Raw genomic sequence first — 55,495 nt, forward strand, 5'->3', positions numbered from 1 at the left:
GCCGAGGCGGCTACCCGGGGGGTGACAGTGACTGGTGGCTGAGTCTTGGGCTAGCCTGTTCGGGCCTCTTCGCGGGCTTGCCCGCTCCCACAGGTACCGCACAAATCTCAGGACCTGTGGTGATCCTGTGGGAGCGGGCAAGCCCGCGAAGAGGCCCGAACAGGCTAGCCCAAGACTCAGCCACCAGTCACTGTCACCCCCCGGGTAGCCGCCTCGGCACTGGCCCTGAGCACCTCCAGCTCCGCCGCACTGCGCTCGATATCCGAACGCAAGCGGTTGTATTCCCGCCGATGCCTCAGCCACCAGGCCTTGGTCGAGCAGTGCCCGCTGACCCCGCGGGCCACTGCCAGGCCACCGACCACCATCTGCAGCAGCCCGATCAGCCCTCCGTGGCGCAGCCCCTTGCTGATCATCAGCGCGCCTCCAGCCAGCGATCCGGCGCGTTCCAGGCCATGAACATTGTGCTCCCGTGAGCCCGGGGCGGAATGGATATCGAGCATGGCAAGCCCTCTTTGTGGAATGTAAGTAGCTGACCCTCCTGTTGCTGCTGGCGTTCATTCGCTGTGCCGGGTGGTCGCAGAAGGCTCTGCAATGGGCTTTCCGTCCGTCCTGATGTCAGGTCTGGTCAACTGCCTGGCGGATACGGGCAACTGCAGCGCGCTCACGCAGGATTAACTTGTCCCCGCGCGAAGCTCATCCACGCTGGGTTTCGACCCAGGAGCTTCACGTCCCCCTCCACAAAAGAACAACAGCAGGGATCAGGATGACAACGACAAGCGCGAGTGGCGCCGGCAATCAGCTGGCGCAAGGCTTCAAGCAACGCCACGTGACCATGCTTTCCATCGCCGGGGTAATCGGCGCCGGGCTGTTCATCGGCTCCGGGCACGCCATCGCCGCCGCAGGGCCTTCAGCCATCATCGCCTATGCACTGGCCGGCGCCCTGGTGGTACTGGTGATGCGCATGCTCGGCGAAATGGCGGTCGCCAGCCCCGACACAGGCTCCTTCTCCACCTATGCCGACCGCGCCATCGGGCGTTGGGCCGGGTTCACCATCGGATGGCTGTACTGGTGGTTCTGGGTACTGGTCATCCCCATCGAAGCCATCGCCGCCGGCGTGGTGCTCAACAACTGGTTCCCGCACATCGATGCCTGGTTCTTCGCCCTGAGCATGACCGTGCTGCTGACCGCCACCAACCTGTTCAGCGTGGCCAAGTACGGTGAGTTCGAGTTCTGGTTCGCCATGCTCAAGGTCATCGCCATCGTCGCCTTCATCGCCTTGGGGGCCGCAGCGTTGGCCGGGGTGTTGCCGGGCCGTGAAGTCAGTGGCCTGCCGCGCCTGCTGGAAGCGCAGGGCGGGTTCATGCCCAACGGCTGGACGGCGATCATCGGCGCCTTGCTCACCACCATGTTCAGCTACCTGGGTACCGAGGCGGTGACCATCGCCGCGTCGGAATCCAAGGACCCGGCGCGCAACATCGCCAAGGCCACCCGCTCGGTGATCTGGCGTATCAGCGTGTTCTACCTGCTGTCGATCTTCGTGATCATCTCGGTGGTGCCCTGGAACGACCCGCTGCTGCCGGTGCAGGGTTCCTATCAGCGCGCGCTGGAAATCATGCACATCCCGTATGCCAAGCTACTGGTGGACATGGTGGTGCTGGTGGCGGTGGCCAGCTGCCTGAACTCGTCGATCTACATTTCCTCGCGCATGCTCTATTCGCTGAGCAAGCGTGGTGACGCCCCGGGCTTCATCCAGCGCACCTCCAAGGTTGGCGTACCCCGTGCGGCGGTGATCGGCAGCACGCTGATCGGCATGCTGGCGACCATCGTCAACTACTTCGCGCCGGCCGAGGTGTTTGCCTTCCTGCTGGCCAGCTCCGGCTCGATCGCCTTGCTGGTGTACCTGGCCATCGCCTTCTCGCAGCTGCGCATGCGCGCCATCCTGCAGCGGCAAAACGTCGAGATCGCCTTCAAGATGTGGCTGTATCCGTGGCTGACCTATGCGGTGATCGGCTTCATCGTGTTCGCGCTGGGCACCATGTTCGTGATGCCGCAACACCGCATGGAGGTGTCACTGACCTTGGCCTTGGCGCTGGTGATCCTGGTGTTGGGGGTGATTACCAGCAAGCGGCATGAGCGGCGGGAGGCGTTGGCTGCTGCCTGATTCGGAGTGAAGCGAAGAAAGCCATCTGCCTGCAGATGGCTTTTTTGTTTGTGCCGGCCTCTTCGCGGGCACGCCCGCTCCCACAGGGATCACGCATTCCTTGTAGGAGCGGGCTTGCCCGCGAAAGGGCCGGCACATTTTGCATATTTGTCTGATCTGGATAATTACCTGTCCGGTTTGGCAATGCAGCCTCGAGGGTGTTTAATCTCACCTCTTGAAAGCCCTCAAACCCTTTGAAACAAGGGCCCTGAGAGATTTCACCGTTCATCGAAAATGCTGTAGACACATTGTCTAACAGTGCCATATAGTCGTTATACAAATAGTAGACATAGCTCTATGACAACAAAGAAGGCCGCCATGAAAGCCACCGTCCAACCACTCGCTGCAGAAGTGCCGCAGGACCGCAAAGCCGTCCTTGCCGAAGCGCTGCGCCGCCGGATCCTCAGCATGGAACTGGCCCCAGGCGCCGTGGTGGACGAACTGGCATTGTGCGACGAGTTCGGCCTGTCGCGCCCCCCGGTCCGTGAGCTGCTGCGCCAGATTGCCGCCGAAGGCTACATCGAGCTGGAAGCCAACCGCGCGCCTCGCGTCGCCGCCATGAACCACGAGTCGCTGCACAGTTTCTACGTTGCCGCGCCACTGATCTACGTTGCCACCACCCAGCTGGCCGCCACCTACGCCAGTGCCGATGAAATCGAAGTGCTCAAGGCCATCCAGGCCAAGTTCCGCCAGGCCATCGAAGAGCGCGACGTGGAAAACCGCGTGCTCTACAACGACGCCTTCCACCTGGAAATCGGCAAGATGGCGCACAACGATTACCTGATGCCAAGCCTGCGTCGCCTGCTCATCGACCATACCCGCCTGGGCAAGATTTTCTACCGCCATCCGACTACCGACGACATGCAGCGGGACCTCGAGATTGCCTGTGAGCAACACGAACAGATGATCGAGGCCATCGAGCGCCGTGATGCGCAGACCGCTGGCCAGTTGGCCCGCGAGCATATGGAGCTGTCGCGTCGGCGCATGGCCGAATACGCCGCACCGCAAGGGTTGGATGTGCCGATTCAGATATGAATTACCCGGTCGTCGCCAGCGGCGCTGACCACCCGTCGAAACAAGAACCAGGTTAGTGACATGACAAGAATAAGTTCGTTACCTGCCGATGATGCCACCTGTGGCTGGTATCACCTGAGCAAACCTCGCACGCCAAGGCCGGCCCACAGTGGCCACTGCCAGGCGCGCTGGGTGGTGGTCGGTGCCGGCTTTACCGGCCTGGCCGCTGCGCGGCAGCTGGCAACGAACTTCCCGGATGACGAGATCGTACTGATCGAGGCCCAGGAGGTCGGTTTCGGTACTTCCGGGCGCAACGCCGGTTTCGCCATCGACCTGCCGCACGACATTGGCGCCGAGGACTACATCGGCGACATCGACATCGCCAAGACCATCCTCAAGCTCAACCTGGGTGGCCAGTCGTACCTCAAGGAACTGATCGAGCGCTACGACATCGAGTGCCAGTTCCGCCATTGCGGCAAATACCAGGCCGCCATCGAAGACCGGGGCATCGCAGTGCTGGATGCCTACCGTCGTGGTCTGGACAAGCTCGGCCAGCCCTACGAAGTGATCGAAGGGCGCGACCTGCCCGAGCACATCGGCACCCACTTCTACCGCAAGGGCCTGTTTACCCCGGGCACGGCACTGCTGCAGCCTTCGGCACTGGTCAAAGGCCTGGCCGACAGCCTGCCAAGCAACGTTTCCCTCTACGAACACACACCGATCACCGAGGTCGACTACGGCGACAAGGTCGTGCTACGCCACGCCAATGGCTCGATCACCGCCGACAAGCTGGTACTCACCACCAACGCCTTTGGCATGAGCTTCGGCTTCCTCAAGGGCCGCATGCTGCCGGTGTTCACCTACGGCAGCATCACCCGCCCGCTGACCGAGGACGAGCAGGCGCGCCTGGGCGGCAAGCCCTTCTGGGGCGTGATCCCGGCCGACCCATTCGGCACCACCATGCGCCGTACCGTCGACAACCGCCTGCTGATCCGCAACAGCTTCAGTTACAACCCGGACGGGCGCAGCAACCGTAAGTACCTGCAGCGCTTCGTCGAGCGTCACCGCGACTCTTTTGCCCGGCGCTTCCCGATGTTGCCCGGTGTGAACTTCGAATACACCTGGGGCGGTGCACTGGCGTTGTCGCGCAACCACATGGGCTTCTTCGGCAAGTTGGCGCCGAACGTAGTGGGCGCATTGTGCTGCAACGGCCTGGGCGTTACCCGTGGCACGGTCACCGGCAAGTTGCTGGCCGACTGGCTGGCCGGTGACAAGAACGAACTGATCGAGTTTCTGCTCAATGCCCCCGGGCCTTGTGCGAACCCGCCGCAGCCCTTGGTTTCCCTGGGCTTGAACGCCAACCTGATGTGGGGGCAGTTCCGCGCTGGCAAGGAAAGCTGACCGTTATCTGAGTTAGGCCAAAGAACTTTTCAAGCCGGTCGTATTTAACCGGCACGGGCTCGCTTTGCCCGAAATCGATGATCGAGTCGAGTCGTCCGATCACCCGGGGCTGAATGCTGTTTTCAGTTTCGCGGACGCGCTCGCCTTGAATATGTGCAGGCAGAAGAAGTGGCAGGAACAACAATGACAAGTCCGAATATTTCGATTGAAGATGTACCGATCAACAACTTTCACCAGTTGCTGACCTTGCGTTCCGGTGGCGGTTCGTTCGTCGATGGCTACGTGCTGAGCATCATTGGCGTGGCCATGGTGCAGATGTCCGCCGGCCTCAACCTGACCAGCTTCTGGCAGGGCATGATCGCCGCCTCGGCGTTGATCGGCATCTTCTTCGGTGGCTTCTTTGGCGGCTGGCTGACCGACCGCCTGGGCCGCAAACGGGTGTTCTTCGTTGGCCCGGTCCTGTTCATGCTGGCTTCGGTCGCGCAGTTCTGGGTGGAGTCGGCGCTGGCCTTATTCCTGTTGCGCTTCGTCATCGGCATTGCGGTGGGCATCGAATACCCGGTGGCGACGTCGCTGTTGGTGGAGTTCCTGCCCAAGAAGAACCGCGGCCCGCGCCTGGCCACCCTGACCGTGCTGTGGTTCGCCGGTGCCGCTACGGCCTACATGGCCGGTGAAGCGATCCTGCGTCACGGTGGTGACGATGCCTGGCGCCTGGTGCTGGCCAGTGCCGCGGTCATTGGCGCATTGCTGTTCGCCATCCGCCTGGGCACCCCGGAATCGCCACGCTGGCTGATCAGCAAGGGCCGTTCGGCAGAGGCCGAGCAGGTGATCAAGCAGGTCTACGGCAACGGTTTCAGCCTGAGCAACCTGCCCGAGGAGCCGAAGACCCGCAAGCTGTCGTTCCTCAGCCTGCTGCACTCCGGCTACGGCAAACGCATGCTGTTCGTCACCATGTTCTGGACCTGCTCGGTGATCCCGGTGTTCGCCGTCTACGCTTTCGCTCCGAAAGTACTGGGTGCGCTGAACCTGAAAGGGGACTGGGCGGCGATCGGCTCGGTGGCCATCACCTGCCTGTTCGTGGTCGGCTGCATCATCGGCACCCGCCTGCTGAACACCCTCGGCCGGCGCACCACGCTGCTGCACAGCTTCTTCTGGTCGGGGCTGGCATTGCTCGGCCTGGGTGCCTTCAGCAACGGCAACGAGATGCTGATCCTCGTGCTGTTCGGCGCCTACGCCTTGTTCATTGGCGGCGCCCAGGTGCTGCAGCTGGTCTACCCGAACGAACTGTTCCCCACCGAAATTCGCGCTGGCGCCGTGGGCGTGGGCACCTCGATGTCGCGGATCGGTGCCGCCGTCGGCACCTGGCTGGTGCCTATCGCCCTGGATAGCTATGGCATCGGCGCCACCATGTATGCCGCTGCCGCCGTGACGTTCGTCGGCCTGGCCTTCTCGGTCGCCCTGGCCCCGGAAACCCGATCGCTGAACCTGCAACAGGCCGCTTCGCTGGGCTGAACTGACTGACAACCCGCCACGGCGTCGATCCGCCGTGGCCTTTACAACACTGATCAACGCACTGGAGAACCTACCGTGAAATTCGAAGGCATCTACACCCCGGCAATCACTCCGCTGGCTGCGGACGGCTCGATCGACAAGGCGGCGTTCGCCGAAGTGCTCGAATACCTGGTCGAGTCGAAGATCCATGGCGTCATCATCGGCGGCTCCACCGGCGAGTACTACGCCCACACCACCCAGGAGCGCATCGAGCTGGCCGCCCAGGCCAAGGACGTGCTCAATGGCCGCCTGCCACTGATCGTCGGCACCGGTGGCATCCGCACCGAAGACGCCGTGGCTTTCGCCCAGCACGCCAAGGAAATCAAGGCTGACGCGCTGCTGGTCGGCACCCCGCCGTACGCACTGCCGACCCAGCAGGAAATCGCCCTGCACGTCAAAGCGGTCGACGCTGCCGCCGGCCTGCCGATCATGCTCTACAACTACCCGGGCCGCATGAGTGTGAGCATGGGTGAGGAGTTCTTCGACGCCGTGGCCGACGTGAAGAACATCGTCGCCATCAAGGAAAGCTCCGGTGACATGGCCCAGCTGCACCGCCTGGCCATCAAGCGCCCGAACATCCAGCTGTCGTGCGGCTGGGACGACCAGGCCCTGGAATTCTTCGCCTGGGGCGCCAAGAGCTGGGTCTGCGCCGGCTCCAACTTCATCCCGCGTGAGCACGTGGCCCTGTACGAGGCCTGCGTGATCGAGAAGAACTTCGACAAGGGCCGCAAGATCATGGCCGCCATGATGCCGCTGATGGACTTCCTCGAAGGTGGCAAGTTCGTCCAGTCGATCAAGTACGGCTGCGCTCTCAACGGCCTGAGCACCGGTGGTGTGCGCAAGCCGCTATACGACCTCGACGCTGGCGAGAAGCAGGAGCTGCAGCGCGTGGTCAGCGAACTGAAGGCCACCATCGCCCAGATCAAATAAGGAGGCTGGAAAAATGGCTGAATTGCTGAGCAAGGAACAATACGCGGCCATCGCCGCCGACCTGCAGCTGCGCACCCAGGCGTTCATCGACGGTGAGTTCCGCGATGCCATCTCCGGTCGCACCTTCGTCACCACCAACCCGGCCACCGGCAAGCAGCTGGCCGAGGTCGCCGCCTGCGACGTCAACGACGTCAACGTTGCCGTGGCCGCGGCCAAGCGCGTGTTCGAGGAAGGCACCTGGTCGAAGATGCAGCCGAACGACCGCAAGCACGTGCTGCAAAAGTTCGCCCAGCTGCTCGAAGACAACGCCCATGAGCTGGCGGTGCTGGAAGCACTGGACAGCGGCAAGCCGGTCAGCGAGTGCCAGACCGTCGACGTGCCGGAAACCATCCACACCATTCGCTGGCACGCCGAGCTGATCGACAAGATCTACGACGCCACCGCGCCGACCGGCAATGCCGCCGTGACCATGGTGGTGCGCGAAGCCATTGGCGTGGTCGGCCTGGTGCTGCCGTGGAACTTCCCGCTGCTGATGCTGGCGTGGAAGATCGCCCCGTCGCTGGCCGCCGGTTGCTCGATCGTGGTCAAGCCAGCCAAGGAAACCACCCTCAGCGCCCTGCGCGTGGCCGAACTGGCCCATGAGGCCGGCATCCCGGCGGGTGTGTTCAACCTGGTGCCTGGCGGTGGCCGTGAAGTAGGCGAAGCCATTGGCCGCCACATGGACATCCCGATGGTCAGCTTCACCGGTTCCACCGACACCGGCCGCCTGTTCCTGAAATACGCTGCCGAGTCCAACCTCAAGCGCATCGTCCTGGAGCTGGGTGGCAAGAACCCGGCCGTGGTCATGAACGACTGCGAAGACCTCGATGAAGTGGCCCAGTTCGTCACCGCCGGTGCGTTCTGGAACATGGGTGAGAACTGCTCGGCGTCCTCGCGCCTGATCGTCCACAAGGACGTCAAGGACGAACTGCTGGGCCTGATCGCCAAGCACCTGAAGGACTGGAAGCTGGGCGACCCGCTCGACCCGGACAACCGCCTGGGCGCGATGGTCAGCAAGTCGCACTTCGAAAAGGTGAAGTCGTATCTGGAATACGCTGCCGAGCAGAAACTCAGCATCGTTCAGGGCGGCGAGACCGAGGAAGGCGTGTTCGTGCAGCCGACCATCGTCGACAACGTTGGCCGCGACAACAAGCTGTTCGTCGAGGAAATCTTTGGCCCGGTGCTGAGCGTGACCAGCTTCGAGACCATTGACGAGGCGATCGAACTGGCCAACGACACCGTCTACGGCCTGGCCGCCTCGGCCTACACCGGCAGCCTGCGCAATGCGCTGCGCCTGTCGCGTGAAATCCGCGCGGGCGTGGTGACGGTCAACTGCTTCGGTGAGGGTGATGTCACCACGCCGTTCGGTGGCTACAAAGAGTCTGGCTTTGGTGGGCGCGACAAGTCCATCTGGGCCCATGACCAGTACACGGAGCTGAAGACCATCTGGATCAACGCTTCGTGATTTGAGCAAGACCGGTGCTGTTCTGACGGAGCTCAGCACCTGGCCGCCCTTGCAGTTTTACTGCATGGGCGGCTTTTTTATTTGTCTCTTATTTGAATTTGGGGCCCGAGCGGGTATTCAGCCCCTTGGCCATGCGGTCATACAGCACCACATTCACCGTCGCCGCCAGGTTCATGCAGCCTTCGGTGGGAATGTAGATGGTCTCTTCGCACCAGCCCCGCACTTCCTCGCTCAACGAGCCATCCTCAGGCCCGAAGATATAGATCGCCCGGTCCGGGTGGGTGTATTCAGGCAGCGGCCGTGCGCCGTCCACCAGCTCCACCGCCACTGGCGTGCAACCCAGGGGAATGATGCGTTGCAGGTCGTCGATGCCGATCAGCGGAATGTCGTAGTGCACCCGCTTGGTATCGGTGACGAAGTCACGCGCGCGTTCATAGCGCTTGCCGGTGTAGAACACCGAGTTGACGCCGTAGCAACCCGCTGCGCGCATCACCGAACCGACGTTCTCCGCAGACTTGGGGTTGAACAGGCCGATGCAGCTGTACCGTTTGTTTGCCACGTGCCGGGGCCCTTCGCGAAAAAAAGAGCGCGATTATACGGGCTTGCCGGCGACGGCGGGGATTTGCAGGCAGGAGTCGCGACGATCAGTCTTTCTTGAGCATGCCCGCCAGCCCTGCGAACGGGTTGTGGGTGGCCTTGGCGATGCTCGGGGTGCTGGTCGAGCCTTCGCTGAAGTACTGCTGGTCGGTGTAGCGCGAGTGTTCGTTGTCGTGGCAGTACAGGCACAGCAGCTCCCAGTTGGAGCCGTCCTGCGGGTTGTTGTCGTGGTTGTGGTCGCGGTGGTGCACGGTCAGCTCGCTCAGGCGCTTGCCGGCGAACTCGCGGGCGCAGCGGCCGCACACGTGCGGGTACATTTTCAGGGCCTTGTCGCGGTAGCCCATCTCCTTGTCGCGCTTGGCGTCGGCGAGGATGCGATCGAGGCGGGCGGTGGCGGCGGAGGTGGAAGCCGAACTCATGGTGTTTCCTTTGTTCTGATCAGGCAGATGACGGTTATGCCATTGAGTCTAGCGCGCTTGCAGGGCAGGCGGACAGGCGAAAACTCGAATATCGGCGTAGCCTGTACAAAGGTTCCCGACAGGAGGTTGCTGATGTTCCACGCGATCCTCGCCGCGCTGCTTGTCGCCGCCATGCCCCTGGCCGAAGCGGCAGGCACGCCACCCCGGCTGAACACCCCGGTGCCCGGTGCGCCGGGCACGCCGACGCCCACGCCGTACCCGCAGATTACCCCGAGCACGCCGCCCAAGGCCTACGACAGCACACCGGGCGGGCCGCTGCTGCCGCCGATGCCGGTCCCGGGGCCGCCGAAGGACCAGGACTTGCCTGGGCTGCACCAGGAACCGGTAAAACCGCCTGCGCAGGATGATTGACTGAAGTTTTTGTGTGGGCTGTGGGATTTTGGGGCTGCTTTGCAGCCCATCGCGACACAAGGCCGCTCCTACAAAGAGAACGCGATCTCCTGTAGGAGCGGCCTTGCGCCCCGGCATTCTCAAGCAATACCCAACTCGCCGAAGACAAACGCATATTCCAGCGCCACATCGCGCAGCCCCTGGTACCGTCCGCTCATCCCGCCATGCCCGGCACCCATCTCGGTCTTGAGCAGTAGCAGGTTGTCGTCGGTCTTGCGCGTGCGCAGGCGCGCCACCCACTTGGCCGCCTCCCAGTACTGCACGCGGCTGTCGTTGTAGCCGGCCACCACCAGCATGGCCGGGTAGGCCTGGGCGCTGACGTTCTCATAGGGCGCATAGGCCTTGATGCGCGCATACACCTCGGGGTCCTCGGGGTTGCCCCATTCGTCGTACTCGGTGACGGTCAGCGGCAGTTCGGGGTCGAGCATGGTATTGAGCACGTCGACGAACGGTACCTCGGCGATGGCGCAGCGGAACAGTTCCGGGCGCAGGTTGAGCACCGCGCCCATCAGCAGGCCGCCAGCGCTGCCGCCGCTGATGGCCAGGCGCTCTGGCGCGGTCACACCCTCGGCGATCAGGTGTTCGGCACAGGCGATGAAGTCGCTGAAGGTGTTGTGCTTGTGCTCCTGCTTGCCGGCGCGGTACCAGGCCTCACCCAGCTCGCCGCCGCCGCGCACGTGGGCGATGGCGAAGGCCACGCCGCGTTGCAGCAGGCTCAGGCGGGCGTGGGAGAACCACGGGTCGAGGCTTTCGCCGTAGGCGCCATAACCATACAGGTAGAGCGGCACGGTCTTGCCCTGGTCTTCGCGGCGGCGCACCAGGCTGATCGGTACCTGGGTGCCGTCTGGCGCGGTGGCCCACAGGCGCTCGCTGACGTAGTCGTCGGCGTCGAACTGGCCGAGCACCGGGGTCTGCTTGAGCACTTCCTGGGCGCCCGTGGCCAGCTCCAGCTGGCGCACCTGGGCCGGGCGGTTGAGCGCCTCATAGCGCAGGCGCACGCGGCGGCTGGCGAACTCCAGGCTGTCCTGCACGTACAGGCTGTAGGCCGCGTCGGGCAATTCGACGCGGTAGGGGGCCAGCCCCTGCGGGCGCACTTCGATGATCGGCAGGCCGCCTTCGCGCAGGCTCAGGGTCAGCGCGTCGGCATTCAGGCTCAGGCCCTCGAGCATGATGTCGTCGTGGTGCGGCACCAGCACCTGCCACTGGTCGCGGCTGGGTACCGGAGTGGCCGGTGCATGGCAGAGGGCGAAGTTGATGCCGTCCTGATTGGTCCGGATGAACCAGCGCCACTGGCCGTCGAGCTGGCCGTGGTCGGGGAAGTACTCATGGCCCTCGACCCGTGGCGCCAGGCAAGCGAACGCCGTCTGTGGCGTTTCGGCGTCGAGCACCCAGGCCTCGCTGGTGGTCTTGCTGTTGAGCAGCAGCACCAGCTGGCGCTCGGAACTGGTGCGGTAGCAGTGCAGGAAGAAACGGCCGTCGGCCTCTTCGAATACTGTGGTCGCGTCGGCCTCGCCGAGGGTATGGCGGCGCAGGCGCCAGGGGCGGTGGGTATCGTCCAGTTCTGCAAAGAACAGCGTCTGGCTGTCGTTGGCCCAGGTCATGCTGCCGTCGCAGTCGTCGAAGGGCAGGGCGGTCAGGTTGCCGCTGGTCAGGTCCTTGACGTACAGGCTGTAGATTTCGTCGCCACTGGTATCGAGGCTGTAGGCCAGCAGGCGGTGGTCGGGGCTGACACTGAACGCGCCCAGCGACAGGAAGCCACCGTTGGCCAGGGCGTTGGGGTCGAGCAGCAGTTGTTCCTGGTTTTCATCGACCGTGTTGGAGTCGTCCGCCGGGCGTGGGCAGCGGTAGTGGCGCGGGTACTCGTCGCCTGCGGTGGTGCGGGTGTAATAGAGGTACGGGCCCCAGGGCGAGGGCAGCGACAGGTCGGTTTCGAGGATGCGGCCCTTGATCTCTTCGAACAACTGCTCGCGCAGTGGCGCCTGATCGGCCAGGCAGGCCTCCTGATAGGCGTTTTCCGCCTGCAGGTAATCGAGCACTTGCGGGGTGTCGCGCTGCTGCAGCCAGGCATAGGGATCGGCGGCCTGGTCCTGGCGGGCAATGGGGGGCTGGGGCTTGGTTGGCATCGGGGATCTCTTGACCGGGACAGGGAGACGCTGTCTGCGCCCTGAAAAGTGTTTATCATAGGCATCTCTTTGCCTGGCTTGCACGAACACCATGATCGAGAACGACTACACCTTCGCCTGGGGCCTCTACGCTGTCGCCGCCCTGGGTTGCCTGCTGGTGGGCTTCAAACTCACCGGCTGGATGTGGCGCTGGCTGCGTGAACCGCTGCGGGTGATCCTGGCGGTGCTGCTGCTGACCCCGACCATCGTCGACCCGGTCAAGGACAGCTTCGCCCCGGCGATCGCCATCACCGCCCTGGACCTTGCGTTCAAGGTCGGCAACAACGCCTGGCGGGCGATCTCCGATTTCGCCATGTACGGCATGATTGCCTTCGCCTTGTACATCGTCTTCGTGCTGATCCGCTGGCCGCTGGAAAAGCGCGCCCGCGAGCGCCGCGCGCAGGCCGAAGCCACCGCCCAGCGCCGTGCCGCCGAGGACACTGCAGTCACGGCTGGCGCGCCAATGGCCGCCGAGCGCCATGACCGTTACCGCGACGACCCGCCACCGGCCGCACCGAGCGGTGGCCGCGGCCGGGTCGAGCCACGCCTGTAAGCGGAGACACCCCCATGTGCGAACTGCTGGGCATGAGTGCCAACGTCCCCACCGACATCGTCTTCAGCTTCACCGGCCTGATGCAGCGCGGTGGGCGTACCGGCCCGCACCGCGACGGCTGGGGCATCGGCTTCTACGAAGGGCGCGGCCTGCGCCTGTTCCAGGACCCGGCCGCGAGCAGTGAATCGGAAGTCGCCAACCTGGTGCAGCGCTACCCGATCAAGAGCGAAGTGGTGATCGGCCATATCCGCCAGGCCAACGTCGGCCGGGTGTGCCTGTCCAACACGCACCCGTTCGTCCGCGAAATGTGGGGCCGCAACTGGTGCTTCGCGCACAACGGCCAGCTTGGCGACTTCAAGGGCGAAGCGACCTTCTATCGCCCGGTGGGCGACACCGACAGCGAGGCTGCCTTCTGCGACCTGCTCAACCGCATCCGCGCGGCCTTCCCCGAGCCGGTCGAAGTGGAACAGCTGCTGCCGGTGCTGGTCGAAGCCTGTGCCGAGTATCGCGGCAAGGGCGTGTTCAACTGCCTGCTCAGCGACGGCGACTGGCTGTTCTGCTTCTGCTCGACCAAGCTGGTACACATTACCCGGCGTGCGCCATTTGGTGCTGCCCGCTTGAAGGATGTCGACCTGATCGTCGACTTTCACACCGAGACCACCCCCAATGACGTGGTCACGGTGATCGCCACCGAGGCCTTGACCGAGAACGAGACCTGGCGGCGCTACGAACCCGGCCAGTGGGGCCTGTGGCGACACGGCGAGTGCGTCGTGCAAGGCCAGAGCTAAGGACGCTGCATGTTCAGAAGTTACCTGCGGTTGCTGTTGTTCACCTTCGGCCTGCTGGCCGGTATCCAGGTGCCTGGGCTGGTCAAGGACTACAGCCAGCGGGCCGAGGCGCACCTGTTCGAATCGCGCCAGGCGCTGGATGGCTTCAAGCAGACCGCCGAGCGTTTCTTCAACGGTGATCTGCAGGCCTTGGTGCGGCATTACCGGACCAGTGACGACCCGGTGTTCCTCAGCGATGCCAACAGCATCGAGAGCCTGCTGATTCGCAATCAGCTGCTGGAAGACGAATGGCAGGCGCTGCAAGGGTCGTGGGTGAGCCGCACCTGGCATGTGCTGGTGCAGCCGGAGCCGCAGCTGCGCGAGGAGACGCTCAAGGGTTACAGCTACCAGATTCTGCTGGTGCCCGAGGCAATTGGCTGGGGCGTCGGGGCCGGGTTTGTGCTGGCTTTCGTGGTCGAAAGCCTGTTGCTGGGGATTGGCTGGGTGATCCTGGGCGGGCGACGCAAGGCGGTGAAAGAAAGCTGGCGTTGAATTCTCTGTTTCCTGTACCGGCCCTTTCACGGGTGAACCCGCTCCCACAGGTACTGCACAGGGCTCAAGGGCGGTGATATCCCTGTGGGAGCGGCCATGCCCGCGAAGAGGCCGGTACAGGCAATACAAAGCTGTCAGACCAACACAATCCGCTGTCCACCCACATCCCGGGCATACCGCTCCAGCACCTGCCGGCACACGCCGACCACCTCATCCACCAACGCCACCCCGGTCTGCCATGCCACCACCAGCTCAAGGCTCGGCGGTGGCTGCAGGCCTTCCAGCAGCACCAGCTCACCTCGGCTCAACTCCGCATCCACCAAGGCCGGCGGCAAGGCGCCAACCCCGAAGCCATCGCGCAACAAGCGGGTGATGGCCGCCACCGAGTTCACGCAGTTCAACCGCGGTGTCTCGGCCCCGGCACCCTGCAGCAGGCTGAGCACCTCCTGGTGCGGCCGTGAGTTCTTCGAGAAAGTGACAATCCGCTCGCGCCCCAGCTCGGCCAGCGAGGCGAAGTCGCGGTGGTAAACCGAGCCTGCCGCCACCACCCAACCCATCGGGTAGCGCGCCAGGTCCTGGCTGCGGATCGATTGCTCGCGCAGCAGGTCGGTCTGCAGGATCACGTCGAGAAAGCCCTTCTGCAGCTGCTCGCGCAGGTTCAGCGCAGTGTCGGCGACCAGTTCGATCTCCACCTGCGGGTAGCGCTCGGTCAGCTCCGCCACCAGCGCGCTCATCCAGGTGTGAATCACCGTGTCCATCACCCCGACGCGAATGCGCCCGACCTTGGCCCGGTCGCTGTCCAGCGACTGCTTCATGGCCTTGGCCGTGTCGAGCATGCGCTCGGCGTACTCCAGCACCTTGCTGCCTTCCGGCGTCAGGCTGACACCGCGGGAGTCGCGCAGCAGCAGTTTCACCCCAAGGTCGGCCTCCAGCGCGGCAATGCGGCTGGACACCGAGGCCTGGGTAGTGAACAGCTTCTCGGCGGTAAGGCGGAAGCTCTTGAGGCGGGCGACCCAGACAAAGGTTTCGAGGAAGCGAAGGTTCATGATCAGTTTTTCTTGTTCCAGACCGGCGGTTTTTCTCGTTGGACTCAGGCAGCACGGCCTCTGAACATGACGCCCAGGCCGCGACGCTCGACGTCGCCCATAAAACAATACCAACAAGCCGAGGCAAGCATGAACCCAAGCGGCGTGCAGCAGCAGGTGCAATCCCCTCCTTCGACCGGGCCGTTCGCCTGGTACCGCGACATCGACCAACAGCAACGGCGCACATTCTGGAGCTGCAAGATCGGCTATGGCCTGGACGGCATGGACACGCAGATGCTCAGCTTCGTGATCCCGACGCTGATCATGCTGTGGGGCATCAGCACCGCAGAAGCCGGGCTGATCCACACCAGCACGCTGATCGCCTCGGCCGTCGGTGGCTGGGTCGCCGGCATTCTCTCCGACCGCATTGGCCGCGTGCGCACCCTGCAACTGACGGTGCTGTGGTTCGCCTTCTTCACTTTCCTCTGCGGTTTCGCCCAGAACTATGAGCAGCTGCTGATCGCCCGGACCTTGATGGGCTTCGGTTTCGGTGGCGAGTGGACCGCCGGCGCCGTGCTGATCGGCGAGGTGATCCGCGCCCAGGACCGCGGCAAGGCGGTGGGCATGGTGCAGTCGGGTTGGGCCATTGGCTGGGGGCTGACGGCGATCCTGTATGCGCTGCTGTTCTCCTGGCTGCCAGCGGAACAGGCCTGGCGCGCGCTGTTCCTGCTGGGCCTGGTGCCGGCGATCTTCGTGATCTTCGTCCGCCGCCTGGTCAAGGACCCGGAGGTGTATCGCCAGGCCAAGGCCGGGGAAACCGCCGAAGCGCCCTCGCATTTCTACGAGATCTTCGCCCCCGGCATGCTCTGGACCACCGTACGCGCCTCGCTGCTGACCACCGGCGCGCTGGGTGGCTACTACGCCATCACCTCGTGGCTGCCGACTTTCCTCAAGAACGAGCGCGGCCTGAGCGTGCTGGGCACCGGCGGCTACCTGGCCATGGTGATCGTCGGATCCTACATCGGTTATGTGGTCAGCGCGTACCTGTCCGACCTGCTGGGGCGCAAGAAGAACTTCATCCTGTTCGCCGTGGGCTCGTTCATCATCGTGCTGCTGTATACGCAGATGCCCGTGAGTGACGGCGTGATGCTGTGGCTGGGCTTCCCGCTGGGCTTCTTCGCCTCGGGCATCTTCAGCGGCATGGGCGCGTTCCTGACCGAACTGTTCCCGACCCGGGTGCGTGGTTCGGGGCAGGGCTTCTGCTACAACATTGGCAAGGTTATCGCTGCCTTGTTCCCGCTGCTGATCGGCCTGCTTGGCGAGAAGATTCCCCTGGGCCTGGGTATCGGCGTGTTCTCTGCAGTGTCCTATGGCGTGGTGATCGTGGCAGCGCTGAGCTTGCCGGAAACACGCGGCAAACAACTTCAGGCGCGCTAAGGTAGGCCTATGAACATCGATACGGGAGCACGTCAGGTGAAACCCCTGCTACTCAATTGCGACATGGGCGAGAGTTACGGCAGCTGGCGCATGGGCCTGGATGCCGAGGTGATGCCCTACATCGACTGCGCCAACATCGCCTGTGGCTACCACGCCGGCGACCCGAGCATCATGCGCCGCACTGTGGCCATGGCGCTGGAGCACGGCGTGACCATTGGCGCGCACCCGGCCTATCCGGACCTGGTCGGCTTCGGCCGCCGCTCCATGGCCTGCAGCCCTGAAGAAATCCGCGACCTGCTGCATTACCAGATCGGTGCCCTGGACGGCATCTGCAAGGTGCTCGGCGGCCGGGTGGCCTATGTGAAGCCCCACGGCGCACTGTACAACGACATGATGGCCGACCCACTCAAGCTGCGCACCGTGCTGGAAGCCGTGGCGGCCTATGACAGGGGCTTGCCGCTGATGCTCATGGCCACTGCCGACAACCGCGCGGCCCAGGCCTTGGGCGATGAAATCGGCGTGCCGTTGTGGTTCGAAGCCTTCGCCGACCGCGCCTACACCGCCAGCGGCCACCTGGTCTCGCGGCGCCTGCCGGGCGCGGTGCACCATGACTCGGCATTGGTAGTCGAGCAGGCCCTGCGCCTGGCTCGCGGTGAGACCCTGGTGGCGGATGACGGCAGCGCGTTGCAGCTGGCCGCCAGCACCCTCTGCGTGCATGGCGACAACGACAGCTCGGTAGCGGCCGTGCGGCAGATCCGCCAGGCCCTCGATGCGCTGGAGGCGCGATGAAGCTGCGTATCGAAGTCGTGGCCATCGACAGCCTGATGGTGCGCCTGTTCGACCGTATCGACGAAGCCAACATGCCGTGGATGCTCGCCGCCAGCCAGCGCCTGAGCGCGGCGTTCGGCCTGCATTTGGTAGATCTGGTGCCGTCCTACACCACGCTGATGGTGCAGTTCGATTTGCCGCCGGGTGAGGCGAGGGCGTTGATCACCCAGGCGCTGGACGGCTTGCAGCCGGACACCGGCAGCGGGGGCCGGCGTCATGATATCCCAGTGTGGTACGACGCCAGCGTCGGCCCGGAACTGCCCGTGCTCGCAGCTCGCAGCGGGCTGAGTGAAGCCGAAGTGGTCCGTCTGCACAGTGAGCGTGAATACCCGGTATTCGCCCTTGGCTTTGCACCCGGTTTCGGCTTCATGGGGCTGGTCGACGAACGCCTGGCCAGCCCGCGTCTGAGCACCCCGCGCAAGCGCGTGGCGGCCGGCAGCGTCGGTATCGCCGAACGCCAGACGGCGGCTTACCCCGCCGTGTCGCCAGGAGGCTGGAACCTGATCGGGCGCACCCCGGTGCGCCTGTTCGACCGCGAACGCGAGGGCTACAGCCTGCTGCAGCCGGGCGACCGGGTGCGCTTCGTGGCGGTGTCGCGTGACGAATTCCTGGCCCTGGGCGGCGATGTGGAGGCGCAAGGATGAAGCAGTTGAAGATCGAGGCCAGTACCGCGCTATGCCAGTTGCAGGACGCCGGGCGCTTTGGCGTGCGGCACCTGGGCGTGACACAGGGCGGGGCGCTGGATTGGGTAGCGATGCAATGGGCCAACTGGCTGCTGGGAAACCCGCTGGGGGCGCCGGTGGTAGAAGTGGCGCTGGGTGGTTTCAGCGTGGTGGCCGAGCAGGATTGCGTGCTGGCGCTGGCCGGGGCTGACCTGGAGGCACTGGTGGATGATCAGCCACTGCTGCCATGGCGCAGCTTCACGCTGGCCAAAGGGCAGCGCTTGACCCTGAAGCAGCCAAAGCAAGGTGTGCGGGCGTACCTGGCAGCCCCGGGCGGGTTCCTCGGTGAAGATGTGCTGGGCAGCTGTGCCACGGTGGTGCGCGAAGAACTGGGGGGTATCGATGGGCGAGGGACAGCGCTAGGGAAAGGGCAGGTAATTTCTTTTGCCGGTGAATCGCCGGCATTGCGCGAAGTACCGGCGGCCATGCGCCCGAGCTATGTGGCCAAGCCCGTGCTCGACCTGGTGATGGGCGCGCAGATTGGCGATTTCAGCGGGACCAGCCTGTTCGAGGCGTTCAACCGTGACTGGACGCTGGACAGCCGCGCCGACCGTATGGGTATCCGCTTGCTGGGGCCAGAACTGGTCTATCAGGGCGCGCCGATGATTTCCGAAGGGATTCCGTTGGGGGCGGTGCAGGTGCCGCCGGACGGGCAACCGATCGTGCTGCTCAATGACCGGCAGACCATTGGCGGCTATCCGCGGCTGGGGGCGTTGACGCCGTTGGCGTTGGCGCAGCTGGCGCAGTGCATGCCGGGGGCTTCTGTACGGTTCCGGGCGGTGGTGCAGGACGAGGCCTGGCGGGAGCAGCAGGGTTACCTGGGCCGTTGGTTGTAAGGCTGCTGGCCCTTTCGCGGGCACGCCCGCTCCCACAGGGATAGCGTTTGCATGAGCTATCACTATCTCCTGTGGGAGCGGGCGTGCCCGCGAAAGGGCCGGTCCAGGCTCCATCACTTGGACAGGTAACGCATACCTTCCTCCAGCCCTTGCAAGGTCAGCGGATACATCTTGTCCTCGATCAGATCTCGCACCAAATGGGTCGAAGCCGTGTAATCCCAGGCCTGCTTGGGATACGGGTTGATCCAGATGATCTTCCTGAATTTCTCCTTGAAGCGCTGCATCCACACATACCCGGCCTCTTCATTCCAGTGCTCGACGCTACCCCCCGGCTGGGTGATCTCGTACGGCGCCATGGCCGCATCGCCGACGAACACCACCTTGTAGTCGTCGCCGTACTTGTGCAGCAGGTCGAAGGTGGAGAAGCGCTCCGAGGTGCGGCGCAGGTTGTTCTTCCACACCGACTCGTACACGAAGTTGTGGAAGTAGTAGTACTCCAGGTGCTTGAACTCGGTCTTGCAGGCCGAGAACAGCTCTTCGCAGACCTTGACGTGGGCGTCCATCGAACCGCCGATGTCGAACAGCAACAGCAGCTTCACCGTGTTGCGCCGTTCCGGGCGCATCTGGATGTTCAGCAGGCCGGCGTCACGCGCGGTGTGGTCGATGGTGCCGTCGATGTCGAGCTCTTCGGCGGCGCCTTCGCGGGCAAACTTGCGCAGCCGGCGCAGGGCCAGCTTGATGTTGCGCGTGCCCAGTTCGACCTGGTCGTCGAGGTTCTTGTATTCGCGCTGGTCCCAGACTTTTACCGCCTTGCCCTGGCGCTTGCCGGCCTCGCCGACGCGGATGCCTTCAGGGTTGAAGCCGCCCGAGCCGAACGGGCTGGTGCCGCCGGTGCCGATCCACTTGTTGCCACCGGCGTGGCGTTCCTTCTGCTCTTCGAGGCGCTTCTTGAATTCCTCGATGAGCTTGTCCAGGCCGCCCAGCGACTGGATCTGCGCGCGTTCCTCGTCTGTGAGGGAGCGTTCGAACTCCTTGCGCAGCCACTCATCGGGGATCAGTGCCTCGATGTGCCGGTCGAGGTTTTCCAGGCCCTTGAAGTAAGCGGCGAAGGCGCGGTCGAACTTGTCGAAGTGGCGCTCGTCCTTCACCAGGATGGCCCGGGCGAGGTAGTAGAAGGCGTCCATGTCGGCGAACACCACGCCTTTTTGCAGGGCGTGGTGCAGGTCGAGCAGCTCGCGCACCGAAACCGGCACCTTGGCCGCGCGCATTTCATTGAACAGGTTGAGCAGCATGGCCCGGCTCCTGTCAGCGGTTGCCGCGCCGGCTCATGAAGGCCAGGCGCTCGAGCAGTTGCACGTCCTGCTCGTTCTTCACCAGGGCGCCCGCCAGCGGCGGAATGGCCTTGGTCGGGTCGCGTTCGCGCAGTACGGCTTCGCCGATGTTGTCGGCCATCAGCAGCTTGAGCCAGTCGACCAGCTCGGAGGTGGACGGCTTTTTCTTCAGGCCTGGCACCTTGCGCACGTCGAAGAACACATCCAGCGCCTCGCTGACCAGCGACTGGCTGATGTTCGGGTAGTGCACGTCGACGATCTGCTGCAGGGTGCCGCGGTCGGGGAAGGCGATGTAATGGAAGAAGCAGCGGCGCAGGAAGGCGTCGGGCAGCTCCTTTTCGTTGTTGGAGGTGATGATGATGATCGGGCGCTGCTTGGCCTTGATGGTCTCGTCGATTTCGTAGACGTAGAACTCCATCTTGTCGAGTTCCTGCAGCAGGTCGTTGGGGAACTCGATGTCGGCCTTGTCGATCTCGTCGATCAGCAGGATTACCCGCTCATCGGCTTCGAAGGCCTCCCACAACTTGCCTTTCTTCAGGTAGTTGCGCACGTCGTGGACCTTGTCCACGCCCAGCTGCGAGTCGCGCAGGCGGCTGACCGCATCGTACTCGTAGAGGCCCTGGTGGGCCTTGGTGGTGGACTTGATGTGCCAGGTGATCAGGCGTGCGCCGAACGAGGCTGCGAGCTGCTCGGCGAGCATGGTCTTGCCGGTGCCGGGCTCGCCCTTGACCAGCAGCGGGCGTTCGAGGGTGATGGCCGCGTTGACCGCCAGCTTCAGGTCGTCTGTGGCGACGTAGTCGCGGGTGCCTTCGAACTTCATGGGTCTGTCCTCTGCGGGGTGCCTATAGTTTGCCAACGACTATAACGCGGGCCCAGGCAGCTGGAAACGCAGACCGGGTATTCAGTCCCTGAATGGCCCGTCACGCAGGCTCAGTCGGAACTGGGCGGGGACTGCTCATAACGTGCATTGAACGCCTGGATGAAGCCATTGCGCAGGATCTGCAGGAACGCCTCGAAAGCACTGATGTTCTGCTGGTGCACGCTCCCGCTCAGTTCCACCCGGGTGGCGAACTGGTTCTTCGGCTGGTTCTTCAGCACCGTCTCGCTGGCTCCCACCAGCGCCTCCCAGATCGAGCGGAAGATGCCCTTGTTCTTGTTCTCCACGTCCTGCTGCCAGTCGAACACATCGACATCGCGCAATAACGGCTTGATGTAGCCGTGCAGCCGGCCCTGTTCGGCCTGGGCCTCGATCACCAGGTCGCCGTGCCCGGCATTGAAGTCGAACTTGCCGTAGGCGCTGGAAAAGTCGTTGAGCCTGCGCAGCTCGATGCCCGTGGCGCGCAGGCGGAACTCGAAGTCGTCGAAATCACTGAACGGGTCGAAGGTGGCACGGCTTTCGACCTTGGCATCGCCCAGCAGCAGGGCAGTGGCGTCGAAGCTGGCATCGCGGCGGCCCTTTTTGTCGCGCACATTGGTCAGGTTGCGAATGTCCGCATCGAGTTGCGTGGCCTTGAGGTCGACCGGTGGTTTGGAATTGAAGTTGCGGAAGGTGAGGGTACCGTTTTCGATATGCACTTCGTTGAGGGTGATGGGCAGCAGTTTTTCCAGCTGCTGGCGCCAGTCGGTGCCCCGGCCGGTTTGCGAGGCCTGCTTGCTGCCGCCGTCGACGAAGTTGAGTTCAGGGTGCAGGAAGCTCACCTTGGCCACCACGGCCTTGTCGTAGATCAGCGAATGCCAGCTCACCGACAGGTCGATCAGCGGCGCATCCAGCAACGGCACCGGTACCTTGCCGGTGGTCTTGACGATCTTCAGGCCGTTGATCTGGTAGGCGCCGCGCCACCAGGCCAGGTCGACGTCGGCCACCTGGCCACGGTACTCGCCCATGTGGGCAAGCTTGTCGTTCAGGTAGTCGCGCACCAGGTAGGGCAGGGCCACCTGCAGGGCCACCAGCAGCACGATCAGGCTGGCCAGGCCAAGCAACGGCCAGCGATAGCGAGCTTTCATCGCGAGGCTCTCCGCAGCGGGTTGCACGGTTGACCGCAGGCAACGCCCGGGAGTTCGAACAGGCTTTACTGGCCACCGGGGCGGGCTTACCCTTTAAGTCTTTCCCTGCTGTTCTCATGTTCAAGGACCCTGCCATGAGCCGTATCTTTGCAGACAACGCCCACTCCATCGGCAACACGCCGCTGGTGCAGATCAACCGCATCGCCCCGCGTGGGGTGACCATCCTGGCCAAGATCGAAGGGCGCAACCCGGGCTATTCGGTCAAGTGCCGGATCGGTGCGAACATGGTCTGGGATGCCGAGAGCAGCGGCAAACTCAAGCCGGGCATGACCATCGTCGAGCCGACCTCGGGCAACACCGGTATCGGCCTGGCCTTCGTTGCCGCCGCCCGCGGCTACAAGCTGATCCTGACCATGCCGGCCTCGATGAGCCTGGAGCGCCGCAAGGTGCTCAAGGCGCTGGGCGCAGAGCTGGTGCTGACCGAGCCGGCCAAGGGCATGAAGGGCGCCATCGAGAAGGCCAACGAAATCGTGGCCTCCGACCCTGCCCAGTACTTCCTGCCGGGCCAGTTCGAGAACCCGGCCAACCCGGCGATCCACGAGAAGACCACCGGGCCTGAAATCTGGAACGACACCGATGGCGCGGTCGACGTGCTGGTTGCAGGGGTTGGTACCGGCGGCACCATCACCGGCGTGTCGCGCTACATCAAGCACACCCAGGGCAAGTCGATCCTGTCGGTGGCGGTCGAGCCGGTGGCGTCGCCGCTGATCAGCCAGACCCTGGCCGGTGAAGAGCTCAAGCCCAGCCCGCACAAGATCCAGGGCATTGGCGCTGGTTTCGTGCCGAAAAACCTCGACCTGTCGATCGTCGACCAGGTCGAGACCGTGACCGACGAAGAGTCCAAGGCCATGGCCATTCGCCTGATGCAGGAAGAAGGCATTCTCTGCGGAATTTCCTGCGGTGCAGCCATGGCGGCAGCGGTGCGCCTGGCCGAGAAACCGGAGATGCAAGGTAAGACCATCGTCGTAATCCTGCCCGACTCGGGCGAGCGTTATCTGTCCAGCATGCTGTTCAGCGACCTGTTCAGCGAGCAGGAAAACCAGCAGTAATCGGCCTTGCCGCTGATCCGGCGCAACATTCGGCGGCCTGGTTTATTGCAAAATCTTCATGAGTGAGATCCCGCCCAGGCTGTTTTTACCGGGGCGGGATGGGTTTATGATGGCCGGATGATTTTTCCGGGAGCAGGCAGCGCTGGCCTGGCTCCCATCAAAGGAGTGTTGCATGACCTTTTCCTTCCTCGCCAAGGCGGGTGTCCTGCTGGTGTTCTTCGGCAGTGTGCTGTTCGTGCACCTGCGCGGCAAGGCACGGCTGCCGGTTCTGCGCCAGTTCGTCAACCATTCGGCGCTGTTCGCTCCTTATAACAGCCTGATGTACCTGTTCTCCAACGTGCCGTCCAAGCCTTACCTGGACCGCCAGCGCTTCCCCGAGCTGGACGTGCTCAAGGACAACTGGCAGGTGATCCGCGAAGAGGCCATGCGCCTGTTCGACGAGGGGTACATCCGTGCCGCCGAAAAGGACAACGACGCCGGCTTCGGTTCGTTCTTCAAGAAAGGCTGGAAGCGCTTCTACCTGAAGTGGTACGACAAGCCGCTGCCGTCTGCCGAAGCCCTGTGCCCGAAGACCGTGGAGCTGGTCAGCAGCATTCCCAATGTGAAGGGTGCGATGTTCGCCCTGCTGCCCGGTGGCAGCCACCTGAACCCGCACCGCGACCCGTTTGCCGGTTCGCTGCGCTACCACCTGGGCCTGTCAACCCCCAACTCCGACGCCTGCCGCATCTACGTCGATGGCGAGGAATACGCCTGGCGTGACGGCGAGGACGTGATGTTCGACGAGACCTACGTGCACTGGGTCAAGAACGAAACCGACGTGACCCGGGTGATCCTGTTCTGTGACATCGAGCGCCCGTTGAGCAGCCCGCTGATGACCCGCATCAACCGCAAGGTCAGTGCCTTCCTCGGCCGCGCCACCGCGCCGCAGAACACCGATGACGAGCGAGTGGGCGGGATCAACCAGGCGTATGCCTGGAGCAAGCGCTTCAGCAACAAGATCAGCGCCCGCATGAAGCAGTTCAAGCGTGCCAACCCCAAGGCCTACCGCATCCTGCGGCCGGTGCTGGCGGTGGTGGTGGCTTACTACCTGTATCGCTGGTTGTTCTGAGTCTGGCATGTGGGGCGTGACGCGCGCCTTACTGCTTCAGCTCACGCCACGCTCAACGATAAAGGCTTCATTGGGGGCGACTACTATCACGGGCAAATGAACCGTTAACGCGTTGGCCGACGCGCCTGTACGGGCGCGCCGCCCAGCAAGCATGCTTCAGTTCATCCCCGCTACCTGGCGCAGGGCGCCCTTTTCGCTCGCTTCACCCGTAATCACGCCGGTGTGCGGGTGGAAGGTCCATGCGCTGTCGGCGCCTATCGCCTCTCCCCAGATAGCCAGGTTTGGCAGCCACTCCCCCATCTGGTTGCCGTAAGCGCTCTTGAACAACGCAAAATCGGACTGGCGTGGCATGCGCATGCCCACCGCCTTGCAAGTTTTCTCGGCATTGTTCAAGGTTGCGCTGCTAGCGAGAACTTCGAGCCCAACCAGGCCAGTGACAATCAACGAGTACTGCTGTTTGTCGCCATTGGCCAAGGTCGCGGTGATGGTGGTGCTGCCATTGCGCAAGGCGCTGACATTGCCGGCGCTGTCCACCGTTGCGACGCTTGCGTTGCTACTCTTGTAGCCAGTCGCTCCGGTCAGTGGTCGGGCAAAACTCATTTGTGCGGGAAGGTTCTTGGGCAGTTTAATCTTGCCATTGTGATAGAACACCGGTACGCGTTGGGCTGAGAGATCCACCACGTGGCCACCGGTAAAACCGTCACTGATATCAAACTCCAAGGCAGCGCTCGGCCCATCTTTGCCTACCGTGTAATAGACCTTGAGCCTGCCGCTGTCCTTGCTGAAATACTGGCTGGCAAAGTGAAGGGTGATGTTCTGGTCGTTGTGGTTGACCGGCAGGCTTTTGCTTGCCAGCTTTGTCCCATCTGCCTTGGCCAGCACCACGGTCAACTCTTCCCCCGCATGTACAGTTTCGAGCTGGATTTCGATCGCCGCGCCTTGCGGCGGCAGTCTGTCAGGGTTCAGCCAGCCGTCGACGGTGTGTCGGGAACTTGGCGCGTTGAGATTGCTCATTCGGGTATCTCCTGTTGAGGGCGCGGCGGCTTTCACCAGTGTGCCAGCCCTGCTGATTGGGGCTGTCACTTACGTTGGGCGCGCAGCTTCTGAACCAGGTAGTGCTGTGCCGGCAGGCTATTGCCACCGTATCGGCTGTCGCCCCAGGTCAACACCCGACCATCGTCGGTCAACGCGGTGAACGCGTAGTAGTTGGCATAGATAGCCCTGACGTTGATCAACTGCCCGGCGAGGGCGCTCGAATTGGCACCGGTTGCAGCCTGACCCCAGCATTTGAGCGAGCCATCGGCAAATAGGGCGGCGAAGGCTCCACTGGTGGCAGCGACCTGAATCACGTCCGCGCGCTTGGCGATGTCGGCTGGAAGGCTGCCCCCATAGCCCACACTCCCCCACGCAACAACATGGCCATTTCTGCGGCGGGCACAGAACGCGTAGCTCGTCGATGTCACTTCCACAACATCCGTCAGTCTGGCTATCTCGGCAGGTATGCTACCGCCGTGTTGTGGCACTCCGAACGCCAGCACCTGTTCCTGGCTGGTCAGCAGGCAGTAAGTCTTTAGGCCATGCGCTTCGATCGACTCAATATCGTCCCGCTGGCTGATGGCGGCAGGCATGTGCCCGGCCCCGAGCTCGTTGCCCCAGGAGAACACTTTCTTGCGCCCATCCGCTGTTACTCGGCGAGCAAGGAATCCGTAAGCACCGCCCTGTACTTCGAGCACATCGTCGAATGCCTGAAGTGCGGGGGGGACAGCAGCGCCATAGCTCTGATCTCCCCAGGCAACCAAGGCGCCATTGCTACGCAATGCAGCAAAGGCATAGAAACTAGCGGCCACGTCGACAATGTCGCGTAGGTCGAGAATGTTTTGCGGAATCCGCCCGCCTTTATTCAAGTCTCCCCAGCCGGTCACGCGGCGCTCGCCAGGGTCGTTACCATAGAGTGCAGCGAATGCGGAATAGTTGGAGCGTACCTTGAAAAAATCGCGTCTGCCGATGTCCTCAGGCCTCATGGTGCCTCCGGAAGCGGCATTTCCCCAGCATGAGATCGAACCATTGAGGCGCCTTGCCGCCATTGCCGTCCCATTCACTGAAAGATCGACAACGTCATCGAGTGTCGGTGCGACAGCAATACTCCCCCAGGATTGAACGCTGTAGGTCCCTGGGCTCGAGGTATCAATGAGAGCTGTGAAGCCTTTGGAGTTGCCCTGCACGTTCGCTACGTTTAGCACCGTGTTGTTGGCGCGAGTACGTACCTCGAGCAGACGTTCGGGTTGCGTATCGTGCCAGGTTTGCCCGGATGCCCAGTCGGTATCTCCGCTGTAGCGCCACTCGGCGATGATCGGAGTCGAAGTCGACGCATGGACTGCAGTGAGCCGGCGTGGTGGAGTGATATCGGCCCTGCCATCGAGGTTGTAGCGCGCGCCCATGACCCGCAATGGCGCCGTGCTGACCACATGGCTGACCGAGTACAGTTGCTCCGCTGATTGTTCCACCCGGCCATTCGCAAACCGTTTGATGCGGTAAAGAACCTTCAAACCTTGATTGAGATTAGCGCGGACGATTTCGAGTGGGAGCACCACATGCAAGGGCTGGCCAGGCTCGCCAGCTTTCACGGTATGGGGGATGGGGTCCACGTGATTGGAGACCAGTCCCACCACTTCTATGGTCACTTCATCGCCGATGCCCAGCTTGGCAGCCGCGGCGATTACGACAGTCGCTTGCCCTTTGAGGTCGAATGGGTTGATGTTGCCTTGCACTGCCTCGGCGATTACGGCCGGCGGCAGCGCCTCGCGTTGCACCCGGAACTTGATCAGGCCCGACCAGTCCGACGGGCGTTTGTGCTCGAACCGGATGATCTCGTACTGTAAGTCCACTTCGCCATTTTCGCTGGCCAGCACATAGGGCAGGTCGACCGTCAAGGTGCGTGCCAGGCCCTCCTCACCCCGCGCCACGGAATCATGGACCTCGGTCACACTATTAGCCTGGTCGCCATTCCAGTAGATCACCACCTTGTCGCCGGCAGCCAGAACGGCCAAGGCCGGAATGGTGATGGTTGCACCATGGGTGAGGCTGGACGGGTCGAGCTTGTCCTCCTTCAGCTCACTGACGACGGGCAGAGGACGGTCAATCTTGGGTTGCTTGCCCATCACCAGGTCGAGATCGTACGAAATCAGGTCTGGCTGGCCGGGCCGCAGGATTCGGTAATAGACCGACACGTCCTGTGCCTGGGTCAGGCCAGGTTCGAGCTGCGCCCTCGGGATCTGGAATTTTATACGGGTGGCATTCGCGTTACTCACGCTCTGGGTGTCGAAGTACGCCCCGCCGCTTGACGTGCTCCATTCGATTTCAACGTCGAAGGGTGGGGTAATCATGTCGGGAAGTGGCACGACCAAATCCACGCCAGCCGCATACTCCGCCAGTGAGGGATCGAGGATTGCATTGGCAGGATCGGGTTCGAGCGACGGCGGTATCAGGGTTTCCAGCGTATCGCCAACATCCAGTAACGCCGATTCGGACAGCAGTTGCGCTTTGCCTCGCGTCACGGTGTAGGAGATGTCCAGTGTGCCGCCATCCAAAGGTAGCAGCGCCTTTGCGGCGATGAACCGGAACACGGCGTCTTTTCCAGCCTGGGCACTACTGATAGTCAATGCGTCAGGTTTTTTCAGCAGCAGTGTGGTGTCTACCCGTGTACCACGCCATGTCAGGGTGACGATATCGTTGGCCTGCAGTTTGGCTGCGGCTGGAATGACCACGATGACGGGGTCGAGGTCGGCGTCCACATAGCCTTGGCTGATGCCATTAAGCTGTGGCGGCGGCAATTTGACGGGGGTGCCGATGAAGTTGACCCGGGTGCGTTTGGAATGCTCCACCTGGGCGCCCTGAACAAGTTCATAGCTGGCTGTACCGCGTCCGCCCCATAGAGCCTGCAGGTGCTCGACAGGCAGGTCGAACACCAAGGTACGGCTGCTGCGCACAACCACCTGTGTGCCGAGATCAACAGTGGTGATCTTGCCTTGTGCATTCTCACCCGTCCAGATCGCATGGATTTGAGCGTCCAGCGCAAAACCCTCTGCCGGCGGGTCAATTTCCACACTGAGCCCGGCGCTGCCAGGTTCCCCTGACTTGAGCCGCAAGACGCTTTTTCCTGTTTGCGGAACGACAACGAACGGTGCTGGCAAGCCCGACGCCAGTCCATTGGGGATCACCGTACTGGCCGACCAGTCAGCGGACTCGTTGCCCACTTCATCGACCACGTAGTAGCTGATGTCCAGGTTGGCATCCGAGGCGCCATCCACCACAGTATCCGGAATGTTGATCGTAACCGCCTTCCCCACTTCGGTGCTCTTGACCTCATGTTCGAGCATGTGACCCGACCAGCTCAGGTAGATGCGGTCGTACCGGCGCATCTTGGTGTAGGTCGGGATCGTTACCTGCACGCCCTTGCTTTGCAGGTCGATCTTGTCATGGGACACCAGGGGGGCCGCCAGGCTATCGTCGTTGGTGGCATCTTCACCCGGATAGTTGAACCGTACCAACACGTCAAGACGGGGGGACTGTTCTTCATTTTCAGTGCCGGCACGCGTCACACTGCAATAGAGTTCGGTGATACCTGTCGCTATGTCCTCGGTCGGGATGTTGAATGTCAGGGGCTGGTCTTCTTGTCCCGCGCGGACTTTATGGGTCCAGACCTGATCGTCGTCCCAGTAAACCTTGACGACGTCGCCTGCCCGCATCTTCGGGTACTTCTGAACCACCACGGGCAAGCCGGGGCTGCCTTCGTTGATCAGGTCCCCGCTAACGCCAACATCGGCACCCTTGGTCTTGATTGGCCTCACAGCGTCAGGGATGTAGACATGGCCAAAGGGGCTGGCAGCCACGTTGTCAGGATCGAGTTTCTTCAGGTAGTCATTAAAACTGTCAATGTCTTTCTGAAGGCCGATGTCGGCATCAACGTCACTCATGATTGTTTTCCTCAGCCGATTCATAAAGTGTTTGATGTGAAGCGGGGTTGATTATGGAGTGGGGACTTCATTTCCATAAAAGTGGCGATAATAAGGGGTGGCGATTTATTCTATCCGTCGGAATTATTCAATGTTCTGATCTTCAGGTCGGTAAACAACCAGTTGCCCATTTGGAGCGGCGGGGTCGAAACGCAAAAGTGGCAGATAGCCCGTACCTGTATCTGCATGATATTCGCGCTGAAAACGCTGTCCGCCTGTGAGGCCTTGACCGGATACATGGGAGTTGACGCTGTAGATAAAAGCCTCCAGGGGGAGGCTGGCAGGAATATTGCTGGGCCAAGCGGCCATGATTAACTCATTCCACCCTAAATGGCTAATGCCCGGCTTTGATCGTAACTCGGACATGGTTGCGAATGAAGTTGCATCCGTACCGAAAGAGCACTCATTAAGGGAAGATTTACCATATCGATTCAGCCACTGCTGAGCCGATGCTATGCCCAATGCGGCGCATGTGCCTTTGAATGTGCACATGTCTGTTGAGCCGCTAGTGCCGTTGTCGTATGGGTAGACGCAGCGCAATGTAAGAGGCTGCCGCACTGGAATGCCTGAAGCTAGCATTATGAAACCTTGGGTCTTGTAAGTTTTAGTGAGGTGCATGTCTGCGGCAAAATAGCTAAAAGATACCCCGTTTCCTTTGATTGAGGACGGGCTCACATTCCACGCCCTGAAACTCCCTACATCCGTCGTCCTGACCCAGACACCATTGCAGTTATAGCGGCTTGTGCCATTGGTACAGGTAGGGGCTGTGTCAGCGAAGCGCGCATTGATCCGCGAGGCCACTGCATACCCTTCAAACAGTTGCTCCTGCTGGGCAAACCCGAACGGTGTCAGTGCATCATCCGGCAGATACCGAAGCAGCGGTAACCATTCGCCTGTTGCCTGGTACCAGGCCAACTGGTTCCTTTGCCCGCGCCATAAGGCTCCCGGTGCGCCCAGTCGGTAATACAACGCCTGGATTGGGACTTTTTTGGCCTGTTGAACATCCCAGTTGTTCACCTCGACTGTTTCCGGTTGCGGCCTTACGCTCACGTCATAGAGTTTGTCTTGTGCCAGCGCTTCAAAACGGTTCATCAGTATGTAGCCCGTTTTCTCATTCAGCGGCGCCGCGGGGATATCGCTGCGCAGGTAGACAAAAAGCTCGCTACCGCGCTGGTTCGCTGCCGCGTCATGTTCCCAGAAGTTTCGCGGATGGTTCTGTGTCAATGGCCGGGCCAATACACCACTACAGGCATAGTCGGGTTGATTGGCGGCGCATTGTTCTGGGGTGTCGGCTATTCGCAAGTTAAGAGCATCGGCAGTTTCAGGGCCTGTCATGGCCCAGGCGCCAATATTGAACAGGCACAGTAAAATCGTGCCAAATGTGCACAGTAATACTCGCTGCATGGTCGACTCCTTGAAGGAAATTGCGATAAGGTGGCGTTGACTCCGCACGCTGCAGGAGTCAGCGGGTCGTTTAGGATGGGCCCCTAGCTAGGCTTTGTACGAAAAATGCCTGCACGTCGATCATGCTGCGTGGAAAACAGGCTCGGAATGCTTCATTTGCAACCCGCCAAGTCGTGCGCAACTCCGACCCTTCCTTGCCTGTTTTTGCCTTGCTTGATCGCCGCTCTGCGACTTTTCATACAAACCCTAGGTTTTACGTTTACAAAGTTTGCCTTTGCATTACGGACTACTAGAGATAGGGAACAGCCGGCCAGACATTACACCCTTCAGCCAATGACTGTTGATGGGTAGCGTCAGGGCGTACGGGCTCTAGGTTGAAGTAAGGTTTGTTGCGTATGGGGTTGCCATTTTTGTCGCCAGTCAAGTGGCAAACCAGTTGCCTGCGCATGCCACCACCATATTTGTCGCCGCTCCAGCGTGGATCATCTCCGTATTTCCTCAGTAACTCTGCATACATGGCTTCGGTCTCATCCGATCCAATGGTTCGAGCATGTGCCGTCGGTATGATCGACAGACTCCAGAGGCCTTTACCCAAATGAGGATCATCATCGCGCTGGAACCACGTAGCGCTCTGGATGTAACCCGCAGGTGAAGTTTTTGTGATGGGGCGAGGCAGGTCTCTATGTTGCGCGCCGGCTTCGCAAGAAAAATTCGCTTTGCTGTTTGCGTTTTGTGGGAAATCCAGCTTGACCACGGGAACCCAAACGCCTGTTTGCTGGTAGTAGTCGAACTGGTTTTTCATTGCTGCCTTTTTTCCCGCAACCAAGCTGTAGAAAAATGCTGCCACGGGCGCCTTGTCCTTTTCCCACGTTACAACCCGTAACTCTGTTTGCGTATTAACTGCATCGACGGTGTCGGCAATGGATTGACGTGCTGAAATAAATTCCTTGAAGGCTTCGGTGCGTTGAGCGCGTGTCATTTTTTTGCTCATGTCAAATGCGCACTGTTTCTTGTGTCGATCGATATTTGAATTTGCGGATAACCCATTGAAGTGTTGGGTCCATCCTGCAGCATCCGTAATCCCCAGTGCTTGGCAGCTCGCCTCTGTTTCGTTAGTGAGCGAGCTGTCCAGGCAGCCTCGCTGGGTTCGGAAGTTTGTCCATGCGTCAATAGGGAACGCGCAGTAGACGTTGAGTTTTTTCTCTCGATCATTTACAAACTGGCGCGGGGTGAAGATGATCCCGTTATCCGACGAGACCCCGGGGTCTTTGTAAGCAATACGGTCAGCACGCATCCACGACACTGAAACCCCGCCTGACTTGACCGAATCTGGGCTGGGATTCCAGACATAGTATTTGAGCGGGTCTGTGGGGGGCGGAACCTTTTCAGGATTGCCCGTCTTTTCATCCCATCGATGTGTTGCCCTGAGCATGACCCCGCTGCAATCAACTGCTGGATCTATTCCGCATTCTGACCGGGTGTCGTTGTACCAATTTTTTATTTCCTGAACGACACTTTCGCATGTCGCAGCATCTGCAATGGCGCTGCATAAAAACAGCGGAACGGCAACCGCGGATGTAATCCGCGCTTTTAAGTTCTTCACAGTGGTATCCTCTCTCGGTGCTACATCCTCGCGTTCGATGTTAGGGATGCACTGTGTGGCCTACAACTGGTAAAAATGCTAGTTTTTGATCACTTTTGATTTTGTTTAATTAAGGTGTTAGCAAGCGGTTGGAGCAACAATCTCGCCTTCTTAATCGCTGTTCACTTTCATTTACTTCCCACGCTTAAATAACCACACCCTCGGCAGCGTGCCGGGCCTGCTCACAGTTGCCAGGCGCGGTGTAGCGAGCTATATTCCTGCATCGCTCTTATCCTGTGACCCGATCATGCCAGCCATCCCTTCCACCACATGCTTTGCCATCGCGCCAGTCGCGGGCATGGTCGTGCGTGGCAGCCAGCAGCCGGCCATGATCAGTCACTACCCACCACCTGTCAGTGGCGTCGTAGGCGGCGTAGCTCCGCCTCCTTGCGTGGTCGTGCTGGGCTGATCGGCTTTTGGCCGCCTCCCTTCGCACCCGCAACCTACTGAACACGGTCGGCACCTTCCCTCGCTGAAGTTCACGCCCGCCGTCTGGCTTATTCGCCTTTTATCAGGTGGCAATACATGTCTGTCTTCAACAAAGCATCCGTGGCCTCGGTGGCCACCACCAGCCTGTTCGTCCTGCTCTGGAGCAGTGGCGCGATCGTTTCCAAACTTGGCCTGGCCCATGCCAGCCCCTTCGCCTTCCTGCTGCTGCGCTCGGCGCTGGCCCTGACCGGCCTGCTGCTGATCGGTCCGTTGCTGGGCCTGCGCTGGCCGCGTACACGGGGGGCGATCTTGCGTGCCCTGGGTACCGGCTGCGTGATGCTCGGCGCCTACCAGATCTTCTACCTGCTGGCGCTCAACACCCACGTTACCCCCGGCGTGATGGCCACGGTGATGGGGGTGCAACCGATCCTCACCGTGGTGCTGATGGAGCGCCAGCGCTCCTGGAGCCGTTTGTTCGGCCTGGGCCTGGGGCTTGGCGGGCTGGTGATGGTGGTCTACCAGGGCATCAACCTCGGGGGCGTATCGCTGCTCGGCATGCTGTTCGCCTTGCTGGCGCTGGCCAGCATGACCTTCGGTTCGATCCTGCAGAAGCGCATCACCGACAACCCCATGGGCACACTGCCGTTGCAGTACATCGCCGGCTTCGCCATGTGCGCCGTGTTCGCGCCGCTGCAACCGCTGCATGTGGAATGGACCGGCGGCTTCATCGGCGCGCTGCTGTGGATGGGGCTGGTGGTGTCGCTGCTGGCGACCCTGCTGCTGTACCGGCTGATCGCCAAGGGTAACCTGGTCAATGTCACCAGCCTGTTCTACCTGGTGCCGGCAGTGACTGCGGTGATGGACTTGCTGATCTTCGGCAACCGCCTGGCGCCGTTGAGCCTGCTGGGCATGGGCCTGATCGTGGTCGGTCTGCTGTTCGTGTTCCGCAAGCCGACGGCGCGGCTGGCTGAGGCGTAGGGCCTAGCGAAACTCTTCGGGGATGGCGTGGCGCAATACGCCTTCCTCGAAGTCCAGGGTGCCGGCTTCGCGCTGGGTCAGCAGGTAGTAGAGCAGGGTGTCGGCCGATTGCGCTGCCGGCACTTCGACCGCCAGCATCCTGACCGCTTTTTCCACCTCGCAGGTGCAGCCGAAGTCGGCCAGGGCCGCGTGCACCTGCTCCAGGGTTTCCGGTGGCTTGACGACGACCCGGAACACCGACGCCCCGGCGTTCTGTTGCAAGGCGTCGAACCAGGCCTGGTCACCCTCGTGGCGAATGCTGATGATGTCGCCGGGGGCGATGCCGTAGACGTGGAAAGGGATGCTGTCGACCCGATAGCCCCCAGCGACCGCCTGTGTCCACAAGCCTTCCACCGAGGCTGGCGGGTAGCCGCTCGCGTCTTGCTCCAGGCGGAACAGAACCTTCTTGAATGTGTCGCTCATGGTCCGCATCGCCTCACGTGCGCGCCGGGCGCAGCACCAGCCACAGCGCCAGGGCAATCAGCACACCGCCATACACATGGGCCATCGACAAGGGCTCGTCGAGCAGCCACGCCCCCCACAATACACCGAACACCGGGATCAGGAAGGTCACGGTGCTGGCCTTGACCGGGCCGATTTCGGCCAGCAGGCGGAAGTACAGAATATAGGCGAAGGCGGTGCACAGTAGGCCCAGGCCCAGCAGCGACAGCCATACCTGCCAGCCGCCCCAGCTTGCCGGTGGCTGGGTCAGGGCGCTCCAGGCGAACAGCGGGCTCAGCATCAAGGTGGCGCCGAGCATGCTGCCCAGGGCTGACAGGCGGCTGTCCAGGCCGCTGATCCAGCGCCGCGCGAGGAAGCCGGCGAAGCCGTAGCAGGTGGTGGCTGCCAGGCAGGCCAGGGCACCTTGCACCAGGGCCATGTCCAGCGCGACCGGGCCGGCGCCGCTGAGGATGCCGACACCGAACAGGCCGAGGAAAATGCCGCCGAGCTTGGGCAGGGTCATGGCTTCGCGGAAGAACAGCGCGCCGATCAGCACGCCCATCAGCGGTGTGGTGGCGTTGAAAATCGCCGAATAGCCGGCGGGCAGCACTTGCGCGGCCACGGAATAGAAGGTGGCCGGGATGCCCGAGTTGATCATGCCCAGCACCAGGCAGGCGCCAAGCTTGCCGTCGAAGTCCCAGCGCACCCGGGTGGCGGCGAGGATGGCGATCAGGCCCAGGCAGGCGATGGAGACGCGGAAGAACGCGGTAGGGACGGTACCCAGCGCCGGGGCGATGATGCGCATGAACAGGAAGCTCGCCCCCCAGACAGCGGCAAGGGTCAGCAGGCGGGCTAGGGCGATGGGGCTCACAACGGTCTCCGGGGACAGGGCAGGGCGCGAGTGTACGTGACTCGCCTGGGCGATTCTTGTGCTTTCTTGCGCTGTAAACCTGTACCGGCCTCTTCGCGGGCTAAGCTCATAGCTCACCCAGCCCCGAGGTGTTATGCATGACCCAGCATTGGCCCGCCGGCGAGATCGCGCGGATGATCCTCGATGGCTTCGACGACTACCGCGAGCACTTTCGCCGTATCACCCTCGGTGCCCGCGAGCGCTTCGAGCAGGCGCGCTGGCAGGACATCCAGCGGGCGTCGGCAGTGCGGATCAACCTGTACGAACAGAAAGTCGGCGAGGTCAACGCCTGGCTGCGCGACGGTTTCGACGAAGAGGTGCTGCTGGATGTGGAACAGTGGCCGCTGGTGAAAAACGCCTACATCCGCCTGATCGACCCACGGCTGGACGATGAGCTGGCGGAGACCTGGTACAACTCGCTGTTCTGCAGCCTGTTCAGCCACGACCAGATCAGCGACGGCTGCATGTTCATCCACACCACCCGGCCTTCGATCCGCACCCATGAGCGCGCTGCGCAGACCCGCACCTACACGCCCGGCGGTAGCCTCAAGGGGCTGCTGCGGGCCATTTTCGCTGACTATGCCTTTGCCTATGGCGATCTCGAAGGCGATGTGGCGCGCCTTGAAGAGCAACTGAAGGACTGCCTGCCAGACTGGGTGTGCAAGGACCCGGCCCTGGCCGTGGAGCTGTTCGTGCCGGTGTTGTACCGCAACAAGGGCGCCTACTTGGTCGGCCGCCTGTACAACGCTGACGAGCAGTGGCCGCTGGCAATTGCACTGCTGCACCGGGAAGGCCATGGCATCGAGGCCGATGCGCTGATCACCGACGAGGCCGAGGTGTCGATCATCTTCTCGTTCACCCGCTCGTACTTCATGGCCGACGTGCCGGTGCCGGCGGAGTTCGTCAACTTCTTGAAACGCATCCTGCCGGGCAAGCACATTGCCGAGCTGTACACCTCGATCGGTTTCTACAAGCAAGGCAAGTCGGAGTTCTATCGCGCCCTGATCAACCACCTGGCCAGCAGCGACGATCGCTTCGTCATGGCCCCCGGCGTGCGCGGCATGGTCATGAGCGTGTTCACCCTGCCGGGCTTCAATACCGTGTTCAAGATCATCAAGGACCGCTTCTCGCCGTCCAAGACCGTCGACCGCGCCACGGTGATCGACAAGTACCGGCTGGTGAAGAGTGTCGACCGGGTGGGGCGCATGGCCGATACCCAGGAATTCGCCGATTTCCGCTTCCCGCGTGGCAAGTTCGAGCCCGAATGCCTGGCCGAGTTGCTGGAAGTGGCGCCCTCGACCGTGGCGCTGGAAGGCGACACCGTGCTGGTCCGCCACTGCTGGACCGAGCGGCGCATGACCCCGCTCAACCTGTACCTGGAGCACGCCAGCGAAGGGCAGGTGCTAGAAGCGCTGGAGGACTATGGGCTGGCCATCAAGCAACTGGCGGCGGCGAACATCTTCCCGGGTGACATGCTGCTGAAGAACTTCGGCGTTACCCGGCATGGGCGGGTGGTGTTCTACGACTATGACGAGATCAGCTTCCTGACCGAGGTGAACTTCAGGCACATTCCGCCGCCGCGTTACCCGGAGGATGAGATGTCTGGCGAGCCGTGGTATTCGATCGGGCCGCACGATGTGTTTCCCGAGGAGTTCCCGCCGTTCCTGTTTGCCGATATCGGCCAGCGCCGGTTGTTCAGCCGCTTGCATGGGGAGTTGTATGACGCGGACTACTGGAAGGGGCTGCAGGCGGCGATCCGTGAAGGCAAGGTGATCGATGTGTTTCCCTATCGGCGCAAGGGCCGGTGATCCGGTTTCGCCAGGCCCAGCCTCTTCGCGGGTAAACCCGCTCCCACAGGTAATCCACTGGCTTCAGTATTGCGCAGTCCATGTGGGAGCGGGCTTGCCCGCGAAGAGGCCGGCCCTGCAGATCACATTCAGCTTTTCAGGCACTTCATCTCGCTGAAATCCGTGCGGACTTTCGCCAGCCGTTCCTGCAGGAACTGCCGCTGCGCCGGTGTGCTCAAGTGCATCAGGTCAACCAGCAAACTGCGCGCCTGCTGCTCGGTGTTCTGATAGGCCGCCCGGTACTCCGGCGTCCAAAGGCTCTCTTTGCGTTGCAGCAAGGTCGCCAGGCGCGGCTCGAAGCTGGCGTCGTTGCGCTGGTTCATGGCCAGCATCAGCTGTTGCTGCCAGTGCTGGCGGTTGGCGATCCACTGGCGGTTCTGGTCACCCAGTGCCTGCGACCAGGCCTGCACACGCTGGCGTTGGGCAGGGTTGAGTTCGCCGAACCAGTTGCTCAGGCGCTTTTCCATGCGCTCGGTGCGCCGTGCAATCTGCTTGGCCACGGGGGTGTCGACGTATTCCTTTTGCCGCTCGCTGATATCGTCGCGGAAGGCATCGTGCATTTCCGCGACTTGCGCATCGCTCATGCCGCGTAGCAGTTCGGTGGCCGAGGGGGTGATGGCTTCGGCTACCCGGCCAATCGCCTGGCGGGCCTCGACGGTGCGTTGCTGCAAGGCCTGGTCGGTCACCTGGTCCTCGGCGACCATGTCACGCACCCGGTCGAGCCAGTCGAGGTAGCCGGGCAGCTGGGTCTTGCAGTGCCAGGCCAGGTGCTGTTTGAGCCGTTCGTCGAGCAATGCTTTCTGTTCGCGGTTCATCGCCAGGTAGTCGCCCAGCGACCAGGGCACCAGGCGGTCGAGGTTGCGATAGGCCAGGTCGATGCGGTTGCAGGCTACCAGTGCCAAGGCGCAGGCGATGGCGATGAGCAGGGCTTTGGACAGGCGTGCAAGCATGTGCGGGTCCTTGCTGGGGCTGGCCATTCGGTAGACGCAAGGGGGCCGACGGGGTTCCACCGAATCAGCGATCGGGCAGCGCGGTGGCTTCAGGCGTACAGCGAACGTTCTCCAGGCGCTCGAAACGACCGCGCTCGCATAGCCTTGAAGGATAGATCAGAGTCGATGCGGCGTAGTGGGCCGGCTAGATATCGATGGAGCCCTTGTGGCGGGGTGATGTAATGCTCAACAAGCCATCCAGGGTCCCTTCATGATTTGGCAGCTCACTGCAGAGCTCCCAGATCTCGAGCATTTTCCCGTACTCATAGGCATGCCGGGCATCCGCTTGCAGCCACTGTGTGAAGGCTGCGCGATCTTCAGGGCTGCAGTCATCACTGTGCAGGCGCATGCACCAGTCGGCAGCAAGAGTGAGGATTTCGTCGTCGGCGGGGTCGGGGCATTGCGGATTCATCAAGCGTTACCTGTGGGAACAGGGCTCTACGCTAGGCAAGTGGTTGGCAAAAAAACGTCAAAAAAACATGAGTGTTTTCAAGATCCCAGGCGCCTTGCGCACCTGGGGTCCTTGGCTGTGGCTTCTTTGGAATCAGTAGTGGAAGTTCAGTGTCACCTGGGCGGAACGGCCTTCAGCCCAGGTTGCATAAATGGGGTAGGCGGACGCGAAGTACTGCCGGGCGGCCGGCATGTACCGAGTCGGGGCCTTTGATGATGCTGATGCGCTCGACATCGAAGGTTTCGCGGTTTTGCACGCAGGTATCATGCATGCCGTCCACAAGAATCGAGTTGCGCGATTCGACGTCGCGTGCGTGAGCTTTCGGGTGAAGGCTAAGCTTCTATGGCTTTGACACCGACAGGTGTATGTCTGGAAAATAGCCACCTTGTCTTGAGGAACATCGGAAATGGCTCTGCTTGGGCGTTACAACAGTTTGCAAATCGTGAAACACGTGGAATTCGGCCTGTACCTGGACGGCGGCTCCGACGGTGAGATCCTGCTGCCAGGGCGTTATATCCCGAAGAACGCCGAAACCGAGATCGACGACTGGCTGAACGTGTTCCTCTATCTGGATAGCGATGACAAGCTCATTGCCACTACCGAGAAGCCAAAGGTGCAGGTTGGCGAGTTCGCCAGCCTCAAGGTCAAGGACATCAACGGGGCCGGTATCTTCCTGGATTGGGGGCTGCCCAAGGACTTGCTGATGCCGTATTCCGAAGAAGCCCGGCAACTGAAAATCGGCGATTACTGCGTCGTGCATGTCTACCTGGACAAACGCACCCGCCGCATCACCGCCACTTCTCGCCTGGACCGCTACCTGGACGTTACCCCGGCTCAATACCAGGTTGGCCAGCCAGTCGAATTGCTGGTGGCCGGCGAAACGCCGATGGGCTTCAAGGCCATCATCAACAACCGCCACTGGGGCCTGATCCACAAGAACGAGGTGTTCAAATTCCTGCGTTCGGGCATGCACGTGGAAGGTTTCATCAAGGAAGTGCGCCATGATGGCAAGATCGCCCTGAGCCTGCAGCCGGTCGGCAAGGCGCTTGGCGACGACCTGCAGGAGCGCATCATGGCGCGCCTGGAGGCCGAAGGCGGGGTGCTGGCGGTGAGCGACAAGAGCGCCCCGGAAGTGATCAGCCAGATGTTCAACGTCAGCAAGGGCAACTTCAAGAAGGCCATTGGCGGGTTGTTCAAGCAGGGCCGCATCGTCATCCATGACGATCGCATCGAAAAGGCCTGATTAGGCCTGCACGAAGGTCCGGAAGTCCAGCTGCTCGCCACCCGGGCGGGTGTCGCGCAGCAGCGAGTCGCGGTCGGCGCTCAGGGCCAGGCTGATGGTCGAGCGGCGCTTGCCGGGGTTGCGCACTTCCATCTGCTCCTGGTGAGCGCGGAGGAAGTTGACCGGCACCTTCAGGTGCTGCAGCTCGTCGCTTTCCGGGGTGTGCAGCAACAGGTTGACCCAGTCGGGCTGGCCCTTGCGCAGCAATGCCACCGGCACCTCGAACCACCACAGGTTGCGTTTGCGGTCGAGGATGGCGAACAGGGTGTTGGCGCTGGTCAGCACCGGGTTGGCCAAGGCCTGGTTGCGGCGGGCGATGGCGGCGGGTTTGTCGAGTTTCATGCAGGTTCCTGCGGGTTGACGCTTGATTAGGGCTGCATTGTGAGGGCTTGCCCGCGAAAGGGCCAGTAGCCTCGACGGCTAATCGACCTGCTCAACTCGGATGTTGCCCCATCCGCGGTGGTCACCGCTCGGCTTGAACCCGGCAAATGGATTGAAACTCCTGGCAACCAGGCTCGGTCCACCGACTGTCGACACGGTCCACGTGTCTCCATTTGCAGGAGATTTGCCATGAGCGGCACCAAAGACAAAGCGAAAGGCCTGGCCAACGAAGCGATGGGTAACGTCAAACAGGGCGTCGGCAAGGTGACCGGCAACGACAAGCTGCGGGCCGAAGGCAAGGCCCAGGAACTGAAAGGCGAGGCGCAACAGATCAAGGGCAATGTGAAGGATGCGGTGAAGAAGCCTTGATGTGAAACGGCCTGTTCCTGCCTCTTCCCGGGGCCGGAACAGGCTCAGGCATTTTCTTCTGGCATGTCCGGGAGCAGTACATCGCCGGCGTGGTCTATTAGACTTACCCGTTGTACTCAAGAATCAAGCGGCGAAAGGAGACGCTATGATTTTCCCCGACCTGCGCGGCCTGCCCCTGCACCGCGTGCTGGTACGCACCGTCAAGGAGTTCCTCGACGACGAGATGTCGACCTATGCGTCCGCGCTGGCCTACCAGATGTTGTTTTCGCTGTTCCCGTTCTTGCTGTTCCTGATCGCCCTGATCGGCTTCCTGCACCTGCCGGACTTCTTTTCCTGGTTGCGCCTGCAATCGGAACTGGTGCTGCCGCCCCAGGCGCTGGAGCAGGTGAACCCGGTCATTGATCAGTTGCAGCAGTCCAAGGGCGGGCTGCTGTCGGTGGGTATCGTCATCGCCCTGTGGACTGCCTCGGCTGGCGTGCGCCTGATGATGAGCGCCATGAACGCCGCCTATGACGTGCCCGAGGGTCGCCCGGTGTGGAAGCGCATTCCGCTGTCGATCATCTACACCGTCGGTATCGCCGGCATGCTGCTGGCGGCGGCCGCCTTGATGGTGCTGGGGCCGCAGGTGATGGAGTGGATTGCCTCGCAGGTCGGCCTGCAGGAAGTGATCGTCACCATTTGGACCGTACTGCGCTGGCCGGCGATCATCATCCTGATGATGGTCGCGGTGGCCTTGATCTATTACGTGATGCCGGACGTGAAGCAGAAGTTTCGCTTCATCACCCCAGGTTCGGTACTGGCGGTAGTAGTATGGATCATCGCCTCCCTGGGCTTTGCCTACTACGTCAAGACCTTTGCCGACTACAACGCCATGTATGGCAGCATCGGTGCGATCATCGTGCTGTTGCTGTACTTCTACATCTCTGCCGCCGTGCTGTTGCTGGGGGCGGAAATGAATGCGGTGATCGAGCACATGTCGAGCGAGGGCAAGAACCCGGGCGAGAAGGATTTCAAGGGCGCCAAACCCCAGGAAACCATCACCGTGCTCGGCCATGAACACCCGGTCGAGCCTGAACCGACCGAGCCGAACCCGCGATGATCCGTGACATTCTCAAGATGGGCGACGAGCGCCTGCTGCGCATCGCCCCACCGGTGCCTGAACATCTGATCGGCAGCAGCGAGCTGCAGCAGTTGATCGACGACATGTTCGAAACCATGCACCACGTGGGTGGCGTGGGGCTGGCCGCGCCGCAGATCGGCATCGACCTGCAGCTGGTGATCTTCGGCTTCGAGCGCAGCGAGCGTTACCCGGATGCCGAGCCAGTGCCGCAGACCATCCTGCTCAATCCGGTGATCACCCCACTGACCACGGAAGTCGAGGACGGTTGGGAGGGCTGCCTGTCGGTGCCCGGCCTGCGTGGTGTGGTGCCGCGCTTCAAGCACATCAGCTACGAAGGTATCGACCCGCAGGGTAATCCGATCAACCGCTTTGCCGATGGCTTTCATGCGCGGGTGGTGCAGCACGAGTGCGACCACCTGATCGGCCGCTTGTACCCCTCACGTATCCAGGACTTTGCCCGGTTCGGCTACACCGATGTGCTGTTCCCCGGGTTGCATGACAGCGACGACTGAGCCCGCACCATGGCCAGCAGGTTCTTGCTGCGCTGGTAGCGTTGCAGGCGCGAGGCCAGGGCTTCGGGCAGTTGCTCAGTGATGCTGAAGCCAAGGCGCTGGTAGTAGGCCGTGAGGTCGGGGTGGCAGAACAGCCAGGTCGGGCCACTGTGCCCGGCCAGCGCCGCCTCGACCAACTGCGCGGCAATGCCACGCTTGCGTTGCTGCGGAGCAACGAACAGCCCGGTGAGCCAGTGGCCGTCGGCGACGGCACTGAGGCAAAGGCCGGCAACGATGCCGTCGCTGCGTGCCACCCACGATTCACCATCATTGGCTGCGCGCATGCGCGAACCCTGCTGTTTGTAGAAGTGCTCGAGCAATCGACGTTCGGGGCCGGTGAGCAGGGTGCAGTGCAGGGCATTCATGGATATACCTGGAACGGTTGGCTCTAGCCCGGTGTTTTCAGACCATCGAGCCGTTTGGTTTTGTCGCAGATTGTTGCAAATCCTGCAAGGGTGATTGTCCGAGTTCAGGGTTCAACTATTCCCGGCCAGGAGTAGAATTTTACCTATTCCCACTGGCAGTAGACGAAGCGGGATCGGTACTTCGTGTCATCTTCGCAGTCGATGACAACTTCTCCGCGCCATTGACGGCATCAGAAGTCACGCGATCAGCTGGATTGCTTTAAAGGCCAAACCCCATGAAACCATTACTGATTCTTGCACTGGTCGGTATGTCCTCGTTCGCCCTCGCCGATGAGGCCAAGCCGGTCTCCAGCGAGCCTGTGGCCCAGCAGTACGACTATTCCATGAACCTCGACATCAAACGGGTGATCAACCTGTCGACCATCCCCAATGTCTGCGAAGTGGTGCCTGCGACCATGACCTATGAAGACCATCATGGCCAGGTGCACACCATTCAGTACCGGGCGATGGGCGAAGGTTGCCAACAGGGTTGATCGTCCTGCGTCAGCGGCCTCTTCGCGTTGAGCCGTAGCGAAGAAGCTGCTTTCGCCCCCCGGTTCATCGGCCCGACAGTACCTGCTGTACCACCTCCAGGCCTTGTTTCAGTTCAGCTCGGCTACCTGCCGCCGACAGGCTGATGCGCACGGCCTGCACTTCGATCGCGCCAATGGCAAACACACTGGCCGGGACGATTTCCACACCTTGCTCGCGACATTGCCTGACCACCGCCTCGGCGCCCTGCGGCGTGCCCAGCCAGGCGTGGGGCGAAGGTTGCCCGGTAGTGTGCAGTCCATCACCCAGCAGTCTGCGTGCCAGGCGCCATCGCTCGGCAATTTCCGTTCTCTGCCAGGCGAGCCGCCGCGCAGCGGTGCCGTCTTCGATCCATTGGCACGCGATATCCAGGCTCAATGGCGACACCGACCAGTGGCTGGCCTGGGCATGCGGGTCAACCTGTGCCAGCAGCTTCGGGCTGGCCGCAATCCATCCCAATCTCAGGCCAGCGGCCACCGTCTTGGACAGGCTGTTGATGTAGACCCCTTGATCGCCCAGTAGCGGATAGAGCGGCGCTTGGTCACTGAATGCGCCATACACATCATCCTCGATCAGCAACAGCCCCAGGCGTTTGACTACCTCGGCAATGGCCGCGCGGCGAGCATCCGTCATACAGGCGCCCGTTGGGTTGTGCAGGGTCGGTGTGGTCACCAGCACGCGGGCACCGCTGGCGCGCGCCACACGGTCCAGGTCATCGGGCCGCAGGCCTTGGTCGTCCAGTGCCACACCATGCACGGGCAGGCGCAGTTGCCGACAGGCCGCCTTGATGCCCGGTGCGGTCAGGGCCTCGAGCATGACCGGCTCGCCAGCCTGGCAGAACGACTGCAGCACCAGTGTCAGCGCTTGCTGGGCTGCGCCACACAGCAACAGCTCGTCCGCTGAAAGGGCCAGGCCGCGGTTTGCCATCCACTGGGCGCCACGAATGCGCCCTAGCAGCAACTGCTCGGGGCCCAGGTAATGATCGAGCACGTTGCTGGCGGGGCGTTTCAGCAGGCTGCGCAAGCTGTCTTGCAAGTCATGGTTGTGCGGATCGGCTACCGGGACGTTGGTCGACAGGTCGATCAGCGGGCGTTGCCCGTCGTGATGCTTGATGCGAAACAAGGTCGCTTCCTTGCTGCCCGCCAGCACGTAAGTACCGCGGCCCACTTCGCCAGCCACCAGATGGCGCGCGGCAGCTTCGCGGTAGGCCTGCTGGGTGGTACTCGGGTTGAGGCCCAGTTTCCAGGCCAGCCGGCGTTGCGGGGGCAGGCGGTCACCCACCTTGAGGGTGCCGCTTTCGATGGCGTGGGCAATCGCATCGACCAAGGCGAGGTATCGGGGTTGGTCATCGTCGACCAGCTGCGGGATCCACACGAAATTGCTACCCATGCAATATAAGGTTGTACCCATACAATGCCCGGCGCTTAGGATCGGATCAACCACCTACCGAAGAGGGATGATCGCCATGTTCGACCTTGTTGCCCTGCGCGAAGCCGCCGCTTTCATTCACCAGCACGTGCCGCCGACACCTCAGCGCGCCTGGCCGCTGCTGGCCGAGCGGGTCGGTTGCACACTGTGGGTCAAGCACGAAAACCACGCCCCCACCGGCGCCTTCAAGGTACGCGGTGGGTTGGTGTATGTGCGCTCGCTGCTGGCCGCCGGCAAGCCCCCGCGGGGCCTGGTCACCGCCACCCGTGGCAACCACGGCCAGAGCATGGCGCTGGCCGCGAGCCAGGCCGGCGTGCCGCTGGTGATCGTGGTGCCCGAGGGCAACTCGAAAGAGAAGAACGCCGCCATGCGCGCACTGGGCGCCGAGCTGGTGGAGCACGGTGTCGACTTCGATGTGGCCCGAGAAGAGGCGGCCCGCCTGGCGGACGAGCTGGGCTACGACATGGTGCCGTCGTTCCACCCTGAGCTGGTGCGCGGCGTGGCCACCTATGCTCTGGAGCTGTTCGAGGCCGTGGCCGACCTGGATTGCGTGTACGTGCCGATCGGCATGGGCTCGGGCATCTGCGGGCTGATCCAGGCACGCAACCTGCTGGGGCTGAAGACCGAGATCGTCGGCGTGGTGTCCAGTGCGGCCGATGCCTATGCACAGAGTTTCGAGCAGGGCCGCATCGTCACCACGGCCACCGCCGATACCTTTGCCGACGGCATGGCCTGCCGGGTACCGCACCCGGATGCGTTTGCCCTTGTTCGTGAGCATGCTGCACGTATCGTGCGGGTCACCGACAGCGAAGTGGCAGCGGCCATGCGCATCTATCACGAAACTACCCATAACACCGCTGAAGGTGCCGGTGCTGCGGCGCTGGCGGCGTTGCTGCAGGAGCGCGAGCGCCAGGCCGGCAAGCGCGTGGCCGTGGTGCTGAGCGGGGCCAACGTGGATCGCGAGCGTTATGCGCAGGTGCTGGCGGGTACTGAAAAATCCTGAATGGATATCGGGGAAAAAGTGCTATCTTAATTTGATAGCATTTTCCGATGAACACTCGATACCGAAAGATCTACGACGCTATCTTCAGGACGCCCACCACGGCCTCATTGGCGTTTGCCGAGGTTGAAGCGCTGGTGCTTCACCTCGGCGGGCAAGTGCTGGAGCGGCAAGGCTCCAGGGTCAAGCTGGTGCTTGGCGGCCAGAGCTGGAGGTGCCATCGCCCCCATCCCGGCAAGGAAGCCAAACGGTATCAGATTGAAGAAGCCCGCGAATTCTTGCTGCGGGCAGGAGTCAGCCTATGAGTTGCATGCGCTACAAGGGCTATGCCGCCCGTATCGAATACGATGAGCGTGACGACATTTTTGTGGGTCGTGTGCTGGGCATGCGCGACATCATCAGTTTTCACGCAAGCTCGGTGCCCGAACTTCATGAAGCCTTCCGTGGGGCGCTGGAGGATTACCTGGCCGACTGCGCCGAGCAGGGCATCACCCCGGAAAAACCCGCGTCAGGCAAGGTCATGCTGCGCATTCGCCCAGAGGTGCATGCGGCTGCCAGTGTTGCCGCCCGCGCTGCCGGCAAAAGCCTCAACCAGTGGGCCGATGAGGTGTTCGAGCAGGCGGCTCTGGCTTGATCGAACACCCTTCCATCCCATGACTGCTCGTGGCAGGCTCTACGGCGTCTGATTGCCCTGACTTCGAGTGTTCAATGCCATTTTCCAACGGTTTCCTCCTCAGCCTGTCGTTGTGCCTCGATATCGGCGTGGCCAACATCGCCATGATCACCCTGGCCATGCAGCGTGGTTTCTTCCAGGGTTTCTGGCTCGGCCTGGGGACCTGTGTGGGCGACCTGATCTACGCCATTGCGGCGCTTGCCGGCATGACCGTGCTGCTGCAGTTCGACAGCGTGCGCTGGACCTTGTGGGTTGGCGGTTCGGCGTTGCTGGTGTGGTTCGCCATCAAGATGCTGCTGGCGGCCTGGCGTGGCGGGCATATGGAGGCCAGCGCGCAGGTGGTGGTGGAGTCGGGCTGGCGCGAGTTTCTGCGTGGCATCTTCCTGGCCATGTCGTCGCCCAGCGCCATCCTCTGGTTCGCGGCGGTCGGCGGCGTGTTGATAGCCCGCTCCGGCGGTGGCAGCCTGCTGGACGCAGGGCTGTTTCTTGGGGGCTTTTTCGCTGCCGGGATGGTCTGGTGCATGGGCATTTGTGGCATCGCCAGCCATGGCGGGCGCTTGCTGGGGGACCGCCTGCTGACCTGGTCGTACCTGCTGTCGGCGGCGATTTTCTGCTATTTCGCGGTGTATGTGATCATCTCGGGCTACCGTGAATTCATTCTCGCCAGCCCACCGCTTACCTGAGGCAACGGACATGACTCTGCAACCCATCTCCCCAGCGCGTTACGAAGACGGCCGTCAGCTCAACCTGGCCGGTTTTGCCGAACGTTTCAGCATGAGCGACCTGAGCGGGTTGCCCTTGCTCTGGCAACGCTTCGCACCGCACCTTGGGCATGTGCCCGGGCAGCGCGATCATGACAGTTATGGGGTCTGCTACAACCCTGACGAGCAGGGCGGGTTCGACTACCTGGCAGGTGTGGAAGTCAATGCCGACCAACCCATGCCCGACGGGTTCAGTACCTTGAAGCTGGCCCCGCAGCATTACGCAGTGTTCGAGCACCATGGCAGCTTGCAATGCCTGAAGGCGACCTTCGATGGCATCTTCCAGTGGCTGCCACAGTCGGGTGAACAGCAGGCCGATGCGGCCCTGTTCGAGCGCTACCCGGCCGGGTTCGATCCTGCCGACCCTCAGGCGGTCATGGAGATCTGGATTCCCCTGCTGCGGAAATAATTCCGGCTGCCTGTCGATCTTTGCGACTACCGTTCGACCATGAGCTGAAGGTACAAGACATCCTTGTGCCGAAACGCTCATGAACGATCGGAGGAACACCCGATGAACACGGCAGCCGAAAACGAAATCCGTCAGCTTATCGAACGCTGGATGCAGGCCGTGCGGGACCGTGACATCCCCGCCATCACTGCGCCCTACGCCGACGACATCGTCGCCTTCGATGCCATCCAGTCACTGCAGTTCAAGGGCAAGGCCGCCTACCAGGCCCATTGGGAAATGTGCATGAACATGTGCCCCGGGCCCATGGTCTTCGAGCTTGCCCAACTGACCGTGCACGCTGACGGTGACCTGGGCCTGGCGCACTGGCTGAACCGCTGTGGCCCCGGGGATGACGAGAGCCAGTGCGGCTTCATGCGTGCCACCGTCGGTTACCGCAAGGTCGGCGGCCAGTGGCAGGTGGTCCACGAGCACTGGTCGGCACCGTTCGACATGGAAACCCAGAAAGCACTGTTCGATCTCAAGCCTTGATCGGCTATCGCCAAATGCACGTTGCCAACGCCTGGAGACGACCATGAAATACCTGTGCCTGGTCTATTGTGACGAAGGGCTGTTGCATAGCCTGCCCGACAGCCCGGAAGACGCCGAATGCATGGCCTACGCCGAATCGCTGCAGAGCTCCGGGCGCATTATCGCGGCCGAGGCGCTGAAGACCGTGCAGACCGCCACCACCGTGCGCATGCGCGCCGGGCGAATGAGCATCACCGATGGCCCGTTCGCCGAAACCAAAGAGCAGCTCGCCGGCTTTTACCTGGTCGATGCCCGTGACCTCAACGAGGCGCTGAACATCGCCAAGGGCATTCCGGCGGCGCGCGTCGGCAGCGTGGAAGTGCGGCCGGTGCGCGAACTGCAACCCTGACAGCAACGGAGAACAACAAGCATGACCCTTGCCCAACCCGCGTCCGCGCAGCACGAGCTGTCCATCAGCCGCCTGATCGATGCCCCGCCTGCCAAGGTGTTCCGTGCCTGGACCGAGCCCGAATGGCTGATGCAGTGGTGGGGGCCGCACGGCATGACCACCCCGGAATGCGAGATGCAGCTGTGGGTCGGCGGCCTTTTCCGCACCCTCATGCGTGCCCCGGATGGTTCCGAGTACCCGACCCAGGGCGTGTTCCTGGAAATTGCCGCCCCGCGCCGGCTTGTGTTCACCGATGCCTTCGGGCCGGGTTGGGTGCCGTCGGACAAAGCCTTCATGACGGCGGTGATCAGCTTTGACGAAGAACACGGCAAGACCCGCTACACCGCCCGTGCCTGGCACTGGAACGCTGCCGACAGCCGCGCCCATGAAGAAATGGGTTTCCATCAGGGCTGGGGAGAGAGCCTGGACCGCCTGGTGGAGGTCGTGACCCAGCGGATGCCTGACTGATGGCGGATCTGGCGCAGGTACGTGCCGAAGTCGAAGCGGTGTACCGGCGTGATTCGCGGCGCATCCTGGCGACGCTGATCCGCCTGCTGGGGGATTTCGACCTGGCAGAGGAGGCCCTGCACGATGCCTTCTTCATCGCCGTCGAGCGCTGGCAGCGCGATGGCATCCCGGACAACCCGCGAGCCTGGCTGGTTTCGACCGGGCGCTTCAAGGCCATCGACGCATTGCGCCGGCGTGCCCGCTTCGACCGCTCCCAGGCTGACCTGATCATGCTGATCGAAGGCCAGGGGCAGGACCCCAGCGAAGAGGAATTGCTCGCCGACGACCGCCTGCGGCTGATCTTCACCTGCTGCCACCCGGCCCTGGCGGCCGATGCCCAGGTGCCACTGACCCTGCGCGAAGTCTGCGACCTGACCACCGAGCAGATCGCTCGGGCCTTCCTGCAAAGCCCCGCAACCATCGCCCAGCGCATCGTCCGCGCCAAGGCGAAGATTCGTGATGCCGGCATTCCTTATCAGGTCCCGGAGCTGCATGAGCTGCCCGAGCGCCTGGAGAGCGTGCTGCGGGTGATCTACCTGGTGTTCAACGAAGGCTATTCGGCGTCTTCAGGCGAGGCATTACTGCAACAGGAACTGAGTGACGAGGCGATCCGCCTCGGGCGCCTGTTGGTGCAACTGCTGCCGGACGCCGAAGCGGTGGGTTTGCTGGCGCTGATGCTGCTGCAGACATCGCGGCAGCGTGCGCGCAGCGACGCCAAGGGCAACCTGGTGCTGCTGGACCAGCAGGACCGCAGCCTGTGGGACCGCGAGCTGATTGCCGAAGGTTGCCAGCTGGTGCGCCTGGCCTTGGCCAGTCGCGCTTTTGGTGCCTACACCGTGCAGGCGGCGATCGCGGCCGTGCATGCCGAGGCGGTGACGGCCGAGGAGACCGACTGGGCAGAAATTGTCGGGCTATACGATGTACTGCAACGGCACTGGCCGTCAGCCGTGGTGGCGCTCAACCGGGCGGTGGCGCTGGCCAAGCGCGACGGGGCGCAGGCGGGCCTGGACGCGGTGGAGGCGGTTCTGGAAGCGGGGGAGTTGCGCGACTATCACCTGGCCCACGCGGCGCGGGCAGAGATGCATCAGCAGCTGGGGAATGTGGATGAAGCACGGGCGGCCTGGCAACAGGCGCTGGAGTTGACTAGCCAAGAGCCGGAGCGGCGGCATATCAAGCGGCGTCTACGCGAGCTGCTGTGATGGCTTTTCCGGCCCATTCGCGGGCACGCCCGCTCCCACAAGGTTCAGTGCAGGCTTGGCAGGCGGTGCAGTACCTGTGGGAGCAGCGGTGCGGCGATCCGACTTGCCCGCGAAGAATCCAGCGTCGATGTCAGCTGGCGACGAAGTTCGGCGGCGAAACCAGCTCGACGGTCTGTTGCTTGCGCGGTGCCAGGATCTCGGCCACGCCCTCGACCACCAGCTCGTCGTTCTGGTTGTACACGTTGGTGGCGATACGCACCTTGAACTTGGGCAGTTTCTCGAGGATTTCCAGGCGCACGGTCAGGGTGTCGCCGATCTTCACCGGCTTCTGGAAGCTCATCTGCTGGCCCAGGTAGATGGTGCCAGGGCCAGGCAGGGTGCAGGCCACTGCGGCGCTGATCAGGGCACCGCTGAACATGCCGTGGGCGATGCGCTCGCGGAACATGCTCTTGGCGGCAAATTCGGCATCCAGGTGCACCGGGTTGTGGTCACCGGACATGGCGGCGAACAGCTGGATGTCACGTTCTTCGACGGATTTCTCGTAGGTGGCCTTCTGGCCGACTTCAAGGGCTTCGTAAGGCGTGTTGGTGACCTGGGTCATCGGGGCTTCCTTAAGGGGCGGGCGAGGGCGCCTATCATTCACTGCGAGCAGGGCGGCCAAGGGCCAGCGCTTGCTCCAACCAGGCGAGGATATCAGCGGTGACCTCGTCGCGGTTGAGTTCGTTGAGTACTTCGTGCCGCGCCTCAGGATAGACGCGCAACTGTACATGTCGATTGCCGGTCGCACGCAGGGCGTCGGCCAGATGGGTGAGACGCTTGCCGGCACTCACCGGATCACATTCGCCGCCAATCACCAGCATGGGCAGGTTCGGGTCGATCTGCGCGAGGTTTTGCGCCTGGCTGATCTGTGCCAGCCCGTGCAGCAGGTCGAGCCACAGCTGGTTGCTGCAGCGAAAGCCGCACAGCGGATCATTGACGTACTTGTCCACTTCCGCCGGGTCACGGCTGAGCCAGTCGAACGCCGTGCGGGTGGGTTTGAAGGCGTTGTTGAACGAGCCGAACGACAGCCACTCGATCAGTGCGCTCTTGCCCAGTGGCCCCTGGCGCCAGGCTTCCAGCCGTGCAATCAGGCGCGCCGCCCGATACAACGTGGCGGGTTGGAAGTTGGAGCCGCTGAGGATCGCCCCGTGCAGGCTGCCGCTGTGGTGCATGAGGTAGGCCTGGGCAATGTAGCTGCCCATGCTGTGGCCAAACAGGAACAGCGGTGTGCAAGGGAACTGCTGGCCGATGTGCTGGGCCAGCAGGCCAATGTCGTTGACCACGGCATTCCAGCCATGTTGCCGGGCGAACAGGCCGAGGCTGCCCTGTTCGGCGGTGCGCCCGTGGCCGCGCAGGTCCGCTGCCAGCAGGGCGTAGCCGGCATCGCAGAGGGCCTGGCCCAGGCGCTGGTAGCGCCCGGCATGCTCGGCCATGCCATGCGCCAGCAACACCACGGCCTTGACCGGTGTGGCCGGCAGCCATTGGTGTACGTACAGCCTGCAATGCTCGCTGGCAGGCAGCCAGAAGGCGTCATGGGGCATGGCGAATCCTTTGCGCGAAGGTGACCCGCACAGTGTATGCACAACCGGCCGAATTGCAGGAAGGGCACAAATAAGATTCACAATGTTAATGGCGGCACTTGGCGTATATGCCACCTCGGGCATACCTGCTAACGTCGGTTCAACGCCTTTTTGCCATCAGGCAAACGGGACAAGGAATCCGTACGGGCTCAGGCAGAGGAACAATAATAAATGCAAGCCGACTTCTGGAATGACAAACGCCCCGAGGGCGTGCCTTCCACCATTGACCTTCACGCGTACGCTTCGGTGGTCGAGGTGTTCGAGCGCTCCTGCAAGCGCTTTGCCGAGCGCCCGGCGTTCAGCAACCTTGGCTTGACCCTGAGTTACGCCGAGCTCGAACGCCATTCGGCAGCGTTCGCCGCCTGGCTGCAGCAGCACACCGACCTCAAACCGGGTGACCGCATAGCGGTGCAGATGCCCAACGTCCTGCAATACCCCATCGCCGTGTTTGGCGCCCTGCGCGCCGGGCTGATCGTGGTCAACACCAACCCGCTGTACACCGAGCGCGAAATGCGTCACCAGTTCAAGGATGCCGGGGCCCGGGCTTTGGTGTACCTGAACATGTTCGGCAAGCGTGTGCAGGAGGTGCTGCCCGATACTGGCATCGAGTACCTGATCGAGGCGAAGATGGGCGACCTGCTGCCTGCAGCCAAGGGCTGGCTGGTCAATACCGTGGTCGACAAGGTCAAGAAGATGGTCCCGGCCTATCATCTGCCCCAGGCCATCTCGTTCAAGCAGGTACTGCGTGAAGGCCGCAACCTGGCGCACACGCCGGTGCCGCTCTCGCTCGATGATATCGCCGTGCTGCAGTACACCGGCGGTACCACGGGCCTGGCCAAGGGGGCCATGCTCACGCACGGCAACCTGGTGGCCAACATGCTGCAGGTGCTGGCCTGCTTCTCCCAGCACAGCCCGGACGGGCAGCGGCTGATCAAGGAAGGCCAGGAGGTGATGATTGCTCCGCTGCCGCTGTACCACATCTATGCCTTCACCGCGAACTGCATGTGCATGATGGTCACCGGCAACCACAACGTGCTGATCACCAACCCACGCGACATCCCCGGCTTCATCAAGGAGTTGGGTAAATGGCGTTTTTCGGCGCTGTTGGGGTTGAACACCTTGTTCGTCGCGCTGATGGACCATCCAGGCTTCCGTCAGCTGGACTTTTCGGCACTGAAAGTCACCAACTCCGGCGGCACGGCACTGGTCAAGGCCACTGCCGAGCGTTGGGAAGCACTCACTGGCTGCCGTATCGTCGAGGGCTATGGCCTGACCGAAACCTCGCCGGTGGCCAGCACCAACCCCTACGGCCAGCTGGCTCGGCTGGGCACGGTGGGCATGCCGGTACCGGGCACGGTGTTCAAGGTCATCGATGATGACGGCAACGAACAGCCACTGGGTGAGCGCGGCGAGCTGTGCATCAAAGGCCCACAGGTGATGAAGGGCTACTGGCAGCAAGCGGAGGCCACGGCGCAGGCGCTGGATGCCGAGGGCTGGTTCAAGACCGGCGATATCGCGGTGATCGACCCGGACGGCTTCACCCGCATCGTCGACCGCAAGAAGGACATGATCATCGTCTCCGGCTTCAATGTGTACCCCAACGAAATCGAGGATGTGGTGATGGGCCATCCGCAGGTGGCCAACTGCGCGGCCATCGGCGTGCCGGACGCGCGTTCGGGGGAGGCGGTGAAACTGTTCGTGGTGGCGCGTGAGGGTGGGGTGAGCGTCGAAGACCTGAAGGCTTACTGCAAGGCCAACTTCACCGGCTACAAGGTGCCCAAGCACATCGTGGTGCGCGAGTCGCTGCCGATGACCCCGGTGGGCAAGATCCTGCGCAGGGAGTTACGCGACATCGCTTGATATCGCGCCGGCTTCTTCGCGGGTAAACCCGCTCCCACGGTAAGGTGCAGGACCCTGTGGGAGCGGGTTTACCCGCGAAGGCTGCAAAAGTGCTCTAGCCTGCTGCCTATAGCCCGATTTGCGACATTTTGGTCAATTACTCTAAAAATGACTTGTATCGTTCATTGAGTCATTTTTGTGACCGTGAGGCCGGTCCTGGCCCCTAGGCGACCCCAATCAAAGCTGTTACTCTCGGCCCGCTTTCAGATGATTCGGTTTGCAACGAACCGCCATCGCATATCAATAATAAGCGCATCGACGCGCGAATCGAACTTCGCTGTTGCTGAAGGAGTGGGCTTCCATGATCGAAAATTTTTGGAAGGATAAATACCCAGCCGGGATTACGGCGGAAATCAATCCTGACGAATTCCCCAATATCCAGGCGGTACTCAAGCAATCCTGCCAACGCTTTGCCAATAAACCGGCCTTTAGCAACCTGGGCAAGACCATCACCTACGGCGAGCTCTACGCGCTGTCAGGCGCTTTCGCGGCCTGGCTGCAGCAGCACACCGATCTCAAGCCGGGTGACCGCATTGCCGTCCAGCTGCCCAATGTCCTGCAATACCCGGTAGCGGTATTCGGTGCCATGCGCGCCGGCCTGATCGTGGTCAACACCAACCCGCTGTACACAGTGCGGGAAATGGAGCACCAGTTCAACGACTCCGGTGCCAAGGCCCTGGTGTGCCTGGCCAACATGGCGCACCTGGCCGAGAAGGTGGTGCCCAAGACCCAGGTCAAGCACGTCATCGTCACCGAAGTGGCCGACCTGCTGCCGCCGCTCAAGCGCCTGCTGATCAACAGTGTGATCAAGTACGTGAAGAAGATGGTGCCGGCCTACAACCTGCCGCGCGCCGTGCGCTTCAACGATACCCTGGCGCTGGGCAAGGGCCAGCCGGTCACCGAAGCCAACCCGCAAGCCAACGACGTGGCGGTGCTGCAGTATACCGGCGGTACCACCGGCGTGGCCAAGGGCGCGATGCTGACCCATCGCAACCTGGTGGCCAACATGCTGCAGTGCCGGGCACTGATGGGCGCCAACCTGAAGGAAGGCTGCGAGATCCTCATCACCCCGCTGCCGCTGTACCACATCTATGCCTTTACCTTCCATTGCATGGCGATGATGCTGATCGGCAACCACAACGTGCTGATCAGCAACCCACGCGACCTGCCGGCAATGGTCAAGGAGCTGGGCAAGTGGAAGTTCAGCGGTTTCGTCGGCCTCAACACGCTGTTCGTGGCGCTGTGCAACAACGAGGCATTCCGCGCCCTGGACTTCTCGGCGCTGAAGATCACCCTGTCCGGTGGCATGGCCCTGCAACTGAGCGTGGCCGAGCGCTGGAAGAGCGTCACCGGCTGCGCCATCTGCGAAGGCTACGGCATGACCGAGACCAGCCCGGTGGCAGCGGTGAACCCGGCCGAGGCCAACCAGGTGGGCACCATCGGCATCCCGGTGCCATCGACCCTGTGCAAGGTCATCGATGACGCCGGCAACGAGCTGCCACTGGGCGAAACCGGCGAGCTGTGCGTCAAGGGCCCGCAGGTCATGAAGGGCTACTGGCAGCGTGAAGACGCCACCACCGAGATCCTTGATAGCGAAGGCTGGCTGAAGACCGGTGACATCGCGCTGATCCAGCCAGATGGCTACATGCGCATCGTCGACCGCAAGAAGGACATGATCCTGGTCTCGGGCTTCAACGTGTACCCCAACGAGCTGGAAGACGTGCTCGCCGCCTTGCCGGGTGTGCTGCAGTGCGCGGCCATCGGT

At 62.4% G+C, this 55,495-nt stretch carries 55 protein-coding genes (1 of these 55 cut by a window edge); 34 read left to right on the forward strand and 21 right to left on the reverse strand.

The annotated features are described in order from the left end of the window. Positions 1-176: 176 nt before the first annotated feature. Complete coding sequence (locus tag J7573_RS17765) at positions 177-500, reverse strand: DUF2892 domain-containing protein (RefSeq protein ID WP_294338082.1); 324 nt, start codon at positions 498-500, stop codon at positions 177-179. A 263-nt stretch (positions 501-763) separates the two neighbouring features. On the opposite strand from J7573_RS17765, the gene gabP reads away from it, so the two are divergent. The 6 genes from gabP (at position 764) to J7573_RS17795 (ending at position 8,600) form a co-directional block, all read left to right on the forward strand. Further along, positions 764-2,161 carry a GABA permease gene (gene gabP / locus J7573_RS17770; RefSeq protein ID WP_294338085.1) on the forward strand — a complete coding sequence of 466 codons (1,398 nt, stop codon included), beginning with the start codon at positions 764-766 and terminating at the stop codon, positions 2,159-2,161. Positions 2,162-2,518: 357 nt separating this feature from the next. Then, positions 2,519-3,235, forward strand: a complete 717-nt coding sequence (locus J7573_RS17775; protein WP_294338088.1) for a GntR family transcriptional regulator — start codon at positions 2,519-2,521, stop codon at positions 3,233-3,235. 60 nt (positions 3,236-3,295) lie between these two features. Next, complete coding sequence (locus J7573_RS17780; protein WP_294338090.1) at positions 3,296-4,615, forward strand: FAD-binding oxidoreductase; 1,320 nt, start codon at positions 3,296-3,298, stop codon at positions 4,613-4,615. 183 nt (positions 4,616-4,798) lie between these two features. After that, a complete protein-coding gene (locus J7573_RS17785) occupies positions 4,799-6,127 on the forward strand; it encodes an MFS transporter (RefSeq protein ID WP_294338092.1) in 1,329 nt (442 codons plus the stop codon). Positions 6,128-6,202: 75 nt separating this feature from the next. Continuing rightward, the gene (locus J7573_RS17790; RefSeq protein ID WP_294338094.1) at positions 6,203-7,096 is read left to right on the forward strand and encodes a dihydrodipicolinate synthase family protein; all 894 of its coding nucleotides are present in this window, start codon (positions 6,203-6,205) and stop codon (positions 7,094-7,096) included. 13 nt (positions 7,097-7,109) lie between these two features. Beyond that, positions 7,110-8,600: an aldehyde dehydrogenase gene (locus J7573_RS17795; RefSeq protein ID WP_294338096.1), complete on the forward strand. Its 1,491-nt coding sequence runs from the start codon at positions 7,110-7,112 to the stop codon at positions 8,598-8,600. Between the two features lie 88 nt (positions 8,601-8,688). Here J7573_RS17795 and J7573_RS17800 read toward each other — a convergent pair whose 3' ends face one another. Together J7573_RS17800 and J7573_RS17805 are read right to left on the reverse strand one after the other, a co-directional pair. After that, positions 8,689-9,159, reverse strand: coding sequence for an RNA methyltransferase (locus J7573_RS17800; RefSeq protein ID WP_079229290.1), 471 nt, complete (start codon positions 9,157-9,159; stop codon positions 8,689-8,691). A gap of 85 nt (positions 9,160-9,244) precedes the next feature. Then, entirely contained in the window at positions 9,245-9,616 is a 372-nt protein-coding gene (locus tag J7573_RS17805; protein WP_060510327.1) for a YajD family HNH nuclease, read from the reverse strand. 132 nt (positions 9,617-9,748) lie between these two features. Here J7573_RS17805 and J7573_RS17810 point away from each other — a divergent pair, with 132 nt between their 5' ends. Beyond that, positions 9,749-10,027, forward strand: coding sequence for a hypothetical protein (locus J7573_RS17810; RefSeq protein ID WP_294338103.1), 279 nt, complete (start codon positions 9,749-9,751; stop codon positions 10,025-10,027). A 119-nt stretch (positions 10,028-10,146) separates the two neighbouring features. Here the strand turns inward: J7573_RS17810 and J7573_RS17815 are convergent, their stop codons facing one another. Continuing rightward, positions 10,147-12,189: a S9 family peptidase gene (locus tag J7573_RS17815; protein WP_294338104.1), complete on the reverse strand. Its 2,043-nt coding sequence runs from the start codon at positions 12,187-12,189 to the stop codon at positions 10,147-10,149. A 91-nt stretch (positions 12,190-12,280) separates the two neighbouring features. Between J7573_RS17815 and J7573_RS17820 the strand changes: the two genes are divergently transcribed. The 3 genes from J7573_RS17820 to J7573_RS17830 are packed head-to-tail and all read left to right on the forward strand — an operon-like array spanning position 12,281 to position 14,100. After that, positions 12,281-12,781 (forward strand): MFS transporter, encoded by a 501-nt coding sequence (locus J7573_RS17820; protein WP_294338105.1) that lies wholly within the window; start codon positions 12,281-12,283, stop codon positions 12,779-12,781. Between the two features lie 14 nt (positions 12,782-12,795). Next, positions 12,796-13,569: a class II glutamine amidotransferase gene (locus J7573_RS17825; RefSeq protein WP_103446341.1), complete on the forward strand. Its 774-nt coding sequence runs from the start codon at positions 12,796-12,798 to the stop codon at positions 13,567-13,569. A gap of 9 nt (positions 13,570-13,578) precedes the next feature. Further along, positions 13,579-14,100, forward strand: a complete 522-nt coding sequence (locus J7573_RS17830; protein ID WP_294338107.1) for a DUF2937 family protein — start codon at positions 13,579-13,581, stop codon at positions 14,098-14,100. A gap of 134 nt (positions 14,101-14,234) precedes the next feature. On the opposite strand, the gene J7573_RS17835 is transcribed toward J7573_RS17830, so the two are convergent. Further along, positions 14,235-15,146, reverse strand: coding sequence for a LysR family transcriptional regulator (locus J7573_RS17835; RefSeq protein WP_110637068.1), 912 nt, complete (start codon positions 15,144-15,146; stop codon positions 14,235-14,237). A gap of 129 nt (positions 15,147-15,275) precedes the next feature. Here J7573_RS17835 and J7573_RS17840 point away from each other — a divergent pair, with 129 nt between their 5' ends. From J7573_RS17840 to J7573_RS17855, 4 genes are read left to right on the forward strand one after another with little or no spacing between them, the layout of a single operon-like run. Beyond that, positions 15,276-16,562 (forward strand): MFS transporter, encoded by a 1,287-nt coding sequence (locus tag J7573_RS17840; protein WP_110637065.1) that lies wholly within the window; start codon positions 15,276-15,278, stop codon positions 16,560-16,562. A 9-nt stretch (positions 16,563-16,571) separates the two neighbouring features. Continuing rightward, a complete protein-coding gene (locus J7573_RS17845) occupies positions 16,572-17,351 on the forward strand; it encodes a 5-oxoprolinase subunit PxpA (RefSeq protein WP_294338118.1) in 780 nt (259 codons plus the stop codon). Next, complete coding sequence (pxpB, locus tag J7573_RS17850) at positions 17,348-18,034, forward strand: 5-oxoprolinase subunit PxpB (protein WP_294338121.1); 687 nt, start codon at positions 17,348-17,350, stop codon at positions 18,032-18,034. The genes J7573_RS17845 and pxpB overlap by 4 nt, the downstream gene beginning before the upstream one ends. Then, on the forward strand, positions 18,031-18,948 hold the full coding sequence (locus J7573_RS17855) for a biotin-dependent carboxyltransferase family protein (RefSeq protein WP_294338122.1): 918 nt from the start codon (positions 18,031-18,033) through the stop codon (positions 18,946-18,948). Before pxpB ends, J7573_RS17855 begins: the two co-directional genes overlap by 4 nt. A gap of 113 nt (positions 18,949-19,061) precedes the next feature. Here the strand turns inward: J7573_RS17855 and J7573_RS17860 are convergent, their stop codons facing one another. From J7573_RS17860 to J7573_RS17870, 3 genes are all read right to left on the reverse strand, one after another. Continuing rightward, positions 19,062-20,240, reverse strand: a complete 1,179-nt coding sequence (locus tag J7573_RS17860; RefSeq protein ID WP_103446348.1) for a VWA domain-containing protein — start codon at positions 20,238-20,240, stop codon at positions 19,062-19,064. A gap of 13 nt (positions 20,241-20,253) precedes the next feature. After that, the gene (locus J7573_RS17865) at positions 20,254-21,099 is read right to left on the reverse strand and encodes a MoxR family ATPase (protein ID WP_152953989.1); all 846 of its coding nucleotides are present in this window, start codon (positions 21,097-21,099) and stop codon (positions 20,254-20,256) included. A gap of 110 nt (positions 21,100-21,209) precedes the next feature. Then, positions 21,210-22,283, reverse strand: coding sequence for a DUF748 domain-containing protein (locus J7573_RS17870; RefSeq protein ID WP_294338127.1), 1,074 nt, complete (start codon positions 22,281-22,283; stop codon positions 21,210-21,212). Positions 22,284-22,417: 134 nt separating this feature from the next. Here J7573_RS17870 and cysK point away from each other — a divergent pair, with 134 nt between their 5' ends. Then, positions 22,418-23,392, forward strand: a complete 975-nt coding sequence (cysK, locus tag J7573_RS17875; RefSeq protein ID WP_079229278.1) for a cysteine synthase A — start codon at positions 22,418-22,420, stop codon at positions 23,390-23,392. A 172-nt stretch (positions 23,393-23,564) separates the two neighbouring features. Continuing rightward, positions 23,565-24,500 (forward strand): aspartyl/asparaginyl beta-hydroxylase domain-containing protein, encoded by a 936-nt coding sequence (locus J7573_RS17880; RefSeq protein ID WP_294338131.1) that lies wholly within the window; start codon positions 23,565-23,567, stop codon positions 24,498-24,500. A 156-nt stretch (positions 24,501-24,656) separates the two neighbouring features. On the opposite strand, the gene J7573_RS17885 is transcribed toward J7573_RS17880, so the two are convergent. The 4 genes from J7573_RS17885 to J7573_RS17900 form a co-directional block, all read right to left on the reverse strand. Continuing rightward, positions 24,657-25,514, reverse strand: coding sequence for an Ig-like domain-containing protein (locus J7573_RS17885; protein WP_294338133.1), 858 nt, complete (start codon positions 25,512-25,514; stop codon positions 24,657-24,659). Positions 25,515-25,579: 65 nt separating this feature from the next. Beyond that, on the reverse strand, positions 25,580-29,473 hold the full coding sequence (locus tag J7573_RS17890) for an RCC1 domain-containing protein (protein ID WP_294338135.1): 3,894 nt from the start codon (positions 29,471-29,473) through the stop codon (positions 25,580-25,582). A 123-nt stretch (positions 29,474-29,596) separates the two neighbouring features. Then, positions 29,597-30,916, reverse strand: coding sequence for a hypothetical protein (locus tag J7573_RS17895; RefSeq protein ID WP_294338136.1), 1,320 nt, complete (start codon positions 30,914-30,916; stop codon positions 29,597-29,599). 289 nt (positions 30,917-31,205) lie between these two features. Beyond that, positions 31,206-32,519 (reverse strand): DUF2599 domain-containing protein, encoded by a 1,314-nt coding sequence (locus tag J7573_RS17900; protein ID WP_294338138.1) that lies wholly within the window; start codon positions 32,517-32,519, stop codon positions 31,206-31,208. A 564-nt stretch (positions 32,520-33,083) separates the two neighbouring features. Here J7573_RS17900 and J7573_RS17905 point away from each other — a divergent pair. Continuing rightward, positions 33,084-33,965: a DMT family transporter gene (locus tag J7573_RS17905; protein ID WP_294338140.1), complete on the forward strand. Its 882-nt coding sequence runs from the start codon at positions 33,084-33,086 to the stop codon at positions 33,963-33,965. A 3-nt stretch (positions 33,966-33,968) separates the two neighbouring features. Here J7573_RS17905 and J7573_RS17910 read toward each other — a convergent pair whose 3' ends face one another. Further along, positions 33,969-34,427, reverse strand: a complete 459-nt coding sequence (locus J7573_RS17910; RefSeq protein WP_294338142.1) for a DUF4265 domain-containing protein — start codon at positions 34,425-34,427, stop codon at positions 33,969-33,971. Positions 34,428-34,440: 13 nt separating this feature from the next. Continuing rightward, a complete protein-coding gene (locus J7573_RS17915; protein ID WP_294338144.1) occupies positions 34,441-35,316 on the reverse strand; it encodes a DMT family transporter in 876 nt (291 codons plus the stop codon). A gap of 137 nt (positions 35,317-35,453) precedes the next feature. Between J7573_RS17915 and aceK the strand changes: the two genes are divergently transcribed. Beyond that, on the forward strand, positions 35,454-37,163 hold the full coding sequence (aceK, locus tag J7573_RS17920) for a bifunctional isocitrate dehydrogenase kinase/phosphatase (protein ID WP_294338145.1): 1,710 nt from the start codon (positions 35,454-35,456) through the stop codon (positions 37,161-37,163). Between the two features lie 128 nt (positions 37,164-37,291). On the opposite strand, the gene J7573_RS17925 is transcribed toward aceK, so the two are convergent. Next, entirely contained in the window at positions 37,292-38,152 is an 861-nt protein-coding gene (locus tag J7573_RS17925) for a DUF6279 family lipoprotein (protein ID WP_294338146.1), read from the reverse strand. Between the two features lie 184 nt (positions 38,153-38,336). Then, positions 38,337-38,603 carry a DUF4880 domain-containing protein gene (locus J7573_RS17930; RefSeq protein WP_294338149.1) on the reverse strand — a complete coding sequence of 89 codons (267 nt, stop codon included), beginning with the start codon at positions 38,601-38,603 and terminating at the stop codon, positions 38,337-38,339. A gap of 445 nt (positions 38,604-39,048) precedes the next feature. On the opposite strand from J7573_RS17930, the gene J7573_RS17935 reads away from it, so the two are divergent. Continuing rightward, complete coding sequence (locus tag J7573_RS17935) at positions 39,049-39,885, forward strand: S1-like domain-containing RNA-binding protein (protein WP_294338152.1); 837 nt, start codon at positions 39,049-39,051, stop codon at positions 39,883-39,885. Here J7573_RS17935 and J7573_RS17940 read toward each other — a convergent pair whose 3' ends face one another. Beyond that, a complete protein-coding gene (locus tag J7573_RS17940; RefSeq protein ID WP_060510375.1) occupies positions 39,886-40,266 on the reverse strand; it encodes a hypothetical protein in 381 nt (126 codons plus the stop codon). A gap of 228 nt (positions 40,267-40,494) precedes the next feature. On the opposite strand from J7573_RS17940, the gene J7573_RS17945 reads away from it, so the two are divergent. The 3 genes from J7573_RS17945 to def all read left to right on the forward strand — a co-directional run bounded on the left by J7573_RS17945 (position 40,495) and on the right by def (position 42,306). Then, the gene (locus J7573_RS17945) at positions 40,495-40,674 is read left to right on the forward strand and encodes a CsbD family protein (RefSeq protein ID WP_294338154.1); all 180 of its coding nucleotides are present in this window, start codon (positions 40,495-40,497) and stop codon (positions 40,672-40,674) included. Positions 40,675-40,819: 145 nt separating this feature from the next. After that, positions 40,820-41,773 carry a YihY/virulence factor BrkB family protein gene (locus J7573_RS17950; protein WP_294338155.1) on the forward strand — a complete coding sequence of 318 codons (954 nt, stop codon included), beginning with the start codon at positions 40,820-40,822 and terminating at the stop codon, positions 41,771-41,773. Continuing rightward, positions 41,770-42,306 (forward strand): peptide deformylase, encoded by a 537-nt coding sequence (gene def, locus J7573_RS17955; RefSeq protein WP_294338158.1) that lies wholly within the window; start codon positions 41,770-41,772, stop codon positions 42,304-42,306. The genes J7573_RS17950 and def overlap by 4 nt, the downstream gene beginning before the upstream one ends. On the opposite strand, the gene J7573_RS17960 is transcribed toward def, so the two are convergent. Further along, on the reverse strand, positions 42,261-42,710 hold the full coding sequence (locus J7573_RS17960) for a GNAT family N-acetyltransferase (protein ID WP_294338160.1): 450 nt from the start codon (positions 42,708-42,710) through the stop codon (positions 42,261-42,263). The two genes, def and J7573_RS17960, sit on opposite strands and share 46 nt — an antisense overlap. A 275-nt stretch (positions 42,711-42,985) precedes the next feature. Between J7573_RS17960 and J7573_RS17965 the strand changes: the two genes are divergently transcribed. Then, the gene (locus J7573_RS17965; RefSeq protein WP_054885703.1) at positions 42,986-43,243 is read left to right on the forward strand and encodes a DUF2790 domain-containing protein; all 258 of its coding nucleotides are present in this window, start codon (positions 42,986-42,988) and stop codon (positions 43,241-43,243) included. A 64-nt stretch (positions 43,244-43,307) separates the two neighbouring features. On the opposite strand, the gene J7573_RS17970 is transcribed toward J7573_RS17965, so the two are convergent. Continuing rightward, positions 43,308-44,669: a PLP-dependent aminotransferase family protein gene (locus J7573_RS17970; protein WP_294338165.1), complete on the reverse strand. Its 1,362-nt coding sequence runs from the start codon at positions 44,667-44,669 to the stop codon at positions 43,308-43,310. Between the two features lie 76 nt (positions 44,670-44,745). Here J7573_RS17970 and J7573_RS17975 point away from each other — a divergent pair, with 76 nt between their 5' ends. The 9 genes from J7573_RS17975 to J7573_RS18015 all read left to right on the forward strand — a co-directional run bounded on the left by J7573_RS17975 (position 44,746) and on the right by J7573_RS18015 (position 50,212). Then, complete coding sequence (locus J7573_RS17975; protein ID WP_294338168.1) at positions 44,746-45,711, forward strand: threonine dehydratase; 966 nt, start codon at positions 44,746-44,748, stop codon at positions 45,709-45,711. Positions 45,712-45,758: 47 nt separating this feature from the next. After that, positions 45,759-46,013 carry a type II toxin-antitoxin system HicA family toxin gene (locus tag J7573_RS17980; RefSeq protein WP_110637003.1) on the forward strand — a complete coding sequence of 85 codons (255 nt, stop codon included), beginning with the start codon at positions 45,759-45,761 and terminating at the stop codon, positions 46,011-46,013. Further along, positions 46,010-46,342 carry a type II toxin-antitoxin system HicB family antitoxin gene (locus J7573_RS17985; protein WP_079229264.1) on the forward strand — a complete coding sequence of 111 codons (333 nt, stop codon included), beginning with the start codon at positions 46,010-46,012 and terminating at the stop codon, positions 46,340-46,342. The genes J7573_RS17980 and J7573_RS17985 overlap by 4 nt, the downstream gene beginning before the upstream one ends. A 74-nt stretch (positions 46,343-46,416) precedes the next feature. Next, positions 46,417-47,064: a LysE family translocator gene (locus tag J7573_RS17990; RefSeq protein ID WP_294338171.1), complete on the forward strand. Its 648-nt coding sequence runs from the start codon at positions 46,417-46,419 to the stop codon at positions 47,062-47,064. Positions 47,065-47,074: 10 nt separating this feature from the next. Then, positions 47,075-47,551, forward strand: coding sequence for a GyrI-like domain-containing protein (locus J7573_RS17995; protein WP_294338173.1), 477 nt, complete (start codon positions 47,075-47,077; stop codon positions 47,549-47,551). Between the two features lie 102 nt (positions 47,552-47,653). Further along, on the forward strand, positions 47,654-48,079 hold the full coding sequence (locus J7573_RS18000) for a nuclear transport factor 2 family protein (RefSeq protein ID WP_294338176.1): 426 nt from the start codon (positions 47,654-47,656) through the stop codon (positions 48,077-48,079). Positions 48,080-48,122: 43 nt separating this feature from the next. Continuing rightward, a complete protein-coding gene (locus J7573_RS18005; protein WP_079229261.1) occupies positions 48,123-48,467 on the forward strand; it encodes a YciI family protein in 345 nt (114 codons plus the stop codon). Between the two features lie 21 nt (positions 48,468-48,488). After that, positions 48,489-48,974: an SRPBCC family protein gene (locus J7573_RS18010; RefSeq protein WP_294338179.1), complete on the forward strand. Its 486-nt coding sequence runs from the start codon at positions 48,489-48,491 to the stop codon at positions 48,972-48,974. Next, a complete protein-coding gene (locus J7573_RS18015; protein ID WP_294338181.1) occupies positions 48,974-50,212 on the forward strand; it encodes an RNA polymerase sigma factor in 1,239 nt (412 codons plus the stop codon). The genes J7573_RS18010 and J7573_RS18015 overlap by 1 nt, the downstream gene beginning before the upstream one ends. A gap of 130 nt (positions 50,213-50,342) precedes the next feature. On the opposite strand, the gene J7573_RS18020 is transcribed toward J7573_RS18015, so the two are convergent. Both J7573_RS18020 and J7573_RS18025 read right to left on the reverse strand, forming a co-directional pair. After that, positions 50,343-50,813 (reverse strand): MaoC family dehydratase, encoded by a 471-nt coding sequence (locus J7573_RS18020; RefSeq protein ID WP_294338182.1) that lies wholly within the window; start codon positions 50,811-50,813, stop codon positions 50,343-50,345. A 34-nt stretch (positions 50,814-50,847) separates the two neighbouring features. Further along, the gene (locus tag J7573_RS18025; protein ID WP_294338186.1) at positions 50,848-51,792 is read right to left on the reverse strand and encodes an alpha/beta hydrolase; all 945 of its coding nucleotides are present in this window, start codon (positions 51,790-51,792) and stop codon (positions 50,848-50,850) included. A 210-nt stretch (positions 51,793-52,002) separates the two neighbouring features. Here J7573_RS18025 and fadD2 point away from each other — a divergent pair, with 210 nt between their 5' ends. Together fadD2 and fadD1 are read left to right on the forward strand one after the other, a co-directional pair. Beyond that, positions 52,003-53,691: a long-chain-fatty-acid--CoA ligase FadD2 gene (gene fadD2 / locus J7573_RS18030; RefSeq protein ID WP_294338188.1), complete on the forward strand. Its 1,689-nt coding sequence runs from the start codon at positions 52,003-52,005 to the stop codon at positions 53,689-53,691. A 340-nt stretch (positions 53,692-54,031) separates the two neighbouring features. Continuing rightward, a protein-coding gene (gene fadD1 / locus J7573_RS18035; RefSeq protein ID WP_294338191.1) for a long-chain-fatty-acid--CoA ligase FadD1 crosses the window boundary here: on the forward strand, positions 54,032-55,495 show its 5' portion. It continues 234 nt past the right edge of the window; only the first 1,464 of its 1,698 coding nucleotides appear in the window; the start codon lies at positions 54,032-54,034; its stop codon lies beyond the right edge, outside the window.

Origin of the sequence: Pseudomonas sp., assembly GCF_017744435.1 — a bacterium.
Taxonomy (GTDB): Bacteria; Pseudomonadota; Gammaproteobacteria; order Pseudomonadales; family Pseudomonadaceae; genus Aquipseudomonas.

Bases quoted from the DNA above. Each gene is read 5' to 3' on its own strand.
- J7573_RS17765 (WP_294338082.1), bottom strand. From the start codon at position 500: ATGCTCGATATCCATTCCGCCCCGGGCTCACGGGAGCACAATGTTCAT.
- gabP (WP_294338085.1), top strand. From the start codon at position 764: ATGACAACGACAAGCGCGAGTGGCGCCGGCAATCAGCTGGCGCAAGGC.
- J7573_RS17775 (WP_294338088.1), top strand. From the start codon at position 2,519: ATGAAAGCCACCGTCCAACCACTCGCTGCAGAAGTGCCGCAGGACCGC.
- J7573_RS17780 (WP_294338090.1), top strand. From the start codon at position 3,296: ATGACAAGAATAAGTTCGTTACCTGCCGATGATGCCACCTGTGGCTGG.
- J7573_RS17785 (WP_294338092.1), top strand. From the start codon at position 4,799: ATGACAAGTCCGAATATTTCGATTGAAGATGTACCGATCAACAACTTT.
- J7573_RS17795 (WP_294338096.1), top strand. From the start codon at position 7,110: ATGGCTGAATTGCTGAGCAAGGAACAATACGCGGCCATCGCCGCCGAC.
- J7573_RS17805 (WP_060510327.1), bottom strand. From the start codon at position 9,616: ATGAGTTCGGCTTCCACCTCCGCCGCCACCGCCCGCCTCGATCGCATC.
- J7573_RS17810 (WP_294338103.1), top strand. From the start codon at position 9,749: ATGTTCCACGCGATCCTCGCCGCGCTGCTTGTCGCCGCCATGCCCCTG.
- J7573_RS17815 (WP_294338104.1), bottom strand. From the start codon at position 12,189: ATGCCAACCAAGCCCCAGCCCCCCATTGCCCGCCAGGACCAGGCCGCC.
- J7573_RS17820 (WP_294338105.1), top strand. From the start codon at position 12,281: ATGATCGAGAACGACTACACCTTCGCCTGGGGCCTCTACGCTGTCGCC.
- J7573_RS17825 (WP_103446341.1), top strand. From the start codon at position 12,796: ATGTGCGAACTGCTGGGCATGAGTGCCAACGTCCCCACCGACATCGTC.
- J7573_RS17830 (WP_294338107.1), top strand. From the start codon at position 13,579: ATGTTCAGAAGTTACCTGCGGTTGCTGTTGTTCACCTTCGGCCTGCTG.
- J7573_RS17835 (WP_110637068.1), bottom strand. From the start codon at position 15,146: ATGAACCTTCGCTTCCTCGAAACCTTTGTCTGGGTCGCCCGCCTCAAG.
- J7573_RS17840 (WP_110637065.1), top strand. From the start codon at position 15,276: ATGAACCCAAGCGGCGTGCAGCAGCAGGTGCAATCCCCTCCTTCGACC.
- J7573_RS17845 (WP_294338118.1), top strand. From the start codon at position 16,572: ATGAACATCGATACGGGAGCACGTCAGGTGAAACCCCTGCTACTCAAT.
- pxpB (WP_294338121.1), top strand. From the start codon at position 17,348: ATGAAGCTGCGTATCGAAGTCGTGGCCATCGACAGCCTGATGGTGCGC.
- J7573_RS17855 (WP_294338122.1), top strand. From the start codon at position 18,031: ATGAAGCAGTTGAAGATCGAGGCCAGTACCGCGCTATGCCAGTTGCAG.
- J7573_RS17860 (WP_103446348.1), bottom strand. From the start codon at position 20,240: ATGCTGCTCAACCTGTTCAATGAAATGCGCGCGGCCAAGGTGCCGGTT.
- J7573_RS17865 (WP_152953989.1), bottom strand. From the start codon at position 21,099: ATGAAGTTCGAAGGCACCCGCGACTACGTCGCCACAGACGACCTGAAG.
- J7573_RS17870 (WP_294338127.1), bottom strand. From the start codon at position 22,283: ATGAAAGCTCGCTATCGCTGGCCGTTGCTTGGCCTGGCCAGCCTGATC.
- cysK (WP_079229278.1), top strand. From the start codon at position 22,418: ATGAGCCGTATCTTTGCAGACAACGCCCACTCCATCGGCAACACGCCG.
- J7573_RS17880 (WP_294338131.1), top strand. From the start codon at position 23,565: ATGACCTTTTCCTTCCTCGCCAAGGCGGGTGTCCTGCTGGTGTTCTTC.
- J7573_RS17885 (WP_294338133.1), bottom strand. From the start codon at position 25,514: ATGAGCAATCTCAACGCGCCAAGTTCCCGACACACCGTCGACGGCTGG.
- J7573_RS17890 (WP_294338135.1), bottom strand. From the start codon at position 29,473: ATGAGTGACGTTGATGCCGACATCGGCCTTCAGAAAGACATTGACAGT.
- J7573_RS17895 (WP_294338136.1), bottom strand. From the start codon at position 30,916: ATGCAGCGAGTATTACTGTGCACATTTGGCACGATTTTACTGTGCCTG.
- J7573_RS17905 (WP_294338140.1), top strand. From the start codon at position 33,084: ATGTCTGTCTTCAACAAAGCATCCGTGGCCTCGGTGGCCACCACCAGC.
- J7573_RS17910 (WP_294338142.1), bottom strand. From the start codon at position 34,427: ATGAGCGACACATTCAAGAAGGTTCTGTTCCGCCTGGAGCAAGACGCG.
- aceK (WP_294338145.1), top strand. From the start codon at position 35,454: ATGACCCAGCATTGGCCCGCCGGCGAGATCGCGCGGATGATCCTCGAT.
- J7573_RS17925 (WP_294338146.1), bottom strand. From the start codon at position 38,152: ATGCTTGCACGCCTGTCCAAAGCCCTGCTCATCGCCATCGCCTGCGCC.
- J7573_RS17930 (WP_294338149.1), bottom strand. From the start codon at position 38,603: ATGAATCCGCAATGCCCCGACCCCGCCGACGACGAAATCCTCACTCTT.
- J7573_RS17935 (WP_294338152.1), top strand. From the start codon at position 39,049: ATGGCTCTGCTTGGGCGTTACAACAGTTTGCAAATCGTGAAACACGTG.
- J7573_RS17940 (WP_060510375.1), bottom strand. From the start codon at position 40,266: ATGAAACTCGACAAACCCGCCGCCATCGCCCGCCGCAACCAGGCCTTG.
- J7573_RS17945 (WP_294338154.1), top strand. From the start codon at position 40,495: ATGAGCGGCACCAAAGACAAAGCGAAAGGCCTGGCCAACGAAGCGATG.
- J7573_RS17950 (WP_294338155.1), top strand. From the start codon at position 40,820: ATGATTTTCCCCGACCTGCGCGGCCTGCCCCTGCACCGCGTGCTGGTA.
- def (WP_294338158.1), top strand. From the start codon at position 41,770: ATGATCCGTGACATTCTCAAGATGGGCGACGAGCGCCTGCTGCGCATC.
- J7573_RS17960 (WP_294338160.1), bottom strand. From the start codon at position 42,710: ATGAATGCCCTGCACTGCACCCTGCTCACCGGCCCCGAACGTCGATTG.
- J7573_RS17965 (WP_054885703.1), top strand. From the start codon at position 42,986: ATGAAACCATTACTGATTCTTGCACTGGTCGGTATGTCCTCGTTCGCC.
- J7573_RS17970 (WP_294338165.1), bottom strand. From the start codon at position 44,669: ATGGGTAGCAATTTCGTGTGGATCCCGCAGCTGGTCGACGATGACCAA.
- J7573_RS17975 (WP_294338168.1), top strand. From the start codon at position 44,746: ATGTTCGACCTTGTTGCCCTGCGCGAAGCCGCCGCTTTCATTCACCAG.
- J7573_RS17980 (WP_110637003.1), top strand. From the start codon at position 45,759: ATGAACACTCGATACCGAAAGATCTACGACGCTATCTTCAGGACGCCC.
- J7573_RS17985 (WP_079229264.1), top strand. From the start codon at position 46,010: ATGAGTTGCATGCGCTACAAGGGCTATGCCGCCCGTATCGAATACGAT.
- J7573_RS17990 (WP_294338171.1), top strand. From the start codon at position 46,417: ATGCCATTTTCCAACGGTTTCCTCCTCAGCCTGTCGTTGTGCCTCGAT.
- J7573_RS17995 (WP_294338173.1), top strand. From the start codon at position 47,075: ATGACTCTGCAACCCATCTCCCCAGCGCGTTACGAAGACGGCCGTCAG.
- J7573_RS18000 (WP_294338176.1), top strand. From the start codon at position 47,654: ATGAACACGGCAGCCGAAAACGAAATCCGTCAGCTTATCGAACGCTGG.
- J7573_RS18005 (WP_079229261.1), top strand. From the start codon at position 48,123: ATGAAATACCTGTGCCTGGTCTATTGTGACGAAGGGCTGTTGCATAGC.
- J7573_RS18010 (WP_294338179.1), top strand. From the start codon at position 48,489: ATGACCCTTGCCCAACCCGCGTCCGCGCAGCACGAGCTGTCCATCAGC.
- J7573_RS18015 (WP_294338181.1), top strand. From the start codon at position 48,974: ATGGCGGATCTGGCGCAGGTACGTGCCGAAGTCGAAGCGGTGTACCGG.
- J7573_RS18020 (WP_294338182.1), bottom strand. From the start codon at position 50,813: ATGACCCAGGTCACCAACACGCCTTACGAAGCCCTTGAAGTCGGCCAG.
- J7573_RS18025 (WP_294338186.1), bottom strand. From the start codon at position 51,792: ATGCCCCATGACGCCTTCTGGCTGCCTGCCAGCGAGCATTGCAGGCTG.
- fadD2 (WP_294338188.1), top strand. From the start codon at position 52,003: ATGCAAGCCGACTTCTGGAATGACAAACGCCCCGAGGGCGTGCCTTCC.